Below are 55,917 nucleotides of genomic sequence, written 5' to 3'. Positions count from 1 at the left end.
GGCCCACTGGCCGACCTCATGGCGGTGCGGCAGCGGATGGGCTGGACCCTGCCCTGGTACTCGTCGCTGCACAACACCTTCAACGCCGACATGGGAGCCGGCGACGGGTTCGCGCTGAACGTCTTCCTCCGCACCGACGACCGCATCTTCCGTACCTACTCCACCACCGCCCGGGGCGTGGAACGGCTCGGCAGCAACTGGACCTTCCTCGACCTGACGCCGTACGGCCGGCAGGAGACCTGGGAGGACTCACCCGAGGGCTGGCCGCAGACCCAGCCCTACCAGTGGTGGCGGCTGCACGACGAGTACGACGACTCCACGGATCCGTCATGACCGTCGGTACGCCGATCGCCGAGCTGCTCTTCCAACCGAAGGACGCCACACCGTTCGACACCGACGTGGCAACCGTCAAGCCCTGGAGCCAGGCGGTGTCCTGCCTCCGGTCGGCGCACCGGTGTTGGCTGTCGACGGTGCGACCGGACGGCCGCCCGCACGCCGCGCCGGTGATGCTGGTGCTGGTGGACGGCGCGCCGTGCGTCGCGAGCCGCCCGGCCTCCCGCAAGGGCCGGAACCTGGCCCGCAACCCGCACAGCGTCCTCACCGTCGGCGGGGAAGACCTCGACCTGGTGGTGGAGGGCAACGCCCACCAGGTCGCCGGCGACGCCGCGCTGCGCCGGGTGGCAGCCGCCTTCGCCACGAAGTACGGCTGGACGTTCGACATCCGCGACGGCCAAGTCCACGACGAGAGCCTGCCCGGATCACCCCGGTACGCCTTCTACGAGATCTCCCCGGTCCAGGCCTTCGGCTACGGCGCGGACGGACTGACCGCGACCCGCTGGCGGTTCCATCACTGACGGGCCGACGAAGCCGTCCCGCACCGGACAGCTACGGAGCCTGCGGCGGCGACCAGCATTCCGGCATCAGTCCGCACCTGACGTCCCGCCCCCATTTCCAAAGGTAGCCGCCTCGTTCGGGAGGCTGTCGACTCCGGTGCCCGCGCCGCGTGGATTGCCCCGCCTTGTTCTTCCGCTTTTCTTGGTGAGTTGCTGAGCAGCGAGCTTGGCCAGCCGCAACTGCTCCTCCCTGCTGAGGACTCGGCGTGCCCGCCGACGGCGGACCGACAGCGCCACAGTTACGAACCCCACCAGGACGAAAGCAACCCCAGCACCCCAGGTCAGGAAATGGCTCTCCATGGCCGCACGGTAACGGCGACAGCGACGTTCCTCGACCCCCTTTCCAGCCCCTGCGCCCAAGCCATCCGGTCGGCCTTCGTCCGCACTCGGTGCAGTGGTGGAGCGGCTGGGGCCTGCCCACTCGGCTCTTCGGTGCTCCACCGCAGGTCAGCGCGCCTATGGTGATCACTTGGCGTTGAAGTAGCTCGCCTCCGGGTGGTGGACCACGATCGCGTCGGTGGCCTGCTCCGGCATCAGCTGGAACTCCTCCGACAACTGCACGCCGATCCGCTCGGCGCCCAGCAGGTCCACGATCTTCGCCCGGTCCTCCAGGTCCGGGCAGGCCGGGTAGCCGAACGCGTACCGGCAGCCCCGGTAGTCGTTGCGCAGCAGCCCGGCCAGGTCCGCCGGGTCGGTGTCGGCCACCGTACGTCCGCCGGGCAGGGTCAGCTCTGCCCGCACCCGGCGGTGCCAGTATTCGGCGAGGGCCTCGGTGAGCTGCACGGACAGCCCATGCACCTCCAGGTAGTCGCGGTACTCGTTGCGGGCGAACAGCTTCGCCGCGTACTCGCTGACCGGCTGGCCGACGGTGACCAGCTGCAACGCGACCACGTCCAGCTTGTCGCCGCGCGGGCGGAAGAAGTCGGCCAGGCAGAGTCGCCGCTCCTGGCGCTGCCGGGGAAAGGAGAACCGGGCCCGCTCGGCGTGGCCGTTCTCGTCCAGCACCACCAGGTCGTTGCCCTCGGAGTACGCCGGGAAGTAGCCGTAGACGACGGCGGCCTCCAGGACCTGGTCGGCGATCAGCCGGTCCAGCCAGTAGCGCAGCCGCGGCCGACCCTCGGTCTCCACCAGCTCCTCGTAGGACGGACCCTTGCCGCTCCGGGCGCCGCGCAGCCCCCATTGCCCGAGGAAGGTGGCCCGCTCGTCGAGCAGCGCCGCGTAGTCGGCCAGCGGCACGCCCTTGACCACCCGGGTGCCCCAGAACGGCGGGGTGGGCACGTCCACGTCGGTGGCGACGTCGGAGCGGACCGAGGCGTCGTCCAGCTCCGGCAGCGACTCGGTGACCACCGACCGCTGCCGCTCGCGGCGCGCCCGCCGCGTCGCCAGCGCCGCCTCCCGCTCCGGGTCGACCACCGGCGCACCACCCCGCTTGGCGGTCATCACCTTGTCCATCAGGGACAGCCCCTCGAAGGCGTCCCGCGCGTAGTGCACCTGACCGGGGAACATCGACCGCAGGTCGTCCTCGACGTACGCCCGGGTCAGCGCGGCCCCACCGAGCAGGACCGGCCAGCGCTCCGCGACCCCGCGGGTGGCCATCTCGGCGAGATTCTCCTTCATGATGACCGTGCTCTTGACCAGCAGGCCGGACATGCCGATGGCGTCGGCACGGTGCTGCTCGGCGGCGTCCAGGATGGCGTTGATCGGCTGCTTGATGCCGATGTTCACCACCTCGTAGCCGTTGTTGGACAGGATGATGTCCACCAGGTTCTTGCCGATGTCGTGCACGTCGCCGCGCACGGTGGCCAGCACGATGCGACCCTTGCCGCCGTCCTCGGTGCTCTCCATGTGCGGTTCCAGGTAGGCCACCGCGGTCTTCATCACCTCGGCGGACTGGAGCACGAACGGCAGCTGCATCTGCCCGGAGCCGAACAGCTCACCGACGACCTTCATGCCGTCCAGCAGGATGTCGTTGATGATCGAGAGTGGCGACCGGCCGCCGGCCATCGCCGCGTCCAGGTCGGCCTCCAGGCCGTTGCGCTCACCGTCGATGATCCGCCGCTTGAGCCGCTCGTCCAGCGGCAGCGCGGCCAACTCCTGCGCCCGGCTGGCCCGGGCGCTGGTCACGTCGACGCCCTCGAAGAGTTCCAGGAAACGCTGCACCGGGTCGTAGCCCTCACGGCGCCGGTCGTAGACCAGGTCCAGCGCCACCTCGCGCTGCTCCTCGGGGATTTTCGACATCGGCAGGATCTTGCTGGCGTGCACGATCGCCGACGTCAGGCCGGCCTGCACGCACTCGTGCAGGAACACCGAGTTGAGCACCTGCCGGGCCGCCGGGTTGAGGCCGAAGGAGATGTTCGAGATGCCCAGGGTGAAGTTGACCCCCGGGTAACGGCGGGCGATCTCCCGGATCGCCTCGATCGTCTCGATGCCGTCGCGGCGGGTCTCCTCCTGCCCGGTGGCGATCGGGAAGGTCAACGCGTCGATGAGGATGTCGGCGCGGTCCATGCCCCAGCGTTCGGTCAGTTCGTCGATCAGGCGCGTCGCGACCCGGACCTTCCACTCCTGGGTGCGCGCCTGCCCCTCCTCGTCGATGAGCAGCGCCACCACCGCCGCGCCGTGCTCACGGACGACCGGCATCATCCGCGCGAACCGGGAGTCGGGGCCGTCGCCGTCCTCGAAGTTCACCGAGTTGACCACGCACCGCCCGCCGAGCATCTCCAGCCCGGCCTCGACCACCGGCGGCTCGGTGGAGTCCAGCATGATCGGCAGCGTCGACGCGGTGGCGAACCGGCCGGCCAGCTCCCGCATGTCCTGTGTGCCGTCCCGGCCGACGTAGTCCACGCACAGGTCGAGCAGGTGGGAGCCGTCCCGCGCCTGACTGCGGGCGATCTCCACACACGACCGCCAGTCGCCGGCGAGCATCGCCTCCCGGAACGCCTTGGACCCGTTGGCGTTGGTCCGCTCCCCCACCATCAGCACGGACGCGTCCTGGGCGAACGGCACCGGGTGGTAGACCGAGGAGACCCCCGCCTCGTGCCGCGGCTCGCGGGCCGGGGCGGTGACCCCGTGCAGCCGCTCGACCAGCACCCGGATGTGCTCCGGGGTGGTGCCGCAGCAGCCGCCGATCAGCCCCACGCCGTACTCGGTGACGAACCGCTCCAGGGCCTCGGCCAGCTCCACCGGGGTCAACGGGAAGTAGGCCCCGTCGGCGGTCAGCACCGGCAGGCCGGCGTTCGGCATCACCGACAGGGGAATCCGGGAGTGCTGCGAGAGGTAGCGCAGGTGCTCGCTCATCTCCGCCGGACCGGTCGAGCAGTTCAACCCGATCAGGTCCACCCCGAGCGGCTCGATCGCCGCCAGGGCCGCACCGATCTCGCTGCCCACCAGCATGGTGCCGGTGGTCTCCACCGCCACGTGACAGATGATCGGCACCGGCCGGCCCAGCTCGGTCATCGCCCGCTTCGAGCCGACCACCGCCGCCTTGACCTGGAGCAGGTCCTGGCAGGTCTCGACGATCAGGGCGTCCGCGCCGCCGACGATGAGACCGGCGGCGTTCTCCTGGTACGCGTCCCGCAGCGTCGCGTAGGCGGCGTGCCCGAGGGTGGGCAACTTGGTGCCCGGCCCGATCGAGCCCAGCACGAACCGCGGCCGCTCCGGCGTGCTGGCCGCGTCGGCGGCCTCCCGGGCGATCCGGGCGCCCGTCTCGGACAGCTCCCGGATGCGGTGCTCGATGCCGTACTCGGCCAGGTTGGCCAGGTTCGCGCCGAACGTGTTGGTCTCCACGCAGTCCGCGCCCGCGTCGAGGTAGGCCTGGTGCACGCCCCGGACCACGTCCGGCCGGGTCACGTTGAGGATCTCGTTGCAGCCCTCGTGGCCCTCGAAGTCGTCGAGGGTCAGGTCGGCGGCCTGGAGCATCGTTCCCATCGCACCGTCGGCGATGAGGATCCGGTCGGCCAGCACGTCGAGAAGAGAGGTCCGCACGACTCCAGGCTAGTGGCGGAACCGGCTTACCGAGGGCCGCCCGCGCCCGTTCCCACATTCTGTCAGGGGGATCACCCTGTTCTTCCCGTTCGCCGACGGGGCCCGCCCGGGGCGGGTGACCGGCGCGGCCGACGGGCCGGGTCCGCCACCGGGACGTAGGCTGGCGGACGTGAAGGACTACAGCGACACCACCGTGCCCGGCGGACGGACGACCGGGTACGTCCCGGCACCGGCCGAGGACGAGCAGGGTGAGGTGACGGTGTGACCGAGTTCGACGGACTTCCCGTGCTGCGGTCCCCCGTGGCCATCGCCGCCTTCGAGGGCTGGAACGACGCCGCCGACGCGTCCACCGCCGCGGTCGAGCACCTGGAGCAGGTGTGGCAGTCCCGGCAGGTCACCGAGCTGGACCCGGAGGACTTCTACGACTTCCAGGTCAGCCGTCCCACCATCACGATGGCCGACGGCGAGACCCGCCGCGTCGAGTGGCCCACCACCCGGTTCATGGTCGCCAGCCCCGAGGGCACCGAGCGGGACGTGGTGCTGATCCGTGGCATCGAGCCGAGCATGCGCTGGCGCACCTTCTGCGAGCAGGTGCTGGAGATCTGCCACAGCCTGGAGGTCGAGCGGGTGGTGCTGCTGGGCGCGCTGCTGGCCGACGTCCCGTACACCCGGCCCCTGCCGATCAGCGGCAGCGCCTCGGACGCCGAGGCCGCCCAGCGCTACCAGCTCACCCCCACCCGCTACGACGGCCCGACCGGCATCGTCGGGGTGCTGCACGACGCCTGCACCCGCGCCGAGGTCGACGCCGTCTCGTTCTGGGTGCACGTGCCGCACTACGCCAACAACCCGCCCTGCCCCAAGGCCACCCTCGCGCTGCTGCACCGGGTCGAGGAGGTGCTCGACCTGCCGGTGCCGATGGCCGACCTGGCCGAGGAGGCCGCCGAGTGGGAGCAGCGGGTGCGCAGCGCCGCCGAGCAGGACGCCGAGCTGGGTGAATACGTACGCGAGCTGGAGGAACGGGTCGGCGACGCCGGCATCACCCCGTTGACCGGGGACGAGATCGCCCAGGAGTTCGAGAAGTACCTGCGCCGCCGGGGCGGTTCCGCCGGTCCCACCGCCGGCTCCTGGTAGCAGCCTTACCGCGAAGACCGGGTTCCCGTTGCGGGGCCCGGTTCCTTCGTGTCCGGGGTGGTGCCGACACACCCTCTAGGGCATCCTAGGAACCTAGTTGCGATCGAGGAGGCGGGCATGCAGATCAACCCCGGCGCGGCCGAGTTCCCGCACCGGCAGATCGCCGCGCAGCTCAAGACCCAGGTGCGGCGCGGCGACTGGCAACCCGGCGAGCGGCTGCCGTCCATCCCGGCCATCGCCGAGATGTTCGGCGTCGCGAAGCAGACCGTGCAGCGCGCCGTCGACCAGCTGCGGGTCGAGGGCATCCTGATCACCAAACCCGGCTCCGGTACGTACGTCCGGGGCACCCGGCGCCGCCTCAACCGCCTGGCCCGGGGCCGGTACGGCGGCTTCCGCGGCTACCACACCGACCTGGCCGCCCGGTACCGCCAGCAGCTCGTCTCGGTCGGCCGCTCCCCCGCCCCGCCCGAGGTGGCCGACGCGTTCGGGGTGTCCGACGGCACCGACCTGCTCTGCCGCCGGCACCTCGTACGCACCGAGGACAGTCCGGTCGAGGTGGGCGCCTCCTGGTTCCTGCCCGCCGACACCGCCGGCACCTCCCTGGAGCGGGCCGAGGCGTTCGGCCGGCCCCTCTACCAGGAGGCCGAGGAGGCGACCGGCCGGCGGTACGTCTCGGCCACCGACACCATCAGCGCCCGCCAGCCCAGCCGGGAGGAGGCGGAGATCCTCCAGATCCGCCCCGACACACCCGTGCTGCACCTGCTGCACGTCGCGTACGACGAACGGCGCAAGCCGATCGAGGTGGCCCAGGCCACCTGGCCGGGCCCGGTCACCACGCTGACCGAGGAGTACAAGATCCCCGCCCCGGTCGCCGACCCCGACCCCGATCCCGGCCTGGACCTCGGCTGACCACCGCCGTCCCCATCGCCGCCGCGATGGCCGTCGCCGTCGTCGCCGTCGCGACAACTTCGGGGAAAGTGCGGCCACCCGCGCGCCGGAAGCCGCACTTTCCCCGAAACTGCGCGGGCACGCACAGCCCCGCGCGGGCAGGACAGCCCCGCCCGGACACGGACAGCCCCACCCCGGCCGCCAACCCCGACCCCGGCCTGGACCTCGGCTGACCACCGCCGTCGCCATCGCCCTCGTCGCCGTCACGACAACTTCGGGGAAAATGCGGCCACCCGCGCGCCGGAAGCCGCACTTTCCCCGAAACTGCGCGGGGCACAGACAGCCCCACGGGCACGGACAGCCCTGCGGGCGGGCACGGACAGCCGGCGCGGGCACGGACAGCCGGCGCGGCACAAACAGACTGCGCGGCACAAACAGACGGCGCGGGCACGGACAGCCCCGTGCGGGAACCCGCCCCGGGGCCGCGCGATCGGACGGCGACGCGAGCGGGGGGCTACAGGCGGATGCCGAGCAGTGCGTCCAGGGTGTCGGCGAACAGGGCGGGGGCGTCCCGGTCCGATCCCGTACCGGTGAGCGTCCGGTCGGCCCACGCGTCGGCGAGGGCGATCGCGCCCGGGGTGTCGAGGTCGTCGGCGAGGCGGGCGCGTACGCCGGCCAGGAGGTCGGCCCCGGACGGCCCGGCGGGGGCGGCGGCGGCCCGCCGCCAGCGGACCAGCCGCTCCTGCGCGGCCCCGAGCAGGTCGTCGGTCCAGGACCGGTCGGTCCGGTAGTGCCCGCCGAGCAGGGCCAGCCGCACCGCCATCGGGTCGACCCGGTCGGCCCGCAGGCGGGACACGAAGACCAGGTTGCCCTTGGACTTTGACATCTTCTCGCCGTTCAGGCCGATCATGCCGGCGTGCACGTAGTGCTGGGCGAACGGGGCCTCGCCGGTGAGCCGCTCGGCGTGCGCCGCGGAGCACTCGTGGTGCGGGAAGAGCAGGTCGTTGCCGCCGCCCTGCACGTCGATGCGGTCGCCGAGCAGGTGCAGCGCGATCACCGCGCACTCGATGTGCCAGCCCGGGCGGCCGGCGCCCAGGTCGCCGCCCGGCCAGGACGGCTCGTCCTCGCGGGCACCGCGCCACAGCAGCGGGTCCAGCGGGTCGCGCTTGCCGGCGCGGTCCGGGTCGCCGCCGCGCTCCGGGAAGATCTCCAGCATCTGCTCGCGGGTCAGGTGGGACTCGTAGCCGAACGCGGGCGCGGCGGAGATGTCGAAGTAGACGTCGCCGGTGCCGTCCTCGATGCGGTACGCCGCACCGTCCTTGAGCAGCACCTGCACCTTGTCGGCGATGTCCGGGATCGACTCCACCGCGCCGACGTAGTGCGCCGGGGGGATGATCCGCAGCGCCTCCATGTCCTCGCGGAACAGGGCGGTCTCCCGCATGGCCAGGACCTTCCAGTCCTCGCCGTCGCGGGCGGCCCGCTCCAGCAGCGGGTCGTCGATGTCGGTGACGTTCTGCACGTAGCGCACGTCCAGGCCGGCGTCGCGCCACATCCGCTGCACCAGGTCGAAGGTGATCATGGTGGCGGCGTGCCCGAGGTGGGTGGCGTCGTACGGGGTGATGCCGCAGACGTACATGCTTCCGGCGCCGTCCGGCGTGCTGGGCACGACCTCCCGCCGCGCCGAGTCGAACAACGCCAGTGGCCCGCCCCGGCCGGGCAGCCGCGGCACCTCGTGCCCCACCCAAGACTCCATGACCACCAGCCTAGCCACCGGCCGGGCGGCGCCGGGCCGCGCCACGGGTGATCAACACGACAGCCGGGCGGCGCCTCCGGTGATCATCAAGACAGCCGGGCCGCACCGGCGGCCGGCGAGATGACCGCCGCTCACATGGGCGGCCAGGGTACCGCCGGCCATTCCTGCGGGGGCTGCGGGAACCGTCCGGTGTCGCCCAACCGCTCGACGCGGGCGGTCAGTTCGGCGATCTCGCCGAGGGTGAGGTGCCCGGCCAGTTCCTCGCCGAGCGCGCCGGCCAGCTGGCCGGTGAGCACACCGAGCATCTCCACCGCGTCGTCGGGCAGCTGGCGACCGGCCCAGCCCCACAGCACCGTACGCAGCTTGTCGTCCACGTGGAAGCTCACCCCGTGGTCCACGCCGTAGATCCGGTCGTCCGGGCCGACCAGCACGTGCCCGCCCTTGCGGTCGGCGTTGTTGATCACCGCGTCGAGGACCGCGAGCCGGGCCAGCCGGGGGTCGTCGGCGTGCGCCAGGGCGTACGCGGTGCCGTCGTCGTCACGGGCCGCCGCGATCGGGAACCAGCGTGGCGGCAACGCGTCGGCCGGTACGAAGCCGACCAGCGGTTCGGCGTCGTCCGGCTCGTCGATCCACAGCTGGCAGGAACCGGGGCCGAACGGCCCGTCCCGCAGCACCGTCGGCGGGACCAGGTCCCAGCCGGTGGCCCGGGAGACCAGGTAGGCCGAGACCTCCCGACCGGCCAGCGTGCCGTCCGGGAAGTCCCAGAGCGGGCGCTCACCCCGCACCGGCTTGTAGACGCAGCGGGCCGACACCGCGTCCAGGGTGAGCACCCCGCGCAGGGTGGTGTTGGAGGCGTCGACCAGCCGCCCCTCCAGGTCGAGCTGGCCGTCGCGGAGCAGCCGGAGCGCGGCCGCTTCGTCCTGGCGGGGCTGGAGGCCGGACGAGGTCACCGGTGGTAGCCGTTGTGCCGCGGGCAGAGGTGCCCCGCGGGGTCCAGCGGTTGGCCGCACAGCGGGCAGGGCGGACGGCCGGCGTTGACCACGCGCTTGGCCCGCTCGATGAACTGGCGGGTCGCCTCGGGGGTCAGCCGCACCCGGAGGCGGTCGAGGTCCTCGTCCGGCTCGACGTCCTCGTCCTCGTCCTCCTCGTCGTCCGGCTCGCCCAGCTCGACCTCGGCCTCCGCCTCGCCGGTCGCGATGGCCTCGATCACCACGGTCGCGGTGTCCACGTCGAAGGCCAGGCCGAGCGTGCCGACCCGGAACTCCTCGTCGACCGGCGTGTCCAGTGGCTCGTTGTCGCCGACCGTGGCGACCGGCTCGGGCAGCGTCACGCCGAACCGGCGCTGCGCCTCGGAGAGCAGTTCCTCCAGCTTCTCCGCCAGCAGCGACACCTGGACCTTCTCCAGCGCGACGCTGACCAGCCGGCCGCCGCCACGCGCCTGGAGGAAGAACGTGCGGTCCCCCGGCGGCCCGACGGTCCCGGCGACGAACCGCTCCGGCGGCTCGAAGGCGTGCACCTGGTGGGTCATACCCACGACCCTATCCGGCGCCCAGACCGGCCGCGCACCCCACCGACCCGAATCACCGGCCGGGCGGCGCGCCCGGCGTACCAGGGGTGGTTTCCGGGCGTGGCGGGCCCGGCGGGCGGCACGGGACCCGGTCGGAGCGGCGCGGCGGCGCGCCGCACGGCGGTCATCGGGCCGCCCCCGCGCCGCCGCCGACCGCGGCGTCGGAGTCGGCCACCGCGGGCGCCCGCCGGCGCCGCTTGCGCGGCGGCGGGACCAGCCCGGCGAGGTCACCGCCGGTGTCGTTGAGCCGCACCACGAACGGTCGCAGCGGCGTGTAGCGGATCGCGGTCACCGACGCCGGGTCCGCGACGATCCGCTGGAAGAGATCGAGGTGTACGCCGAGCGCGTCCGCCACGATGGCCTTGATCACATCGCCGTGGCTGCACGCCAGCCAGACCGCCTCGGCACCGTGCTCGGCGGTGACCCGGGCGTCCCAGGACCGCACCGCCGCCACCGCCCGGGCCGCCATCGCCGCCATCGCCTCCCCGCCGGGGAAGACCACCGCGCTGGGGTGCTGCTGGACCACCGGCCACAGCGGCTCCTTGGCGAGCTTCTTCAGCGGCTGGCCCTCCCAGCTGCCGTAGCCGCACTCGATGAGCCCCTCGTCGACCGCCGGGACGATGTCGGGCAGCGCCAGCTCCAGGGTCTGCCGGCAGCGAACCAGCGGACTGGACACCACCGCCGCCAGGGGCAGGCCGTGCAGCCGGCGGCCGACCGCGGTGGCCTGGGCGCGTCCGGTGTCGTCCAGTTCCACCGGCTGCCGGCCGGCCAGGCCGCCGTCCGCGTTCGCGGTCGTCCGGCCGTGTCGCAGGAGCAGAAGGGTCGCCACGGGTCCACCCTAGATCCTGCGCGGGCGGGAGAACTCAGGTGGCGCTGATCGTCCCGGTCATCAGCAGGGCGAGCACCAGGGTGCCCACCGCCACCCGGTACAGCACGAAGACGTACAGGGTGTGGTGGGCGACGTAGCGCAGCAGCCAGGCGATGGCCGCGTACCCGACGGCGAACGCGATGATCGTGGCCACGACCATCTGCGCGACGCTGGGCACCGAGGTGCCCGGCGCGGCCGGCTCGAACACGTCGCCGACGCTGAAGATGCCGGACATTACCACCGCGGGGATGGCCAGCAGGAACGAGAACCGGGCGGCGGTCTCCCGGGTGAGGTTGAGCAGCAGGCCGGCGGTGAGCGTGCCGCCGGACCGGGACACCCCCGGGATCAGGGCCATCGCCTGCGCGAAGCCCATCACCACGCCGTCGCGCATCCGGAAGTTCTCCAGGACCCGGGTCTGCCGGCCCCAGTACTCGGCGAACGCCAGCACGAACGCGAAGACGATCAGGGTGGTCGCGACCAGCCAGAGGTTCCGGCCGGCGGTGCGGATCTGGTCCTTGAACAGGAAGCCGAGCGCGCCGATCGGGATCGAGCCGACGATCACGTACCAGGCCATCCGGTAGTCGAGGCTGGACCGCACCGATTTGTCCCAGATCCCGACGATCCAGGTCCGGGTGATCCGCCAGATGTCCTTGGCGAAGTAGATCAGTACCGCCGCCTCGGTGCCCAGCTGTGTCACGGCGGTGAACGACGCCCCGGCGTCCTGGTCGAAGAAGATCGCCGAGGTGATCCGCAGATGCCCCGACGAGCTGACCGGCAGGAACTCGGTGAGCCCCTGGACGATACCCAGGACGATGGCCTCGACCCAGCTCACTCGCCGACTCCGGAGAGGTCCAGGGCCTCGGCGACGGTACGCAGGGTCTGCACGCCACTGTCCCGGTCCGCCACGAACAGCGTCACCGACAGCGTGGTGACGCCGGCGGCGGCGTACTCCCGCATCCGCTCGGCGATCCGCTCCTTCGGGCCGAGCAGCGAGGTGCGGTCGATGAACTCCATCGGCACCGCGGCGGCGGCGTCGCGCTGCCGCTTGGCCAGGTAGAGGTCCTGCACCTCCCGGGCGGCGTCGCCGTAGCCCATCCGGGTGGCCAGCTGGTTGTAGAAGTTCTGCTGCCGGCTGCCCATGCCGCCGACGTAGAGCGCGGCGTACCAGCGGACCAGCTCGGCGCAGGAGGCGACGTCGTCGCCGACCACGACCGGGACCGACGGGACCACGTCGAAGCCGGCCAGCTCCTTGCCGGCCTTCGCCCGGCCGGCCCGCACCGAGGCGAGCTGCTCCTCGGCGAACTCCGGCGCGTAGAAGACGGCCAGCCAGCCGTCGGCGATCTCGCCGGCCAGTTCCAGGTTCTTCGGGCCCACCGCGGCCAGGTAGATCGGGATCTCCTCGCGCGGCGGGTGGAAGCCCAGCCGCAACGCCTTGCCGGGGCCGTCGGGCAGCGGCAGCGTGTAGAACTCGCCGTCGTAGCTGACCTCCTTGCGGGCCACCGCCATCTTCACGATGTCGACGAACTCCCGGGTCCGGGCGAGGGGCTTGCCGAACCGGACGCCGTGCCAGCCCTCGGAGACCTGCGGGCCGGACACGCCGAGGCCCAGCCGGAACCGCCCCCCGGACAGGGCGTCGATGGTCGCGGCGGTCATCGCGGTCATCGCCGGGGTCCGGGCGGGGATCTGCATGACCGCGCTGCCCAGGTCGATGCGCGAGGTCTGACCGGCCATCCAGGCGAGCATGCTGGGCGAGTCGGAGCCGTACGCCTCCGCCGCCCACACCACCGAGTAGCCCAGCCGGTCCGCCTCCTGGGCCAGCGCCAGGTGATCGGCCGGTGTGCTCCACGCCGTCTGGTATCCGAGGCTGAGCCCGAGTCGCACTAGTCCTCCCCCATCCGCACCACAGGTCGCATCAGGTTACGCAATGCCGGCGGCCGCGCCGATCACCGGCTCACCCATTCCGGCCCGCGCCGCCGCCGGGCCGCCCGGCGTGCGGTCGCGGCGGGCGTACGCCGGGCCCGCGGCGGTGGCGTACCGGCTGTTCGGGCGACCCGGGTGCGCGGATCGTCGGGTCGGAGAGCAGACTCGACGGGCGCGAGGATATCGGCGAGCCGCCGTTCGAAATAAGGTTCACCCATGCAACAGCGACCGCTCGGCCGAAGCGGGCTGGCGGTTTCGCGGCTCGCGCTCGGCACCATGACCTGGGGCCGGGACACCGACGCCGACGATGCGGCCGCCCAGCTCAAGAGTTACCTCGACGCGGGCGGCAACCTGATCGACACCGCCGACGTCTACGGCGACGGCGACGCGGAGTCGGTGATCGGGTCGCTGCTGGGTTCGCTGGTGCCCCGCGACGAGCTGTTGATCGCCACGAAGGCCGGGGTGCGGCCGGGCGGCGGCCGGCGCCGGGACACCTCCCGGGGGCACCTGCTGCGTACGCTGGACGCCTCGCTGCGTCGGCTCGGCACCGACCACGTCGACCTGTTCCAGGTGCACGGGTACGACCCGGACACCCCGCTGGAGGAGACCCTGGCGGCGCTGGACCACGCGGTGAGCAGCGGGCGGGTCCGCTACGTCGGGGTGTCGAACTTCTCCGGCTGGCAGACCGCGCGGGCCGCCGCCTGGCAGGCCGCCTGGCCGGGGCGCGCGCCGGTGGTCGCCACCCAGGTGGAGTACTCGCTGCTGGAGCGGGGGGTGGAACGGGAGGTCCTGCCGGCGGCCGAGGCGCTGGGGCTCGGTGTGCTGCCCTGGTCGCCGCTGGGTCGCGGGGTGCTGACCGGCAAGTACCGGCACGGTCGGCCGGCCGACTCCCGGGCCGCCTCGCCGCACTTCGAACGCTTCGTCGCCACCTACCTGGAGCCGCGCTGCTCCAGCATCGTGGAGGCGGTCGCCACCGCCGCCGGCGGCCTCGGGGTGTCGCCGCTGGAGGTGGCGCTGACCTGGATCCGCGACCGGCCCGGCGTGGTCGCCCCGATCCTGGGCGCCCGGACCGTCGGGCAGTTGCTCGGCGCGCTCCAGGTGGAGCGGATGACGCTGCCCGAGGAGATCGTCACCGCGCTGGACGACGTCTCCGCCGTCCCGGTCGGCTACCCGGAACGCGACGGCTGACCCGCCCCGCGTCGCCCGCCGGGGCGGCGCGGGTCACTCGACCGGGGGTGGCGCGGGGGGCGTCGGGCTGGGCAGCATAGGGCTCATGGACTACGAGTACGCGCCGCTGCGGCTGCCGCCGAACGTGGACCGGGTGACCGCCGCGGTGCAGCTGGCGATCCAGGCGGAGTTCTCCGGGTGGGAGCTGGCCCGGGTGCGGTTGTTCCGGGACGGCACCCGGCAGGTCGTGCTGCGGCGTCGCCGGGTCAACCAGCCGCAGCCGGGCCTGTCGTACTGACGACCGCCCGACGCCCCGGGGGCCGGACCACACGGGTCCGGGTCCCGGGGCGTCGCCGCCCGACGGGCGGGGGCCGGTCAGTACGCGTGGTCGTGGTCGTGCTCGTCGGACTCCAGGAACGAGTGCTCGTCGAGGCGGCCGACCAGCCGGTCGTCCACCGCCGGCTGGAACGGGCCCACCGGGTCGTCGTCGTCGAAGGACTCCAGGTCGACCGGCGTGCCGACCTCGCTGACCATCACCACGCCGTCCAGCGGCTCCAGCTCCGGCACGTCCAGCGCGCCGAGCGAGCCGTCGCCGCTCTGCAACAGCTCCAGCACCGCCTCGCCGACGCCCTCGACCGGGGCCGGCTCGTCCTCCTCCGGCGTGCCGGCCCGCCGGGCGGCCTCGGCCACCTGAAGCAGCGCCGAGACGCTGGGCACCCGGTAGTCGCGCCGCTGGCGCACCGAGATGACCCGCGGGTGCGGGTCGGTGGCCTCCACGCCGTCGCCGCCGAAGCGCCGGTCGGCCTCGTCCGGGTCGATCGCGTCGACGTCCCACGGGGTGACCTCCCCGAAGGCGTCCATCAACTGCTCGTCGTACGCGTAGGAGGCGTTGTTCAGCGCGACGTACGCCTGCCACACGTCGTCGTCGTCGATGCGGCCCTGCGCGGCGCGGACGGCGGCCAGGTGGTGACGGGCCGCTTCGATCACGCGCTCGAGGGCGGCGTCCAGCTCACCGTGCTGGTCGGTCATGTGGGTGAGTCCCTTCGGGTGGGCGTGCCGGGCCGGATTGAAGGTGCCGGACGGGCGCTAGCAGGTGCGGAGGAACCGGTCGAGAACCCGCACGCCGAACTGTAGTCCGTCGACCGGAACGCGCTCGTCGATGCCGTGGAACAAGGCGGAGAAGTTCAGGTCGGCCGGCAGCCGCAGCGGGGCGAACCCGAAGCAGCGGATGCCGAGCTGGGAGAACGCCTTGGCGTCGGTGCCACCGGAGAGCATGTACGGCACCGGCCGGGCACCCGGGTCCTCGGCGCGCAGCGCGGCCGACATCGCCTCGACCAGGTCGCCGTCGAAGGTGGTCTCCAGCGCGGGCTGGCGCTGGATGTACTCGATGGCGATGTCCGGGCCGACCAGTTCACGCAGCTGCCGCTCCAGCAGCTCGGACTGGCCGGGCAGGCTGCGGCAGTCGATGGTGGCGGTGGCCCGGCCGGGGATGACGTTGTCCTTGTACCCGGCGGCGAGCCGGGTCGGGTTGGCGGTGTTGCGGATGGTGGCGCCGATGAGGTTGGCGATCGGTCCGAGCTTGGCGATGGCGGTCTCCGGGTCCTCCGGGTCCAGCTCGATGCCGAGCACGTCGGAGACCTCCTCCAGGAACGCCCGTACGGTGTCGGTGACCACCACCGGGAAGCGGTGCCGGCCGATCCGGGCGACCGCCTCGGCGAGCGCGGTCACCGCGTTGTCGTCGTGCACCATCGAGCCGTGCCCGGGGCGGCCCCGGGCGTGCAGCCGCAGCCAGTCGATGCCCTTCTGGGCGGTCTCGATCAGGTAGAGCCGCTGGGTGTCGTCGACGGAGTACGAGAAACCGCCGACCTCGCCGATCGCCTCGGTGCAGCCGTCGAAGAGGTCCCGGTGGTGCTGCGTCAGCCAGTGCGCGCCGTAGTCGCTGCCCGCCTCCTCGTCGGCGGTGTACGCGAGCACGATGTCGCGCGGCGGGCGGACGCCGGTGCGCTGCCAGTGCCGCACCACGGCCAGCACCATCGCGTCGAAGTCCTTCATGTCGATCGCGCCCCGACCCCAGAGGTAGCCGTCGCGCAGCTCGCCGGAGAAGGGGTGCACCGACCACTCGTCGGCGTCGGCGGGCACCACGTCGAGGTGGCCGTGCACGAGCAGCGCGTCCCGGCCGGGGTCGGCGCCGGGGATCCGGGCGACCAGGTTGGCGCGGCCCGGCGCGGACTCGTGCAGGACCGACTCGACGCCCACCTCGGCGAGTTTCTCCGCCACGTACTCCGCGGCCCGCCGTTCACCGACGCTGGTGTCGTTGTCCCCGGTGTTGGTGGTGTCGATCCGCAGCAGGTCGCGGCAGAGGTCGACGACCTCGTCGGTGGGGGCGGGGTGGGCGGAGTCAGCGTCGCTCGTCATCGCTTCTTCTTACCAGTCGGCGGGGTCGCCGGACGCGCCCCGTCCACCGCCCGGTTTCGCGGGTCGCGCCGGCGGGTACCGGCGGTCCCGACCGACCCGCCCACCGCACCGCCCGCCACACCGAGGAGGGCACCATGAGCGTCCACCTGCCGCCGCTGCCGCCGACCGGCTCCGACGACCGGTTCCGACCCGGCGGCCGCAGCGTCGCCGACATCGTCGACGCCGAGCACCGGCAGTTGGCGGAGCTGGTACGGCGGCTCACCGCCCCGGGGACGGAGGCGGCCGGCGGCGCGGATACGGCCGGCGGCGCGGACGCGGCCGGCGCGACGAGAGCGGCGGACGACGCCCTGAGCGTGCTGACCGCGGCGCTGTCCCGGCACCTGTCCGCCGAGGAGCAGTACCTGCTGCCCGCGGTTCGGGCCGCGCTGCCCGACGCCGGTGACCGGGTGGACGCGACGATCGACGCGGACGCGGCGCTGCTGGCCGCGCTGAAGGGGCTGCCCGCCGACGGTCTGGGCGACGTGGCCGCGCGCGTGCACCGGCACGTCGAGGAGGTCGGTGCGCTGGTGGCGGCGCTGCGCGGGGCGGCCACCCCGGAGGAGCTGATCCGGCTCGGCAACCGGTTGGAGATCGCCGAGGAGGCGGCACCGACCCGGCCGCACCCGGGTACCCCGGCGACCCCGCCGTGGAACCGGATCGTGGAGCCGGCGGTGGGTGTGGTGGACAAGTTGCGCGACGCGGTGACCGGCCGACCCACGTACCTTCGGGATCTGACGGAACCATCGGCCGGTGACACGTGACCGGTCACACTCATATCGGGAATCGTTGATCCGTCCGGCCTCTTCCGCCAGGCCGCGTGCCGGCCCTACCGTCATTCGCATGAACCTGGAGCTGCGACACCTGCGGGTGGTCTGCGCGATCGCCGAGACGGGGAGCGTGACGAAGGCGGCCTCCACCCTGGGCCTCGCCCAGCCGGCGCTGACCGCACAGCTCCAGCGCATCGAGCGGACACTGGGCGGCCCGCTGTTCGAACGCGACCGGCGTGGCGCTCGGCCGACCGCCCTGGGTGAGCTGGTGTTGTCCCGGGCCCGGGTGCTGCTGCCGGCGATGAAGGGCCTGCAGGACGAGGCGGCCCGGCTGGCCGGGGCCGGGGACGCGCCCCGGCGCTACCGGTTCGGCGGGGTGAACAGCCCGATCCTCGGCCGGCTGGTGCACCGGCTGGCCGCCGAGCAGCCGCAGGCCCAGATCACCACGTACGCCTCCTGGTCGGTCGACGAACTGGCCCAGTTGGTGGCCGGTGGGCGGCTGGACTTCGCGCTCACCGGCGTGTGCGGCGACTCCGCGCCGTCGGCGGAGTCCGGTCTGTGCTGGCGGGAGGTGTCCATCGACCCGGTGCACGTGCTGCTGCCCGAGTCGCATCCGCTGGCCGGCGCCGACGAGATCGCCCTGGCCGACCTGCGGCACGAGCAGTGGGTGGCGGCGCCGGGTGACGGCTGCTTCGGCGACTGCTTCGCCGCCGCGTGCGCCCGCGCCGGCTTCACCCCCCGCAAGGTCTACGAGGCGGACATCCGCGGCTGCCTGGACCTGGTGGACGCCGGCGAGGGGATCGCGCTGTGCCAGGCCACCTTCCGGCCGGTGGCCGGGCAGGTCACCCGGCGACTGGCCGGGACACCGCTGCGCTGGCGGCTGATGTTCGGCTGGCACCCGGAGTCCCCCGCCGCCGGGGTCGCCGACCTGGTGCTGGAGTCCGCGCTGGCCGCGTACGCCGACTCGCTGGCGGCGCACCCGGCGTACCTGGCCTGGCTGCTGCGCAATCCGGGCTTCGGGGTGCGGCAGCCCTCGGGCGTCTGACCCGCCGCTCTCCCATCCTCGCCAAAGCCGCGAACCCTCCTCTCGGGACATTGATCCCCTTTCGCCGCGCCCACCCGATACTTTCGGCTGAACATGCAAAAGTAATGACGCAAAGAACTGAACTTTGCTTTACACGACGTCGAAGCAATGCCTAATCTTCGATTCCACGGTCGTCGATCGTCGCGAGGGGACGCGGATGGCGGATGGCATCGAGCCGCAGGACAAGATCCTGCTCGGCATGTACGGCATCGACAAGAGCTTCCTCGGTGTACCGGTGCTGCAGGACGTGCAGCTGGAGTGCCGCCCGGGCGAGATCCACGCGGTGATGGGCGAGAATGGCGCGGGCAAGTCCACGCTGATGAAGATCCTCGTCGGCGTGTACCAGCCGGACGCCGGGCGGATAGAGCTCGACGGGGCACCGGTGCGCTTCCACCACCCCCGGCAGGCCCTGGCCGCCGGGGTGAGCATCGTCCACCAGGAACTCAACCTGCTTCCGGAGCGGACGGTCGCGGAGAACATCTTCCTCGGCCGGGAGCCGCGTCGCCGCGTCGGCGTCGACCGTACCGCGATGGAGCGGGACGCCTCCCGATTGCTGGCCGCGTTGCACGCCGACGACGTGATCTCGCCGCGCGCCCTGGTCGGGCGGCTGCCGGTGGCCCAGCAGCAGCTGGTGGAGATCGCCAAGGCGCTGTCCTTCCGGCCCCGGGTGCTGGTCCTGGACGAGCCCACCGCGGCCCTGTCCCCGCACGAGGTGGACGCGCTCTTCGACCGGATCCGCCGGTTACGCGCGGACGGCCTGACGGTGCTGTACATCTCGCACCGGCTGAAGGAGATCTTCGACCTTACCGACCGGATCACCGTGCTCAAGGACGGCCGGCGGGTCGACACGGTCCGCACCGCCGAGGTGGACACCCGCCGGCTGGTGCACCTCATGGTGGGTCGCGACCTCGACCACTACTACCCGCCCCGGGCGACACCGGAGCGCATCGGTGAGGTCCGGCTGTCGGTGCGCGGCGCGGGCGCCGGGATGCTGCACGACATCGACCTGGACCTGCGCTCCGGTGAGATCGTCGGACTGGCCGGGCTGGCCGGCTCGGGTCGCACCGAACTGGCCCGGCTGCTCTTCGGCGCCACCCGGATGGCCACCGGCCGGCTCGAGGTCGACGGGCGGGCACGCCGGCTGCGCTCGCCCCGGCAGGCGATCCGCTGCGGCATCGGACTGCTCACCGAGGACCGCAAGAGCGAGGGGCTGGTACTCCAGTTGTCCGTCCGCGATAACAGCCTGCTCGCCGTCCGCGCGCTCGGCCGTGGCCCCACCCGGCGGGTCGGGCTCGGTGCGCTGCTCGACCGGGTCGACCTGCGCGGCTCCACCGCCCGGGAGGTCCGCTACCTCTCCGGTGGCAACCAGCAGAAGGTGGTGCTGGCCCGGTGGCTGGCGACCGGGGCGCGGGTGCTCATCTTCGACGAGCCGACCCGGGGCATCGACGTCGGCGCGAAGGCCAGCATCCACGAGCTGATGCGGGAGTTGGCCGAGGCCGGCGCGGCGATCCTGATGATCTCCTCCGAGCTGCCCGAGGTGATCGGCATGGCCGACCGGATCGTGGTGCTGCGGCAGGGCACGGTGGCCGGCGTCCTGCCGGCCGACGCGAGCGAGGCGGAAATCATGCTGCTGGCCACCGGCGAACCCGACCGTTCCGGCGTCGGGGTGGGCGCGGTCGCGGACGGCGGTGCGGCATGACCACCTCCACGATGTCACCGTCCGCCCCGCTGCGGCTCGCCGCGCCGGGTACGGGCTCGTCCAGCGCACCGGTCTGGTTCGTCTTCGGTGGGGTGTTCGCGGTGGCCTGGCTGCTCGTCGAACTCAACGGCGGCCAGTTCATGACAGTGGACAACCTGCAGAACATGGCGGTCCGGTCGGTCGCGCTGGGTCTGGTCGCGGTCGGTCAGACGATCGTGCTGATCGGCGGTTCGCTGGACCTGTCGGTGGCCTACATGGTCAGCGTGACGGCGGTGAGCGCGTCGTTCGTCATGCAGGGCGACCCGGACCGGATGGCGTTGGGCATCGCGGTCACGCTGGCACTGGGCGTGGGCGTGGGCCTGGTCAACGGTCTGGTCATCACCCGGCTGCGGATCAACGCGTTCATCGCCACCCTCGGCACCTCGCTGGTGATGAGCGGGATCCTCAACGCCCTCTTCACCAACTTCACCGGCTCGGTCCCCCGCGAGTTCCAGGCGCTGGGCTACAACGCCCTGGGTCCGGTACCGGTGGCGGTGCTCCTGCTGCTGGCCGTGGTCGCGCTCGCCTGGTACACGCTGCGCCGGACCCGCTTCGGCTACCACCTCTACGCCGTCGGCGGCAGCGCCGAGGTGGCCCGGCTCTCCGGGGTGCGGACCGACCGGGTGGTGGTCACCGCCCATGTGCTGTGCAGCCTGACCGCCGTGCTGACCGGGCTGTTCCTGGTCAGCCGGCTGCGCTCGGGGGCGCCGTGGGTCGGCCCGGACGGCGGGTACGACCTGGAATCGATCGCCGCGGCCGTGGTCGGCGGCACCGCGCTGGCCGGCGGCCGCGGGACCGTCGCCGGCACCCTGGCCGGTGTCCTCATCCTCGCCGTGGTCGACCAGGTGTTCAACGAGTTCGAGGTGAACGCCTTCCTCAAGACGCTGATCCGCGGCGTGATCATCGTCGGGGCGGTGGCGCTCTACGCGCTACGCAACCGGCGCGACGAGGAGGTGTTCTGATGACGGTGACCGCTCCGCCGCCGGCTACGGCGGCCCCGGAACGGTCCGCCTCGCGGGCCTGGCGGCTGCTGCGGGCCGTACCGCCGATCTGGCTGGTGCTCGCCGCGGTGATCGTGCTGATCGCCTGGCGCAACCCGACGTTCGTCGAGCCGGCCCCGTTCCTGGCCTTCCTGCGCCGGTGCGCGCCGCTGGCGGTGCTCGCCGCCGGTCAGGTCTTCGTCATCATCGCCGGCGAGTTCGACCTCTCGGTGGGCGCGCTGGTCACGGCCGTGGTGGTGGTGGCCGCCCGGCTCTCCGACGGAGACGCCGGCAACACCTGGTGGCTCATCCCGCTGCTGCTCGCCGGTGGCGCGCTGGTGGGTCTGGTCAACGGCCTGGTCACCACCCGGCTGCGGGTGCCCTCCTTCATCGCCACGCTGGGCATGCTGCTGGTCCTCAGCGGCGCGGTCTTCCTCTGGTCCGGCGGCGCCCCGCGCGGTTCGCTGGCCGACAACTTCCGCCAGTTCGGCCGCTTCGGGGTGGAGATCCCCGGGCTGGGCCAGCTGCCGTACGCGGTGCTGATCCTGGTGGCCATCGGCGTCGGCCTGTGGCTGCTGCTGTCACACACCCGCTTCGGCCACCAGGTGTACGCCGCCGGCGGCAACCCGCGTGCCGCCGGCCTGTCCGGGGTCGACGTACGACGGGTCCGGACCGCGGCGTTCGTCATCTCCGGCCTCTCGGCGGTGGTCGCCGGGGTTCTCCTCGGTGGCTTCACCGGGGTCACCGCCGAGGCCGGTGTCGGTTACGAGTTCCAGGCCATCGCCGCCGTCGTGCTCGGCGGCGCGGTGCTCGGTGGGGGCCGCGGCAGCGTCGGCGCCGCCCTGGCCGGTGCGCTCACCCTGCAATCAGTATTCACCCTGCTCAACCTCCTGGGCCTGGCCAAGTCGCTTCGTGACGCGGTGCAGGGCCTGATCATCATCGGCGCGGCCGCGTACGCCGCTCACCGGCTGCGCCGGTCCGGCTGACGCCGCGCCGCCACCCGTCGCGAGGGAGAAGTCATGAGACATCCACTGCGAACCATGCTGGCGGTGTGCGGCGCCGCGGCGCTGCTCGCCACCGGTTGCACCTCGACCGCGCCCGAGGAGGGCGGCGACGACGGCCCGGCGGGCAGCGGCACCGGCCAACAGTCGTCGTTCTTCGTCCAGGCCGACTACGACGAGCAGATCGCCCAGCGTGCCGTCACCCCCACCGGGCCGGCCGACCAGCCCTGGCTGCAGGCGATCAGCCCGCAGCTCGTCGACACCGCGAAGTACAAGAAGGCCGGCAAGCACACCATCTGCTTCTCCAACGCCGGGGTCAACAACCCGTGGCGGGTGGTGGGGTGGACCACCATGCAGGCCGAGGCCAAGCTGCACCCGGAGATCGCCGCCCTGACCGCGGTCGACGCGGAGGGCAAGGACGACAAGCAGATCAGCGACATCGACGGTCTGCTGGCCAGCAAGAAGTGCAGCGCGCTGATCGTCTCGCCGAACACCACCGCCGCGCTGACCCCGGCGGTGGAGAAGGCGTGCCAGGCCGGCCTGCCGGTGATCGTCTTCGACCGGGGCGTCAACACCGACTGCCCGGTCACCTTCATCCATCCCATCGGTGGGTACGCCTTCGGCGCCACCGCGGCGGAGTTCCTCACCGACAAGGTGAAGAAGGACGGCAAGATCCTCGCGCTGCGCATCCTGCCCGGGGTCGACGTGCTGGAGACCCGCTGGGCGGCGGCCAAGGTGATCTTCGACAAGGCCGACGTGGACGTGGTCGGGGTGGAGTTCACCGACGGCGACGCCGCCAAGGTCAAGACGATCGTCAACGACTACCTGGAGCGCCACGGCAGCATCGACGGCGTCTGGATGGACGCCGGCGCCACCTCGGTGGCGGCCGCCGAGGCGTTCGAGGACGCCGGCCAGAAGGTGCCGGTCATCACCGGTGAGGACCAGCAGGACTTCCTGCGGCTGTGGCAGGAGAAGAAGCTCACCGCCGTGGCGCCGACGTACCCGACCTACCAGTGGCGTACGCCGATCGTGGCCGCCCTGGACATCCTGGCCGGCAAGCAGGTGCCCAAGGAGTGGGTGCTCCCGCAGCCGACGATCACCGAGGAGAACCTCGGCCAGTACGTGCTGCCGCAGCTCCCGCCGCTGCACTACGCGCTCTGTGGCTGCGAGAAGATGCCCGGCTTCCCGCAGAACTGGGGGGGCGACCAGTAGCCCGTGGCGGGCGCGGGCCGACCTCCTCGGCCCGCGCCCGCACCGTCCGGCGCGTCCGGCTCCGGACGCGTCCCGACCGACCACGAGGAGCGACGTGCACCCGATCGGCGCGAACACCTGGATCTGGGTCTCGCCGTTGACCGACGCCCGGCTGGCCGCGCTGGCACCGCGGATCCACGCGTGGGGCTTCGACGTCATCGAGCTGCCCGTCGAGTCACCGGGCGACTGGGACCCGGACCGGGCCGCCGACCTCCTCGCCGGCCTGGGGCTCGGCGCGACGGTCTGCGCGGTCATGTCCGCCGACCGGGACCTGGTGACCGACGACGCGGAGGTGGTCCGCCGGACCGGGGACTACCTCCGGTACTGCGTCCGGGTGGCGGCCCGGGTGGGCGCCGGCGTGGTCGCCGGTCCGATGTACGCGCCGGTCGGCCGGACCTGGCTGCTCGACGCCGACGCCCGCGCGGCGACCGTCCGCACGCTGCGCGACCGGCTCCGACCGCTGGCCGAGGAGGCGGCCGGGGCGGGTGTGACGCTCGCCGTGGAACCGCTGAACCGGTTCGAGACGAGCCTGCTGAACACCACGGAGCAGGCCCTGGAGGTGGTCGACGGCATCCCCGGACTGGGGTTGGCCCTGGACACGTTCCACATGAACATCGAGGAGCGCGACATCCCGACGGCGATCCGTACCGCCGGGGACCGGCTGGCGCACGTCCAGGTCTGCGCGAACGACCGGGGCGCGCCCGGCAACGACCATCTGGACTGGACGGGCATCGTGGCGGCGCTGCGTGACGTCGGCTACGACGGGCCGCTGTGCATCGAGTCGTTCACCGCGGAGAACCGGACGATCGCCACGGCGGCGGCGATCTGGCGTCCATTGGCGCCCACCCAGGACAAGTTGGCCACCGGCGGTCTGGCGTTCCTGCGGGCGCTGCTCGCCCGGATCGGCCCGGCCACCGGGGTCTGATCCTCCGGAGCCGGTAGCCGGGCGGGGTTCTCCCCGCCCGGCGGTGACGGCTGTTCACCGGCATTTACCTCGGTATTTATAGTGATTTCACGATTAATGAAATGCGCGTTGACTGGTGTCGATTTCGAGGGCACCGTTCTCTGTGGAGCAGGAGGTGACGCCGGCCCGGCCGACGTCACCGGCGAGCGCGGGGGTGACCCCATTCGGCGGCGTGTCGCGCCCTCCGTCCCGGCACTCGCCCGGGCGGACACCGCCACCGTGGTCCCCCGAAAGGAGGCGGCATGCGCCGCCGACATCTCGTTTCGACAGCCCTCCTGGCACTGCTGCTGTCCCTGTTCGTTATCCCGGCCGCACCGGCCGGCGCCGCCGCACCGTTCCGCGCGCTGCTGTTCAGCGAGACGGCCGGCTACCGGCACGACTCCATCCCCGACGGCGTGGCGATGTTCAACGACCTCGCCGCCCAGCACGGCTTCACCGTGGTGCACTCCGAGGACTCCGCCGTCTTCACCCCGGCCAACCTGGCCACCTTCGACGTGGTGGTGATGTTCCAGACCTCCGGCATGGTGTGGGACAACGACGCCCAACGGCAGGCCCTGCAGAGCTACGTGGCCGGCGGCGGTGGCATCGCGGCGATCCACAACGCCACCGACATGGGAATCGAGGGCTCCTACCCGTGGTGGGACGACCTGGTCAACGCCGGCGCCCACATGCCCGAGCACTCCCCCGGCGTGCTGCCCGGCACCGCGCACGTCGCCGACCGGGTACACCCCTCCACCAGCGGGTTGCCACAGCGCTGGCAGCGCAGCGAGGAGTGGTACAACTTCGACGCCAACCCCCGCGGTGACGTGCACGTCCTGGTCACCGCCGACGAGCGCACCTACAACCCGGGCAGCCGGGCGATGGGGCCGGACCACCCGATCTCGTGGTGCCGCGAGGTCGGCGCGGCCCGGGTGTGGACCACCGCGATGGGACACGCCAAGGGGTCGTACGCCGAGCCGCTGTTCCGCCAGCACGTCCTCGGCGGGGTCCAGTGGGCCGCCGGGGTCGCCGCCGGCGACTGCGGCGGCACCGTCTGGGGCAACTTCGAGAAGGTCTCCCTGGACCAGAACACGGTCGACCCGATGGCCGTCGACGTCGCCGCGGACGGACGGGTCTTCTACGTCCAGCGCGGCGGCCAGGTGAAGATCTTCAAGCCGGCCACCAACACCACCGTCAACGCCGTCACCCTGCCGGTGTACACCGGCGGCGAGGACGGCCTGGTCGGCATGGCGCTGGACCCGAACTTCGGCACCAACAAGTGGATCTACCTCTACCACTCGCCGCAGGCCAGCACCACCGACGTCAACCGGCTGTCCCGGTTCACCGTCACCGGCGACACGCTCGACCTGGCCAGCGAGAAGGTGCTGCTGGAGGTGCCCGCGTACCGGTCCCGGACCCACCCCGAGCCCGGCCACACCGGCGGCTACCTGGCCTTCGGCCCCGGCGGCAACCTCTACCTGTCCACCGGCGACGACAGCCCACCGAACTACGACCCGGCCTGGCAGGGCTACGCGCCTCTGGACTGGCGGCCGGGCAAGAGCTTCCTGGACGCCGCCCGCTCCTCCGGCAACACCAACGACCTGCGGGGCAAGCTGCTGCGCATCCACCCGGAGACGAACGGCACCTACACCGTGCCGGCCGGCAACCTGTTCACGCCGGGTACCGCGAAGACCCGCCCGGAGATCTACGCGATGGGCTTCCGCAACCCGTTCCGGTTCTCCGTCGACCCGGTCAACGGCTGGGTCAACCTGGCCGACTACGGGCCGGACCGCAGCGGGCCGACCACCAACCGGGGCCCCGAAGGGCTGGTGGAACTCAACGTGATCCGGTCCGCCGGCAACTACGGCTGGCCGTTCTGCCACGGCGACAACCAGCCGTACGCGCCGTACAACCCGGACACCGGCGTCGTCGGCCCGAAGTTCGACTGCGCCAACCCGGTCAACAACTCCCCCAACAACACCGGCCTGACCACGCTGCCGCCGCTGGTGAAACCGCAGATCTGGTACGGCTACGGCGCCTCGGCGCAGTTCCCCGAGATGGGTTCGGGCGGGTCGGCGCCGATGGGCGGCCCGATCTACCGGTACGACGCGGCCAACCCGTCGCCGACGAAGTTCCCGGCCTACTACGACCGGGTGCACTTCTTCTACGAGTGGTCCCGCAACTACGTACGGGAGATCCACTTCGACGACACCGGTGGGCTGGTGAAGACCAACCCCTTCCTGCCCGGGGGGAACTTCGTCAAGCCGATGGACATGCGATTCGGCCCCGACGGCTCGCTGTACCTGCTGGAGTGGGGTTCCAACTTCGGCGGCGGCAACAACGACTCCGGCCTCTACCGGATCGACTACGTCAGCGGCGGGCGGGCGCCCGTGGCGAAGGCCACCGGCACCCCGACCAACGGCAAGGCCCCGCTGGTCGTGCAGTTCTCCAGCGCCGGCTCCGCCGACCCCGACCCGGGCAACACGATCAGTTACGCCTGGGACTTCGACGGCAACGGCAGCACCGACTCGACGGCGGCGAACCCGTCGCACACCTACACCACCAACGGCACCTTCACCGCCAAGCTGACCGTCCGGGACAACACCGGGCGCAGTTCCTTCGCCAACGTCCCGATCACCGTCGGCAACACCGCCCCGACGGTGACCATCTCGGGCCCGCCCAACGGGGGCATGCTCGACTTCGGTCAGCAGGTCGCCTACACGGTCTCTGTGACCGACCCCGAGGACGGCACGATCGACTGCACGAAGGTGCTGGTCAACCCGGCGCTCGGGCACGACGACCACGAGCACGGCACCACCGACTACCCGGGCTGCTCCGGCACCATCGCCACCGACCTGCTCGGCGGGCACCCCGACGGGGCGAATCTGTTCTACGTCCTCAACGCCCGCTACCAGGACAAGGGGGCGGGCGGCGTCGCCGCGCTCACCGGGTACGGCAAGGCGATCCTGCAACCCAAGCACAAGCAGGCCGAGTTCTTCACCGCCCAGTCCGGGATCCGGGTGATCGACCAGGCCGGCGCGGAGAGCGGGAAGCGGATCGGTGACGTCAGCAACGGCGACTGGATCATGTTCGACCCGATGAGCCTGCAGGGCATCGCCACGGTCGGCTTCCGGGTGTCGTCGCCGTACGGCGGTGGCAGCATCGAGCTGCGGGCGGACTCCCCGACCGGGCAACTGCTGGCCACCCAGGCGGTGCCGAACACCGGCGGGTGGGACTCGTACCAGCAGCAACCGGCGGTGAACGTGGCGGCGCTGGCCGGCACCCACAAGCTCTACCTGGTCTTCCGGTCCACCCAGAACAACGCGTTCGACCTGGACTCGATGACCTTCGGCGGGGCCGGCGTGGGCACCACGCCGACCGGGATCGCCGGCAAGACGTACACGCTGACCGCCCAGCACAGCGGCAAGCTCGCCGACGTCAACGGGGTCTCCACCGCCGACGGCGCGCTGGTGCACCAGTGGGCGGCGACCGGCGGCGGCAACCAGCGGTGGCAGGCGGTCGACGCCGGTGGCGGGGCGGTGACCCTGCGGGCGGTGCACAGCGGCAAGTGCCTGGCCGTCAGCGGCGGCTCCACCGCCACCGCGGCGCAGGTGGTGCAGCAGACCTGCGGCACCGCGACCAGCCAGCAGTGGCAGGCGGTCGCCACGACCACCGCCGGGGTGTACGAGCTGAAGGCCCGGCACAGCGGGCTCTGCCTCGACGTCAACGGCAACTCGTTGGTCGACGGGGCCGCGTTGATCCAGTGGACGTGCAGCGGCGCCGCCAACCAGCGGTGGCGGCTGACCACGGTCGGCTGAGCGGCAGCACGTGGGCAAAGCCCGGCCGGTGGCGGTGCGAACCGCCCCCGGCCGGGTATCCCGGACACCATGACGGACCTCTACCCTGCCGCCGACGACCGGGAGCTTCTCCGGCAGGCGGCCGCCGCGCACACCGCCGCCGCCCGCGACATGGAGGCGTTCCTGCGCCGCCTGCCGGACGTGCCCGACCCGGCCGACGTGACCGAGTACGCCAACCTGCTCACCCGCGAGGACCAGACGCGGGCCGACCGGGAGGCCGCCGCCGACGCCGCCGGCCTCACCATCGGCAGCCTCGAACCCGACCAGGGCTGACCCACCCCACCCCACCCCGGGGTCGATCATGAAGTGGTTGTCGCCGGTGCCGGCGTGTCGCGACAACGGCTTCATGATCGACGGACGTGGTGCGGGTGGACCGGGAACCGGGGGGCGAGCACAGTGACCGGCCCCCCTTGGGGGCCGGCCACCTGTGGTTCAGCGTTCGACGAGGACGTCGTGGCCCAGGTCGAGCAGGGAGTGCCGCCACTGGTCGTCGGCGTTGCCGCGCGGCGGCTTCGCCGCCAACAGGTTCTCGATCTCGTCGACCGTGTCCCGCATCGTCTCGATGTCGTCCGGGGTCAGATCGACCTTACGTTTGGTGAGGATGCGCAGGACGTGCCGACCCGGCTCGGGCAGGTCGAGGTCCGGGTTGGGCCCGAAGGCCTCCGCACCGGAGCCGCGGGTGAGCAGCCACTGCCGCAGCTGCTCCGACGGCACGTTGACCCGCTCGTGGAAGCTGTCCCAGAGCACGTCCACCTCGGGATCGATCCGCTGCTGCCGTACCATCAGCTCTCCTCTCGCCGGCGGCGTTCGGACGCCGCCGGGTCCGGCTCGTCGGTCTGCCGACCCGGACCCTCCGGGGGCACCTGCACGCGGGCCGGGTTCGCCGTCGGCGGGGCCACGATCGGGTCGGTCCGTTCGGCGTCGTCCCGGGTCTCCTCGGGTTCGGTCATGTCCGCCTCCGGTCAGCGGGGATGCGACGTGGTCGCCGGGCTGTAGTCGCGCTCACCGGCGGACACGTCGAAGGTGAGCCCGCCGTCCCGGGCGTCCACGGTGACCTTCTGCCCCGGTGACACGGCGCTCTCCAGCAGCATCCGGGAGAGGTGGTTGTCCACCTCCCGCTGGATCACCCGGCGCAGCGGCCGGGCGCCGAACTCCGGCTGGTAGCCGTGCTCGGCCAGCCAGTCGGTCGCGGCCGTGGTGACCTCGATCTGGATGTCCTGGGCGTGCATCCGGCGGCGGGTCTCCTCCAGCAGCAGCCCGGTGATCTGGCGCAGCTGTTCGGCCTCCAGCCGGCGGAAGATGATCACCTCGTCGATCCGGTTGAGGAACTCCGGCCGGAAGTTCTCCTGCAACCGGCGCATCAGCCGTTCGCGCAACTCGTCGCTCTCCCCGCCGCCACCCTCGCCGGCGCCGAAGCCGACCGCGCGCTGGGTGCCGGTGATCAATTCCGAACCGAGGTTGCTGGTCATGATCAGCACGGTGTTCTTGAAGTTGACCGTCCGGCCCTGGCTGTCGGTCAGGCGCCCCTCGTCGAGCACCTGGAGCAGGACGTTGAACACGTCGGCGTGGGCCTTCTCGATCTCGTCCAGCAGCACCACCGCGTACGGGCGGCGGCGGACCGCCTCGGTGAGCTGCCCGGCCTCCTCGTAGCCGACGTACCCGGGCGGGGCGCCGACCAGCCGGCTGACCGTGTGCCGCTCCTGGAACTCGCTCATGTCCACCCGGACCATCCGGTCCGCCTCGCCGAACAGCGCCTCGGCCAGCGCGCGGGCCAGCTCGGTCTTGCCGACGCCGGTCGGGCCGAGGAACAGGAACGAGCCCATCGGCCGGTTCGGGTCGGCCAGGCCGGTACGCGAACGGCGGACCGCCTCGGCCACGGCGGTGACCGCGTCGTCCTGACCCACCACCTTCTCGTGCAGGTGGCCCTCCAGGCGCAGCAGCCGGTCCCGCTCCTCCTCGGTGAGCTGGCTGGCCGGGATGCCGGTGGCCCGGGACACCACCTCGGCGATCTCCGCCGGCCCCACCGACGGCACCCGCGAGGAGTCGTCGCCGTTGCCCTGGGCGTGCCGGATCCGCTCCTCCAGCTCGCCGAGGCGGTCGCGCAGGGCGGAGGCCTTCTCGTACTGCTCGTCGGCGACGGCCTGCTCCTTGTCCCGGCGTACCTCGTCGAGCTGGGTCTCCAGCTCGCGCACGTCCGAGGCCGGGGTGCGGGTACGCAGCCGGACCCGCGCGCCGGCCTGGTCGATCAGGTCGATGGCCTTGTCCGGCAGGAAACGGTCGGTGACGTACCGGTCGGACAGCTCGGTCGCGGCGACCAGCGCCTCGTCGGTGAACCGCACCTGGTGGTGGGCCTCGTAGCGGTCGCGCAGGCCACGCAGGATCGCCACGGTGTCCTCCACGGTCGGCTCCGGCACGTACACCGGCTGGAACCGCCGGGCCAGGGCGGCGTCCTTCTCGATGCTGCGCCGGTACTCGTCCAGCGTGGTCGCCCCGATCACCCGCAGCTCACCGCGGGCCAGGGCGGGCTTGAGCATGTTGGAGGCGTCCATGCCGCCCTCGCTGCCGGCGCCGCCCGCGCCGACCAGGGTGTGGATCTCGTCCAGGAAGATGATCAGCTCCTCCCGGTGGGCGCGGATCTCGTCGATGACCTTCTTCAACCGCTCCTCGAAGTCGCCCCGGTAGCGGGTGCCGGCGACCAGCCCGGCCAGGTCGAGCTGGATGACCCGCTTGCCGAGCAGTGTCTGCGGCACGTCGCCGTCGCAGATGCGCTCGGCGAGGCCCTCCACGATGGCCGTCTTGCCGACGCCGGCCTCACCGATGAGCACCGGGTTGTTCTTGGTCCGCCGGGACAGGATCTCCACCGCCTGCTCGATCTCGTCGGCCCGGCCGATCACCGGGTCGATCTGGTCCATCCGGGCCAGCTCGGTGAGGTCCTGGCCGTACTGGTCGAGCGTGGGCGTGCCACGGTCGGGCCGGGGGCCGTTGGCCGACCCGCGCTCGGCGTTGGCCGCCTGCAACGACTCGGGCTGGATCCGGCCGGCGGCGAGCATCCGGCCGGCCGGCGACTCCGGGTTCAGCGGCAACGCCATGAGGATGTGCTCCGGACCGATGTAGTTCGCGCCCATCGCCCGGGACAGCTGGTGGGCGTCGAGCAGGGCCCGCTTGGCCGCCGGGGTGAGCGACAGGTTCGGCGGCACCTCGCCCCTCGGCGCGCCGTCCCCCCGCCCGCCGAGGGCGTTGAGCAGGGTGTCCGGGTCCGCACCGGCACGCCGGACCAGGTCGCGCAGCGGTTCCCGTTGCAGCGCCGCCCAGAGCAGGTGGTCGGTGTCCAGGTCGTTGCTCTGCCGCTGGGCCGCCCGGCGGGCCGCGTCGGCCAGCATCTCCCGGGCGTCGGCGGTCATCAGTCGCGTGATGTCGACCCGGTGCGCCGGACGCCGGCCACCTTCACTCCGGCCGAAGTACCGGGCCAGGAACTCGTCCCACGGATCGGAGCCGAAGTCACCGGGTCCCATCATGTCTGTCCTCCGCTCTCCGCGCGCGGCACGGTCGGCAGGGGCTACCCGGCGGTCGGCCGGACAAACGCCGTCGCGGCGCGCGGGGACGTACGCCCCGGATCCGACGGGACAGTGGCAGGCTGACGGCATGGACGGAACACCGCTGCTCATCGTGGACGCCGCCAACGTCGTGGGATCGCGACCCGACGGCTGGTGGCGGGACCGGCCGGGGGCCACCGCGCGACTGCGCGACACCCTGCTGACCGTGCCCTCCGACGGCGTGCCTCCGGAGCTGCCGCCGCCGGTCGAGGTCGTGCTGGTGGTGGAGGGGGCGGCGCGGGACGTGCCGTCGGTGCCGGGGGTGCGGGTGCTCGCGGCGGACCACTCCGGCGACGACGCGATGGTGGAGCTGGTCGAGGCACACCCGCAACGCCGCCGGCTGGTCGTCACCGCCGACCGTGAGCTGCGCGAACGCGTCACCGCGCAGGGCGCCGAGGTGTACGGCCCGCGCTGGTTGCGGGACCGGGACACCCGCCGCCGGGAGTCCCATTAATCGGACTCCCGGCGCTTCCGGTGGACAACCGGTCAGCGGGGCAGGAACACTGACAGGGCGGATGTTTGCTCACCTGAGCGGATAGGCTCTAATGGAGACCTCCCCGCCCCCAGGAGGTTCCGCCGTGGCGAGCGTCGCCGAGCTCAAGGCAGCCATCGATGTCGCGCTCCAACAGATCGGCGACGGCCAGAGCGCCGTGCAGGCGGCCGGTGAGAAACTGGCCGAGGCACAGCAGACCCTGGCCGGCGCGCTGGAGGGCAGCGGACACGAGACCGTGGAGGCGGCCCAGGCGTCGCTGACCCAGGCCAACCAGGAGCTGGAGGAGTGCCTCGCCGCGACACTCGTCGCGATCGAACAGGCGCAGCTCTACGTGGCGACCCTCTGAGCCCCGCGGTGTCCATCGTCGAGGATCTCGGCGCCCAGGTCCGGGCCGCCGCCGACGAGCTGCCGATCGGCCAGCTCGCCCAGGCACTGGAGAAGTTCGGGCAGGCCGCCGAGCGGCTGCGCTGGGTACGTCAGGAGTCGGCCGACCCGATGGGGGTGCCGGAGCTGTCCGCAGCCACCGAACACGCGGAGACCGCCGGTTACGCGCTGCGGGTGGCCCAGGAGCAGCTGGCGGCGTACCTGGCCGCGATCGGACTGGCGTCCGACGGCGCGCCGACGCCGCGCGGGCCGCGGGAGCAGCGGCGGCCGGCGCACGACGCGCCGCGCGAGGCGCCCCCGCCCGGGTCCGCCCCGCCGGCCGCCGGGCCGGCCACCGCGCCGCGCTGGTGGGCGGTGCGGGTGGCGGAGCTGACCGGCGGCCTCCAGGGCCCGCCGGAGGCCCCGGACGAGACCGTCCGCGAGCCCCGCGAGCTGCTGCGGCGGGTGGTGTCCGGGGTGCGCTCCGGCGACCGGGCCCGGCTGCACACCGAGCTGCGCCGGGCCCACGCCGACGTCGGGCTGGGCCTGGCCGCGGTGGCCCCGCCGCTGCTCCGGGAGCTGGCCGGTGAGCTGCTCGGGCATCCGCCGCGCGCGGACGACCTGCCCCGGCTGCGGCGGGACCTGGACGGCCGGGTCCGGGACCTGCTGCCGGGCCTGCCGCCGCCGGTGCTGGAGACCCTGCTCACCCGGGTCTGCCGGATGCCCCCACCGCGGCGCGCCGAGGCCGAGCAGCCGCACGCCGCGGACCCGGCGGTGACCGCCGGTGTGTTGGCCGGGGTGCTGCTGGACCGGCTCGGGCGGGACCTGCCCGCCGAGGCCGAGCGGGAGCGGCAGGAGGCGCGCGACCGGCAGCGCCGCGATGACGAGGACCGCCGGGAACGCGACGACGCGACGCGCGGTCGCGAGGCGGTCCGCCAGCGCGACGCGGCCTGGGAGCGACGGGCGGCCGCCGGTCGGGAGCAGGCGGCCGATGCCCGGCGGCGGCTGGCCGCGGCACGCGAGCGGATCGCCGACGTACGCCGGGACTCCGATGGCTGACCGGCGCACCCAGCTGGTCACCCGGGTCCGTGGGATGCTCGCCGAGGCGGTGGGGTCGGCCCGGACCAGGCTCGGCGCGGCGCAGGACGAGCTGGCCACCGCCCGGGAGCGGCGGGCCCGGATCCGGCGGGCCGCCGAGGCGGTGCCGGCCCGGGTCGGCGCGGAACGCGACCGCCGGCTGGCCGAGATCGACGCCCGGCACGCCGCCCGCCTGGCCGACCTGGCCCGCCGTGCCGCCGACGCGGCCCGCCGGGAGGCGCCGGGAGCGGCCTCCGCCGACTGGTCGGGATGGCGGCCCACCCCGGCGACCCGCGCGGAGCCGCCCGGAGCGCTGCGCGTCGGCACGGTGGCGGTGGCGCCGGACGAACCGGTGCCGGCGTTGGTGCCGCTGCTCGACGCCGGTCACGTGCATCTGTCCGGCGACGACCGGGCGGGCACCGAGGCGGTCGTCTCGGCGTTGCTGCTGCGCGCCGTCGGGCGGACCGAGCCGGGCCGGGTACGCCTGGTCGGGTACGACCCCGAGCATCTGGGCGGCGGGCTGGCCGGCTTCGCCCCGCTGGGCACCGCCGGCCTGCTCACCTTCGTCGGGCCGGGCGGGCTGGGCCGGCTGCTGGACGACCTGGTGGAGCAGATCCGCCGGATCAACGAGACGGTGCTGGCCGGTGAGCACGGCTCGCTGCGCGAGCTGGCCGCGGCCACCGGGCGCCGGCCGGAGCCGTGGCGGGTGGCGGTGCTGCTCGGCGGCGACGAGCTGTCCCGGCACGAACGCGGGCAGCTCGACCGGGTCGTCCGCACCGGCGCGTCCTGCGGGGTGCACCTGGTGGTCCGGGGGATGTCCCTGCCGGACGGCCCGACGGTGACCCGGGTGCGGATGGCCGCCGGCGGCGCCCACGTCGGCGACCTGCCGGTACGCCTCGACCCGCCGCCCCCGGCGACGCTGGTCACCGAGACCTGCCGGATGGTGGCCGCCCGGGTCAACGCCGGCCCCACCCCGACGCCCTTCACCGACCTGCTCCCGCCGGTGGACGAGATGTGGCGGGAGGACTCGGCGCACGGGCTGACCGCGCCGATCGGCGAGGGCCCGCAGGGCCGGCCGGTGCTGCTCACCCTCGGCGACTACCCGCCGCACGCGCTCATCGGCGGCCCGTCCGGCACCGGCAAGACCAACCTGATCTTCGCCTGGATCGGGGCGCTCGCCTCCCGCTACTCCCCCGCCGAGCTGGAGTTCTATCTGCTCGACTTCAAGGAGGGCGTGTCGTTCGCCCGGTTCGCCCAGGGCCGCCGCGACCCGAGCTGGCTGCCGCACATGCGGCTGGTCGGCATCAACGTCAACACCGACCGGGAGTTCGGCCTGGCCCTGCTGCGGTTCCTGGCCGAGGAGCTGCGCCGGCGCGCCGACGCCGCGAAGCGGCACGAGGTGACCAAGCTCGCCGAGCTGCGCGCGGTCGACCCGACCGGGCACTGGCCGCGGATCGTCGCGGTGGTCGACGAGTTCCAGATGCTGCTGGCCGGCCGGGACGCGGTCGCCCGCGAGGCCGCCGACCTGCTGGAGGACCTGGCCCGGCGCGGCCGGTCGCAGGGCATCCACCTGGTCCTCGCCTCGCAGGACGTCCGCGGCATCGAGGCGCTGTGGGGCCGCCCCGCCCTGGTCGCCCAGTTCACCCTGCGGATCGCGCTGCCCAAGGCCCTGCGCATCCTGGCCGAACGCAACGACGCCGCCCAGTCGCTGCCCCGGCACCACGCGGTGGTCAATGCCGAGTCCGGCATGTCCGAGGGCAACGAGGTGGCGCGCATCCCCTCGGCCGGCGACTGGGACACCTGGAGCGACCTGCAACACCGGTTGTGGCGGATGCGTCCGCCGGACGCCGCGCCGGCCCGGCTCTTCGACGGCGACGCCGTCCCCCGGCTCGCCGACGCGCCGGACTTCCAGGCGCTGACCGCCCCGGAGACCGGCACCCTGCGGGCGCCGGTGGCGCTGCTCGGCGAGATCATCGACGTGCAGGCCCGCTCGGCGACGCTGCGGCTGCCCCGCGCCCCCGGACGGAACCTGGCGGTGCTGGGCACCCGGGTGGACGAGGCGTGCGCGGTGCTCGACGCCGCGGCCCGCTCGCTGGCCCGGCAGCACCGCCCGGGTGGAGCGCGGTTCTCCATCGCCTGCCTCGACCCGGACGCCGATCCGGTCGCCCGCGCACTCTACGACGACCTCGACGACGCGGCCTGGTACGACGAGGAGACCGTCGCCGAACTGGTCGAGGAGACCGCCGACGGCCTGGGTGCGCCCGGTGCCGCCGGCACGCCCCACTACCTGCTGCTGTTCGCCGTCGACGCGGCCGCCGGCGCCCTGGCCGCCCGGGTCGGCGGCCGGACCGGTCTGGAGCGGCTGCGCCGGATCCTGCACGACGGCCCGGAGCGGCGGACCCACGTGCTGGCCTGGTGGCGGGGCGTGGCCCGGATGCGCGCCGACCTGGGCGGCTCCGGGGCGCGGACCGACCAGATCGGCGCGTGGGTGGCGCTGGACACCCACGGCGGGGAGCTGGGCACGTCGCTCTACCCGGGCACCGGCGGGCCCGACTGGTACCCCCGCCCCTGGCGGGGACTCTTCTTCGACCGGGCGGTGCACCGCACCGGGCAGACGATCATCCCCTACGGACCGTCTCGATGAACGAACCGGTGACCAGCGAGTCCTACGCGGCGCAGATCCGCCGGCTGGCCGACCTGACCGCGCGGGTGCACGCCCAGCGGGCCGAGGCGCACGCCTGGTACGAGCAGCAGTGCGCGGCGGCCCGCCGGGCGGTGGACGAGGCGCAGGCCCAACTCGACGCCGCCGAACGGGAACTGGTCGACGCCCGCGAGGAGCAGGAACGCGTCGACGCCGAGGCCAACCGGCTGTGGCAGGAGTTGCGGGCCCGGATCGGCGGGAGCCGCCGGACCGGTGGCCCGCCCGCGCCGGCACCGGACGCGTCCGGCGATCCGACGGTGCTCCTGGCCGGGGTGCGGGACCTGCTGCGGCGCACCGGGCAACCCGGAGACCTGCCGGGCTCGGTGAACCCGCTGCTCGCGCTCTGCGGGATCGGGGCCGCCCTGGTGGCGTACGCCCTGGGGAGCGCGGCCCGGGCGGCGGGTGACCGGTACGGCGGCGACCTGGCGGTCGCCCTTCCGGTCCTCGCCCTGGTGGTGACGCTGCTCGGGCCGCTGGCCGGGCTGGTGCCGGCGAAGGTCCTCGCCGACCGCCGGCACGCTCTGCTCGGACCGCGCCCGGTGGCGGTGGTGCTGGTCGCCGGCCTGGTGACCACGATCCTCAGCCTCGTCCTCGCCCGCTGACCTCGTGTGCGACGCCTCGGGGTGTCGCACCCACCCCGATATCCCGATGTCGGGGACGCCGGGTCGATCACACGCCAGCGACGCGACCGGGCCGGGCGCCAATCTGGCACTAGCGCCGACAGGTTTGCTATGGAAACCTATTGGCATGACTACTGAACCGGTATCCGCCGGCGGCGATCCCCGCCGGCTGCTGTCCGAGGTTCGCTCCCTGGCGCACCGGGTACGCGTCGATCAACGGATGACCTGGGTCGCGCTGCTGGTGCTGGCCGGAGTGACGTTCGTCGGGATCCCGTTCGACTGGCTCGGCATGACGGTGCGCTGTCGCCCCGACAGCAGCTGCGAATTCGCCCGGCGGGGCGCGCTGTACTACTGGCCGCCGGCGCTTCTGCTCGCCTACGCGGCGATCGCCGTCTCCTACGTGCGGGCTGCCCGGGCACGCGGGCTGGGTGCCCGGGTGTTGCCGTACGTGATCGCCGGCGCCGCGACGACCGTCGTCTTCACCGCCGCGTGGGTAGCCGCGCCCCTGTATTTCGCGAGCCACCCGGAGTCGATGCAGCGACTCTCGTACTGGTGGCTGGTGCTGGACCGGCTGGTCTCACCCTGGAGCATGATCGGTATCGCGCTGGTCGTGCTGGCCCGGATCGAGCGCAACATCGGGCTGCTGCTGTTCACTCTCGCCTACCTGGCCCTGGTGCTGCTGGTGCTGCCGATGAACGAGGGCTGGGGACTGGCGGGCTGGGGACTTCAGGCCCAGTTCGCGGTGCCGCAGGCCATCAGCGGCGCGGTGCTGCTGCTCGGCGCGGTCGGGTTCTTCACGGCGGCCCGCAGGCGGCAGCGGTGACAGCGCCCGGCACCCCGGACCCGGATGCCGGGCACCCGGTCAACGGGCTGGACGAGGTGGTGCACCAGCGGGCACGGCTGGGCATCCTGACCATCGCGCACGAGGCCCACCGGGTCGAGTTCGGCTACCTCCGCACCCACCTCGAGCTGACCGCCGGCAACCTCTCCAAGCACCTCAGCGTCCTGGAATCGGCCGGTCTGATCGAGGTCGAGAAGGGCTACGAGGGCCGGCGCGGCCGCACCTGGATCACCCTCACCGCCACCGGCACCACCGCGCTCGCCAACGAGATCGCGCGACTGAAGCAGCTCATCGACCGCGTCGAGACGTCCAACGGGCAGTAGCGGCAACCGTCGACCGACCAGCCATCCCCGGCACACGGCGACCGTGCGCCCGAAGGCGCCGGCCGGCCGGTGCCACTCAAACAGCAGGAGTGGAGATGACGTACGGGGTGAGGGTGGCCGGGTCGTCCGGGTCGATGTCCCGGACGCGACGCGTCCCACAGGGGAGGGAAGCGGTGGCGCCACCGGTCAGCCGGGGACCGCCACCGCCTCCCGGAGCAGGCGGCGGGCCAGGGTGACCCGGTCGGTGTCGTCGTCCAGCCCGGGCAGGTCACCGACGCGGGTGACGTCGCCGGTGAGCAGGGCCCGGACGGCCGGCTCGCAGGTGCCCGGCAGGGTGAGCGTGCGGTCGAAGGTCCGCAACGCGACCTTGTCCCCGACCGGGGTGAGCTGCCAGCGCAGGCCGGGACGCGGGGCGATCCGGCTGTCCTCGTCCAGTGCGGCGAGGGCCTCGGCCTGGGCCAGCGGGCGGATCGGCGCGGGCCGGGCGGCCGGCCAGGCGCGCTGCCGCAGCCGGGCGGCGACGGCCGTCGGGTCGGCGCGCAGCAGCCAGTCGCGCAGCGCCTCGACGGTCTCGGTGAGTTCCGGCTCGATGGCGTCCGGGTCGGCCACGTCCACCCCGAACGGCAGGGTGGCGCGCAGCCGCTGGTCCTCGGCGGCGAGCGCGAGCAACTCCTCGACCAGCGCGTACCGGGTCAGCGCCCGCACGCCCACGGTCAGGTGCAGCGAGCTGGACTCCTGCGCCTGGGCGCTGTGCAGCCAGCCGCGGGGCAGGTAGAGCGCGTCACCGGGGGCGAGCACCACGTCCAGGGCGGGCGCGCCGTCGGCGGTGGCGGAGACCTCGTCGGCCCGGCCGCCCCACGGCTGCCGCTCCAGCGGGTCGGGCAGCACCGGGGGATGGATCCGCCAGTGCTTGCGGCCGTCGACCTGGAGGACGAACACGTCGTGGGTGTCGTAGTGGGTGGCGAAGCCCTGGCTGCCGGCCGGCGTCAGATAGGCGTTGACCTGCAACGGCTGCCCGACCGCGGCGCCGAGTTCGCGGGTGAAGTCGATCAGTGCCGGCCAGGTGCGGTGCAGGCCCTGGAGCACCAGGGTCGCGCCGCCGGCGTACAGCTCGAGGACCCGCTCGTCGAGGACCTGGTCGCCGATCTCGGCGCCCGCTCCGCCGCCGCCGGTGTAGCGTGCCGCCGGCAGCAGCGCGCCGTCCTTGGCGATGCGCAGGAAGGGCGTACGCAGACCGCGCCGGCTGAGCAGCTCGTCGGCGTCGGCGGGGCTGAGCAGGTCGGTGAAGCCCGCCGGGTTGGGCAGCTCGTCGGCCCGGGACAGCAGCGGGGTGCGTCCCCAGTGGGCGGTGGCGAACTTGGCCGGTTCGGCGCTGACGCAGCGGGCCAGCGCGGCGGTCGGTGCCGACGGTGCCGCCGGGCGGCCGTCGCGGCCGCCCGGCGGGTCGATGTGCGTCACGGCGTCCGTCAGCGGGCGCTGCCGTCGGCGCCGCCGTCGGCGTGACCCGGGGTGGCACCGCCGTCGGCCGGGCCCTCCGCGCCACCGTCGGCGCCACCGTCCTGGTGACCCGGCGTGGCACCGCCGTCGGCCGGGCCCTCCGCGCCACCGTCGGCGCCACCGTCCTGGTGACCCGGCGTGGCACCGCCGTCGGCCGGGCCCTCCGCGCCACCGTCGGCGCCACCGTCCTGGTGACCCGGGGTCGCCCCACCGTCGGCCGGGCCCTCGAGGCCGCCGCCGCTGGTGGTCGTCATGTCGTCGTCGTTGAGTGCCATGCGTGCTCCCTCGGATGTGCCGCCCCGCCGTACGCCGGGGTCCGTCGTGCAGCGGGTGGTACCCCACCAGCGATCTTCTCTAACCACACGGTAGACGCCCGTCGTGCCCGATACGGGCGGTTCGACGGTCCGCCCGCCCAGTGGCCCCGGGCGCCGTGCCGGGCGGGCCCGGCACGGCGGGCGGCGGGCGGTCTCCGGTGGTGACAGGATGGACCGGGTCCGACGACGGAGGTGGCGATGACCGAGGCGAGCCGGCCGGGACCGCTGGAACCGGTGACCGAGCAGTGGGAGCGGGCGCTGGCGATCGTGGCGCACCCCGACGACCTGGAGTTCGGTGCCGCCGCGGCCGTCGCACGCTGGACCGACCAGGGCAAGACGGTGGTCTACTGCCTGGTCACCAGCGGCGAGGCCGGCATCGACGGGATGCCGCCCGACCGGGCCCGCGAGGTCCGGGAGGCCGAGCAGCTCCAGTCGGCCAGGCTGGTCGGGGTGGACACGGTGGAGTTCCTCGGCCTGCCGGACGGGATCCTGGAGTACGGGGTGCCGCTGCGCCGGGAACTGGCCGGGGTGGTGCGCCGGCACCGCCCGGAGATCGTGCTGACCAACAACTTCCGGGACACCTGGGACGGGGCGTACGCGCTGAACCAGGCCGACCACATCGCCACCGGGCGGGCGGTGCTGGACGCGGTCCGCGACGCCGGCAACCGGTGGGTCTTCCCCGAACAGCTCACCGACGGGTCGCCGCCCTGGAACGGGGTCCGCCAGGTGTGGGCCGCGTCCTCCCCGCAGGCCGCGCACGGGGTCGACGTGACGGCCACCTTCGACCGGGGGGTGGCCTCGCTGCGGGCGCACGACGCGTACCTGACCGGGCTCGGTGACGGCAGCTTCGACGCGGAGGAGTTCCTGGAGGGGATGAGCCGGCCGACCGGCACCCGGCTGGGGGTCCGGCACGGGGTCGCGTTCGAGGTGTTCCACTTCGACCTCTGGTAGGCCGACGGGGCGACGCGCCGTTGTCCCGGTCAGCCGAGCGGACGCGAAAGGTCCGCGGCCGGCGCGGCCGGCCGCGGACCGCGGCCCGACCCGTACCCGGGCCGGGCCGGCGCGTGTCACGGGATGATCCGGGCCAGGTCCTTCGGCATCTGGGACTTCACGTCCTGCCACTCGCCCTGGGTGACGTGCCGGCGCAGGGTGTCCAGCACCACCTGCACGACCCGCTCCGGGCCGCCCTGCACGTCGTACGGGAAGCCCTGCCGCACCTCGTAGAGGAAGTCGTCCCGGTTCAGCTTCACCGGCACGTCCTCGGGCTTCCACCCGTCGAAGTAGATGCCACGCAACAGCACCGGCAACTGCGCGGCGAACTCCGCGCTCTCCTGCACCGGCATCCGGTCGCGCAGCAGGTGCAGGACCGTGCGCAGCGCCGCGTACGACTGGTTGCGCTGCGCCTTGGGCCAGCCGTAGGCGCTCTCGATGTCCTTCAGGATCACGTTGGTCTTGTCCAGCGAGGACTCGAACGCGGAATGCAGCTGCTCAGCCATCTCGGTACCCCCGTACCTCGGTCTGCCACGGTCGATCGTCGGCGCGCCGCGGCGGGCCCGACGGGCCGCGCCACTGCCGGGTCGGCGCGACCGGCGCGCCCCTCGGCGTACGCCGGCCGTCGCCGGTACCACCGACGACGTGCAGCACGGCGCCGCGCCGTCGATCCGGCACCATCCGAACCGTCATGTCCGGCCACCTCCGTACCCTCGGGCGGCCGGCATCGGCGGACGGCCGCACGCACCGTCCATGCTGCGCGGCGGGCGGGTGAGCCGTCCTCACCCGGCGGGGATGAGGTCAGCCGGCCGCGTCCAGCAGCTTCGCCAGGGTGGCGGCGTTGGTCTGCGCGTAGTCCCGATAACAGTTGTTCATCAACACGTGCGTCTGCTCGGCGGAGTCGGCCAGCTCGCGCAGCTTCGGGGCCCACTGCTTCAGCTCCCGGTCGGAGTACCGGTAGCCGAACTTCTCGTGGATGTCCTTGCTGGTCCACTTGTCGCTGTGGCCGTGGAAGCGGACCATCGCGAGGTCCGCGGTGGCCTCCAGCACCGGGGGCACCGACGAGCGGTGCCCCTGGGGCATGTCCACCGCGACGTACGCCAGCCGGTGCTGGCGCAGGAGGCCGAGGGTCTCCTCGGCGTTGTCGCCGTCGAACCAGGACTGGTGGCGGAACTCGAAGACCGGGCGCAGCGGCGCGCAGCGCTTCGCCACCTCCAGCAGGTACTGCTTGTTGTCCCGCTTGATGGTGAACCAGGGCGGGAACTGGAACAGCAGCGCGCCGAGCTTGCCCGCCTCCACCAGCGGGTCGAGGGCGCTGAGGAAACGCGTCCAGACCTCCTCGTACGCCTGCGGCGGCAGGTCGTCGGGGTAGACGTTCTTCTTGTCGGTGTCCGGACGGATGTCCTTGTAGAGCGCACCGACCCGGGTCGGGTGCCCGGTCAGCAGGCTGAACGCCTTGATGTTGAAGGTGAAGCCGGCCGGGGTGCGCTCGGCCCACAGGGTCGACGTGCGCTCGGCCGGCGGGTTGTAATAGGTGGCGTCCACCTCGACCAGGGGGAACCGCTTGGCGTAGTAGGCCAGCCGTTTCTCCGGGTTGTCCGCCGTCTGCGGGTACCAGCCGGAGTCCAGCAGCGTGCGGTCGGTCCAGGAGGCGGTTCCCACCAGGATGTCACCCATGGGACAAGTCCACCTCGTCCCGGACCGACCGGCAACCCGAGGGGCGGTCAGGCCGCCCGGCGCTCCCGGGTCTGCTTGCACGTCACGCAGCTCGTCGCCGAGGGGAAGATCTCCAGCCGCTCCACCGGGATCGCCGCGGAGCAGCCCTCGCACCACCCGTAGGTGCCCTCGGCGAGGCGGGCCAGGGCGCGCTCGTACTGGGCGCGACGGTCCAGGATGGTCCGCAGCAACGACTGCGCGGTGTCCCGCTCGGCGGTCTTGGTGCCGCTGTCGGCCTGGTCGTCGCCGGCGGTGTCCCCCACCTCGACCAGACGCAGCACCTGGCTCTGGAGCACCGCCTGCTCGTACTCCGCCGACAGCTCGTCGTACCGGGCCTGGAGGGACTGCCGGATCTGGTCGGTCTCCGCAACGGGGCGACCGGTGGCGACCGTGTCGTGGACGAGCATCGCTGCCTGCCTTTCTGAGGGCCGAACGGGGCACCTGGTTGCGGTGCCGCCGGCCCCGGCCAAATGGTCGTCTCGGCGCGGGTGATCACCCGTGCTCTGTGAGCCGGGCGATTACCCCGGCTCCCGGCGGGTCAAACCGGCCGGCCCGGCCGTTTCTCAGTCCGCCGCCGCGACCTCCACGACCGCCGGGTGCCGGGGGTCGTCGAGGCGGACGACGACGTCGGCGAAGGTGGCCGGAGCGACCTCCGCGGCGTACCGGGCGAAGGCCGGCAGGGTCCACTCCTGGGCCGGCCCGGTGCGTCGGGCCAGCGCGGCCGGGGAGACGTCCAGGTGCACCGTGACGTCGAACGGCAGTCCGCCGCCGAGCAGCAGGGCGCCACTGACCAGCAGCACGCCGCCGGGCGGCAGCTCGACGTAGGCGGCCCGGCTGGCCCGGTCGGCCCGCGCGTCCCACAGCGACGGCAGCACCCGCCCGTTGCCGCCCGGCCCGGCCGGGTCGAGCACCTCACGGCGCAGTCCCGCCTCGTCGACCCACCCGTCGTAGTAGGCGTCCGGATTGGTGCGGCCGTACTCCAGGCGTACCGAGGCGGGGCGCAGGAAGTCGTCCGCGCGGACGTGCAGCGCCGGCCGGCTCCGGGCGCGCAGCGGGTCGACCAGCGCGGCGGCCAACGCGGCCGGCTCGGCCGCCGGCGCGCCGTCGATCGCCACCCGCAGCCGGCCCGCCGGATCGGTGCCGGCGAGCCGGTCGGTCAGCTCGGCCACCAGCAGGTCCGGGGAGACGGGACGTACGCGCATCCGACCATCGTGCCCGGCCGGCCCGCGTGACCGCCGGCGGGCCGGTGGGTCAGCCGGTGCGGTCGATGGTGACCCGGGCGTCGTCGGCGAGCCGGTAGCCGACCCCGTAGACGGTGGTCACCAGGGGGACGTCCACGCCGACCTTGCCGCGCAGCCGGCGTACGTGCACGTCCACCGTCCGCACCCCGGCGTGCTCGTAGCCCCACACCGCGTTGAGCAGTTGCAGCCGGGTGAACACCCGGCGCGGGTGCGCGACCAGGTGCAGCAGGAGGTCGAACTCCAGCCGGGTCAACGGCAGTGGCTCGCCGTCGCGCAGCACCGAGCGGGAGGCGGCGAGGATGTGCAGGACGGGGATGGTGGGCGCCAGCGACCGGGACGGGGACCGGCCGGCCGGGACCGGGTCCGGGCGGCGGTCGACGGCGGTCGCGGTGATCGTGCCCTCACCGCCCTCCAGCATCTCCCGGGCGGCTTCGAGCAGCCGCCGCGCCGGCGGCGTGAGGGACTCCTCACAGGCGAGCGGGATGTTCAACGTGACGGTGAGCATCGGTGCGGCGGTGTTCACCGGCCGGCGTTGACCGCCGGGGGGTCTACCGGGAACAGCGGGCTGGGACGTATGCCATCCGGCGCGCGACGAAGCGGGGCTGACCGACATGGTCCTCCTTGGCTGATCCGGGTTACTCCCCACGGCCCGGGACGCCGCTTCATCGATGCTTCCCGGCGGCTGTGCGAGGGTCAAGGGGCGGCTGCGTTGCATGAATGTGACAATTGACGAACACATCGGAGCCAGACGCTCGCTCTGCGTACGAAGCCTGATGATTACAGCAGAGCCGTCGAGTTGACCCGATACGGGGGGTGCCCGCCCGGTTCATATTGGTCGTCCGGATCGACACAGCGTGTCGGAACGACGTGATTCATGCCCAGTTGGCGGCCACCGGGCACGCTCCCAGGCCGGACGGCCGTACCGATGGCGGGACAGACGCGGGACACCGCCGCCCGCCTGGGGCGGCGGACGGCGGCGGGTGCGCGGGCGGTGGCCGGGGGGCGATTCAGCGGGTCTGGTCGATCTCCACCAGAGCATCGTCGGCGAGACGGTAGCCGACCCCGTACACCGTGGTCACCACCGGCAGGTCGGCGCCGAGCTTGGCGCGCAGCCGGCGTACGTGCACGTCTACCGTGCGAGCCACGGCGTGCTCGTACCCCCAGACGCCGGTCAGCAGTTGCAGCCGGGTGAAGACCCGGTGCGGTCGCTGGGCCAGGAACAGCAGCAGGTCGTACTCGATCCGGGTCAGCCGGACCGCCCGGCCGCCCTGGCGGACGACCCGGGTGCCGGCCAGGATGCACACCGCCCGCGGGTCGACCGGCTGCGCGGGCGGTGGCGCCGGCTCGGCGACCGCCGGTGCCCGGTCGGCCGCCGCCGGGCGCAGCCGGCCCTCCCCCGTCTCGGCCAGTTCGCCGAGCAGGTCCAGCAGGCGCGTCACCCGGGGACTGACCGGGCCGGGAGCGAGGTCGACGGTGATGGTCAGCGTCGGCGCGGCCGGCCGGCCGACGGCGTCGGCGATCGGCGGGCGTGCCTCCCGCGGTCGACCGGCGGACCGGTACGGGCGGAAGGGGATGGCGACGACGGACATGTGGCCTCCTGTGGCGGCGGGTGCCGCCGCGCCCGGTGCAGCGCGACGGTCAGCGTGACGGCCGGCCGGCGGTCACCGGCGGCGCGAGGGTGGACGGACGGACCGGCGGGGTGGGGCCGAGGGTGGGCAGACCGGCGATCCGCCAGGAGGCGAATCCGCCGACGACGTCGGTGGCCCGGTGCAGGCCCAGGTCGCGCAGGGCGGCGGCGGCCAACGACGAGGTGTAGCCCTCCTGGCAGAGCACGACGACCGGCAGGTCGTAGGAGTCGGCGAGCGGCAGGCGGGCCGGACAGCGGGGGTCGAACCGCCACTCCAGGACGTTGCGTTCCACCGTGAGGCAACCCGGCACGATGCCGTGCGCGGCCCGCTGGGCGGCCGGGCGGATGTCGACCAGCACCGCGCCCCGGCGGTACGCGACGTGCGCCTGCTCCGGGTCGAGCCGGTCCAGCCGCGCCCGGGCGGCGGCCAGGATCTCGTCGATTCCCCGGGAGCCGGGCGGCGGGGCGGGGCGGCCGACGGCGGGGGTGGTGATCAGGGACATCGTCGTTCCTTCCGGGACAGGGCGGAGCGTTCTTCTCACCAGGCCGTGCCGGCCTCGGCCACCTCGGCGGCGCGCAGGCGCCCGTCGGCGAGCAGGTAGCGGGTCATCCGGCGCAGCGCCGGCCGGTAGACGTGGACGCTGACCGCGGGCGCGGCGTCGCGGTTGGTCACCACGTGCACGTGCCGAGCGCCGAAGCGACGGCCGGTGCCGGCCGCGAGCCGGTGCGGGCGCAGCCGACCGCCGCTGACCGTCTCCTCGGTGAGCGCACCGGCGAGGACCAGGAACGCGCCCGACGAGCCGCCGTGGTCGTGCAGGTCGGTGCCCTGTCCGGGCAGCCAGCTCAGTGCCCAGACCTCGTGGTCGGCGTCCGCGCCGAGCCGGGCGTACCAGCGCTGGGCGGGATCGAAACACAGCGGCACCGGCCAGCTCGCCGGGTCGGTGTGGCGGCGGGCGACGGCCAGCAGGTCGGGCTCGGGCAGGTGCATGCGGGTGGTCCTCGTCGTGCGGCGGCAGGTCCGTACCGAGCTTAGACGGTAAATCCTATAGGTTTAGTAGGCTTATCCGCATGGTGGGACGGGGTGTGTCGCGACGGCCCGTCCCGGCCACGACTAGCCTGGACCGGTGAGCGCAGAACTCGACGCCGAGACGGTGGCCTTCGCGCACCGGATGTTCGACCTGGCCCGCGCGGGCGCGACCGAGGAACTGGCCGGACAGGTCGACGCCGGGCTGCCGGTCAACCTGACCAACGACAAGGGCGACTCGCTGCTGATCCTGGCCGCGTACCACGCCCACCCGGACACCGTCGCCGCGCTGCTGGCGCGTGGCGCCGACCACGCCCGGACCAACGATCGCGGGCAGACCGCCCTGGCCGCGGCGGTCTTCCGGCGCGACGCCGAGGCGGTCCGGGCCCTGCTCGCCGCGGGCGCCGACCCGGCGCACGGCAACCCGTCGGCGGTGGAGACCGCCCGGTTCTTCGACCTGCCGGAGATGCTCGCGCTGCTCACCGCGGCACCGACCGACTGAACGGCCCTCGGGCGGGCGGCGTCGGCCACGGCGGGTATACAGGGGCGGTGGACGATCCGGTAGCCGAGCAGATGCGCACCGCCGGCACGGCGTTCCTCGCCGCGCTGACCGCGCCGGCCCGGGCCGGGGCCGCGCACCGGTTCGACGACGACGCCGCGCGGCGCTGGCTGGAGTACCGGCCCCGGCCCCGGCCCGGGGTCTGCCTCGCCGACCTGGACCGCGCCGGGCGCAAGGCCGCGCACCGGCTGCTGGCAACGGCGCTGAGCCCGTCGGCGTACGCCCAGGCGATGGCCATCGTCGCGTTGGAGGAGGTGCTCGACCGCGCCGAGGGGTGGCGGCGGGGACGACACAGCGGCGACTACTGGGTGGCCGTCTTCGGCGACCCGGCCCGGGACGACGCGTGGGCGTGGCGGGTGGAGGGGCACCACCTGTCGGTGAGCATGACCGTCGTCGACGACCAGGTCTCCCCCGCGCCGGTCTTCTTCGGCGCCAACCCGGCCGCCGTCCGGTACGCGGGCCGCCCGGTGTCCCGGCCGCTCGGGATCGAGGAGGACCTGGGCCGCGCCCTGCTGGACGCGATGGGCCCCGCCGGACGCGCCGCCGCCGTCGTCGCCGACGAGGCGCCCGGCGACATCATCAGCGCCACCCGGGCCCGGGTGCACGCCCCGCTGGAACCGCTCGGCGTGGCCGCCGACCGGCTCGGACCCGGCGCCCGGGCCCTGGTGGACCAGCTCGTCGCGCTCTACCTGGACCGGCTCCCGCCCGCCCTGGCCGCGCGGGAGGCCCGCCGGCTCGGCGGCGGGCGGCTGCACTTCGCCTGGGCCGGCCCGACCGGTCCCGGGCAGCGCCACTACTACCGGGTGCAGGGCGACGACCTGCTGATCGAGTACGACAACACCACCGACGACGGCAACCACGCGCACACCGTGCTGCGCCGCCCGGCCAGCGACTTCGGCGCCGACGTGCTCGCCGACCACCACGCCGAGGCACACTCCTGAACGGCGCGCCCGGTGCTCCGCCACGGCGAAGCCGGGAGACCGGGTTCCCGGTCGGCCCGGCGCGGCGCGGTCAGGGGCGGGGGCGCACGATCTCCACGGTCGCCCCGCCGACACCGCGCAGGGCGTCGAAGGTGCCGGCCTCGACCCGGCCGGCCTCGAACTCCCGCATCAGCCGGGCCCCCAGGCCCACCCCGAGCGCGCCGACGGCCAGCGCGACCAGCTCCACGGCGAGCAGCACGCCGGTGGCGCCCCGCTGCGGCGCGTCCGCGCGGATCAGGCAGGCCACCAGGAACAGCCCGGCCATCGCCGCGTTCACCAGGTTGAACGTCACCGCCGTACGGCGGGTGGCGTCGCCCGGGGAGTCCCACAGGTCCACCATCCCGGCGACGGTGGTGAGCGCGGCGGCCACCAGCGCGGCCACCGACGTCCAGTAGCCCACCTCGCCGAGGAAGGCCGGCCCGCCCAGCACGTCGGTCAGGTCGAACAGCGCGGCACTCACGAAGAGGCCGAACGGGAACGTCACCAGCATCGGTTGGATCGGATGGCCCTGCACCCGCAGTCGGCTCTGCATCGTTTCCCCCCAGGTCGGCTCAGCTCACCCGTCCAGGGTGCTACCCGAGCGCCAGTGGGACGAAACGACACGCTCAGCTGTCCCGGGCACGGGACACCGTGCTGACCAGCCGCTCGGCGACCTCACGCAGCGGGATGGACAGCGCCGAGGCGGCCCCGCGCAACACCTGCAGGGCCTCCTGCGGCGGGCAGCCACGCTGGGTCATGATCACACCCACCGCCTGCCCCACCACACCCTCGGCGAGCAGCGCCGCGTCCCGTTCGCCGGCCTGCGCGGCCACCCGGGCCCGGTCCCGCACCGCGGCCAGCAACAGGCCGGCGTGCTCGGCCAGGAGCATCGCGGTCAACTGGTGCCGCGGGGTGAGCACGTCGGTGCCCGCCGCGTACAGGTTGATCGCACCGATCACCTGCTCGTCCACGTCGACCGGCGCGGAGATCACGCCCTGCACCCCGAAGTCGCGGGCCCGCCCGGTCCAGGCCGGCCAGCGCGTCTCCCGGCCCAGGTGCTCAGAGAGGATCATCTCGCGGCGGCGGATCGCGTCCATCGCCGGCGAGTCCGGGCCGTGCCGCAGGTCGTCCAACCCGGCGAGCCGGGCGTCGGAGGCGGCCACCCCGGCCGGCTCACCGGCCCGTAGGGCGGTGAACCCGCACCAGCTGACCCCGGCCACCGCGTCGCGTGAGATCCGGACCAGGGCGTCCAGCGCCTCGTCGAAGTCGACGACGGCGATCAGACCGGCGGTCAGCTCCCGGAGCAGGGCGGCCGTCTCCAGCACGCCCAGCGTCTCCACCGCCGGGTCCCGCGTGTCCAGGTTCACCGGTCCGCAGCTCCCACCATGGCCCCCACGTACGCCGTCGTACGCGCAACCGGTGTCGTCACCCGCGTCATCCTCCGCACTCTGCCGATTCTCCGGACCCGCCCTACTACCCGCGACACGTGGGGTCGAAACGGCGCGTGCAGGCCCCTCCCGTCCCCGGTACGGGGCGGGAGGGGCGGGCGGAGCAGCGGGTCGGGCTCAGCGCGGGGCGGCGCTCAGACGCCGGCCGACCGAGGCGATCAGGCGGTCCAGCTCCGAGCCGAACGGGTTGTCGTGCACCAGGTAGGTCCAGGTGGCGCTGGGCCGCACCAGCTGGGCCTGGTCCGGCTCCCAGTCCTCGTCGAACTCGGTCTCGGTGAACGTGGCGATGGTCCGCCGCTCGATCTCCGGCACGAGGTCGTTGAACGCCGGCACCGCCGCCCGGTGGAACTCGTCCAGCGGGTCGAGCCGGCCCAACGCCCGCAGGTGCACGCCCTCGCGGACCTCGGACAGCTCGGCCAGGTGCTCGGCCCACAGCCGGTCCAGGTGGTGCAGCGCGATCGTCCGGGCCACCCGGGCCAGCAGGTCCTCGTCCATCTCGCCGGCCTTGTCGGGCACCCGGTCCAGCAGCATCAGCGCGGCGACGTCGCTGGTGAGCAGCCGCTCGCGGCGCTCCGCGAGGGCCTTGCGCTGCTGCTCGATCACCACGCTGTAGCGCCAGGTGTTGCGGTGGATCTCGTGGTTGACGCCCTCGGCGACCCGCTGGGCGTGCTCCACCGCGTAGTCGACCTGCGGGTCGGTGACCAGACCGTCGGCGTTCATCCGGGGCGAGGCCGGCACCGTGTCGCCGGCGTGCCGGGCGACCAGGTCGTCCTCCAGGCTGACGAAGAAGACCGACCCGCCCGGGTCGCCCTGCCGCCCGGCCCGGCCCCGCAACTGGTCGTCGACCCGGCGGCTGTCGTGCCGGCCGCTGCCGATCACATAGAGGCCGTCCAGCTCGGCCACCCGGTCCCGGTCGGCGCCGTCGCTGCCGCCCAGCCGGATGTCCACGCCCCGGCCGGCCATCTGGGTGGAGACGGTGACCGCGCCGTACGCGCCGGCCTCGGCGATGATCGCCGCCTCCTCGTCGTCGTTCTTGGCGTTGAGCACCACGCTCGGCACCCCGGCCGCACCGAGCGCCGCGGCCAGCCCCTCGGACTCCTTGACGTCCAGGGTGCCGACCAGCACCGGACGGCCCCGCTCGTGGTGGCGCTTGATCTCGTCGACCAGCGCCTCCTCCTTCTCGGCGAGGGTGGCGTAGATGCGGTCCTGCTCGTCCTCCCGCACGCACGGGGTGTTCGGCGGGATGACCGCCACCTCCAGGCCGAAGAACTCACGCAGCTGGTCGCCGACCAGCACCGCGGTCGCCGTCATGCCGCACACCTTCGGGTAGAGCCCGACGTACGCCTGCACGGCGATGGTGCCGAGCACCTCGCCCTCGGAGGTCGCGTCCAGCCCCTCCTTGGCCTCCACCGCCGCCTGGAGCCCGTCCGGCCAGCGGCGGCGCTGGGCCACCCGGCCCCGCATCTCGTCGATCAGCTCCACCGAGCCGTCGCGCACGATGTAGTCGACGTCGCGGTGCAGCAGGGCGTGCGCGTGCAGCGCCACGTTCACCGCGGAGAGCTGCGCGACCTGCTCCTCGTCGTAGAGGTCGACGCCGAGCTTGGCCTCGACGGCGGCCAGGCCGGCGGAGGTGAAGGCGACGCTGCGGCCGTCCTCGGCCACGGTGTAGTGCTTGCCCTTGCGCAGCCCGCGCACCAGGGCGGCGGCGGCGTGCACCGGGTCCTGTTCGCCGGGCACCGCGCCGGCCAGGACCATCGGCACCCGGGCCTCGTCGATCAGGATCGAGTCGGCCTCGTCCACGATCGCGGTGCGCAGCGGCGGCTGCACCCGGTCGGCGATGTCGGTGACCAGCTGGTCGCGCAGGTAGTCGAAGCCGGCCTCGCTGACCGACACGTAGGTGACGTCGCAGGCGTACGCGTCGCGCCGCTCCTGCGGGGTGGAGGCCTCGTTGACCCAGCCGACCCGGAGGCCGAGCAGGGCGTAGACCGGCTCCATCCACTGCGCGTCACGGCGGGCCAGGTAGTCGTTGACGGTGAGCACGTGCACCGGGCCGTTGCCGACCCGCACGTGACCGTAGGCGGCGATGACGGCGGTGAGTGTCTTGCCCTCACCGGTGGCCATCTCGGCGACCTTGCCGGACAGCAGCGCCATCGCGCCGAGCAGCTGCACGTCGTAGGGCCGCTGGTCGAGGGCGCGGCGGGCGGCCTCCCGGCCGATCGCGCAGATCTCGGTGTAGCCCTCGGCCTGGCCGGCGGCCTCGGTCAGCTCGACGTCGTCGAGCGCCGAGAGCTCCTCCTCGCGCGCCTCGATGGCCGGCAGCAGCTTCTCCAGCGGACCCAGGTCCACCGTCGTGCCGGGGCGCTGCAGGAAGCGCCGGAACTTGCTCTTGAACCGTTGCGACACACCCATGAGCGGCAACGGTACGCGACCGGAGGCCCCCGGCGCTTCCCGGTCCGCGCCCGCCGCGCCGGGGTGTCCCCCGCCCCGCCCGCCGGCCTGCGCCGGTCAGGTGACGAGGAGCTGGTGGGTGGCCAGTTCCCGGTACAGCGGGCTGGTGGTGGTCAGCTGGTCGTGGGTGCCGGTGGCGACCACCCGGCCGCCGTCGAGGACCACGATCTGGTCGGCGTCCACGACGGTGGAGAGCCGGTGCGCCACGATCAGCAGGGTGCGCCGTACGGCGACCGCGTCGATCGCCCGGCGCAGCGCCGCCTCGTTGCGGGCGTCGAGGTTGCTGGTCGGCTCGTCGAGCAGCAGCACCGGTGGGCCGGCCAGCAGCGCCCGGGCGATGGCCAGCCGCTGCCGCTCACCGCCGGACAGCAGCACCCCGCCCTCGCCCACCTGCACGTCCAGCCCGTCGGCGGTGCGCTCGGCCAGGTGGCCGAGGTTGACCTCGTCGAGCACCGCGCGCAGCTGGGCGTCGGTGGCCGTCGGCGCGCCGATCAGCAGGTTGCCGCGCAGCGTGCCGGCGAGGACCGGGGCCTCCTGCTCGACGTAGCCCAGGCGGGCCCGCAGCACGTCGCGGGGCACGTCCCGTACGTCGACGCCGTCCACCCGCAGCGCGCCGGCGGTGACCTCGTAGAAGCGTTCGACCAGGGCCAGCAGGGTGGACTTGCCGGCGCCGGACGGGCCGACCAGGGCGGTCCGGGTGCCCGCCGGCACGGCGAAGCTGACCTCGTGCAGCACCGGCGGCCCGTCCGGGTAGCCGAAGCCGACCCGGTCGAACTCGATCATCGGCGGGTCGGGCCGGGTCCGGGCCGCCGGCCCCGGCGGGATCCGGTCGGCCGCGCCCTCCACCGGGACGTCCAGGATCTCCTCGATCCGTTGCAGCGCGCCCAGGCCGGTCTGCAACTGGGTGTAGGCGTGCACCGCCTGCCCCAGCGGAAGCACCAGGAAGAACAGGAACATGACGAACGCGACCAGATCGCCCACGGTGATCGCCCCGGAGGCCACCCGGGCGCCGCCGACGGCCAGCACCAGCAGGAAGGCGCTCTGCACGGTGACCGTGCTCACCGGTCCCACCACCGCCTGCACCCGGGCCACCCGCAGGCCGGCCGCGTACGCCGCGGTGGCGCTGTCGCCGACCGTCTCGCTCTCCCGCCGCTCGGCGCGGGCCGCGCGGATCGTCCGGGCGGCGGAGATCGCCCGCTCCACGGCCGAGGTCATCTCGCCCACCCGCTCCTGCGCCGCCCGGGACAGGGCGCGCACGCGGCGGGCGACGGTGAGGGCGAATCCGACGCCGGCGGCCACCCCGAGCAGGGTCAGGCCGAACAGCACCGGGTCCAGCAGCAGCATCGCGCCGGCCGCGCCGACGACCAGCACCGCACCGGTGACCACCTCGAACAGCCCGGAGGTGACCACCGCGCGCAGCAGCGTGGTGTCCGAACCCACCCGGGAGAGCAGGTCGCCGGTGCGCCGCTGGTCGTACTCGGCGATCGGCAGCCGCAGCAGGTGCCCGGCCAGCCGCCGGCGGGTGCCGAGGACCAGCCCCTCGGCGGTGCGTTGCAGCAGGTAGTCGCGGAGGCCGCCGAGGAGCGCGCCGGCCACCACCAGAGCGACCAGCAGCCCGACCAGACCGGCCACCGGGGCCGCGGCGGAGACGCCGTCCAGGACCGAGCGGACCAGCAGCGGCTGTGCCAGCGACGTCGCCGCCCCGAGCAGCGACAGCGCGCCCACCACGGCGAGGAGGCCGCGGTGGGCGCGCAGGTACGGCAGCAGGGCGGCCAGGCCGACCGGCCGGTTCGGCACCGAGGTCATGCCGGAAACGGTAGCCGGCCGGTACGACCCCTCGGTCAGCCGGTGAACACCACCTGCAGTTCCTGCCGGCGGCGCTCGGCCAGGTCGGTCAGCACCGTCGGCGCCTCGGCCAGCGGCACCACCGCCGACACCAGGTGCTTACGGATCGCCGCACCGTGCTCCCGCAGCAGCTCGACGGTCTCCGCGGAGAGCCGCTCCCGGTCCCAGGTCGGTGCCAGCCCGCGCGGCACCCGCCCGATCTGGGCGCAGCGCAGCGACAGGCCATTGTGGTGGAATTCCTCGCCGAGCCGGACCGCGTCCGCGCCGCCCTGATAGAAGGCCAGGTCGACGACGGTGCCCTGCGGTCGCAGCAGTCGCAGCGCCAGGTGCAGCGCCCACGCCTGGCCCCGACACTGGAACACCACGTCGGCGCCCCGGTCACCGGCCGCGTGGTTCCACCGGGTCTTGAGCACCACCGCCGGGTCGTCGGCCTCCGGGTCCAGCGTCTCCAGGCCGAGCGCCTCGGCGACCGCCCGGCGCTGCGGCGTCGGGTCCAGGACCACCACCGACGCGGCGCCGTGCCGCTGGGCGAACAGCGCCGTGAGCAGGGCCACCACGCCACTGCCCACCACCGCCACCCGCCGGCCGCGCACCCCGTCGCCGAGCGAGCGGACGTCGGTGCCGCACAGGTCGGCGGCGGCGTGCAGCACCCCGTTGGCGCAGATCGGGCCCATGTGCGCGACGTACACCCCGAGCAGCGGGTCCAGGTCGTCGGGCAGCGGCACGAACCGCTCGGTCAGCGGGTCGGCGACGTACCCGCTGCGGTGGCCGTACGTCATCGCGCCGACGGTGCCCACGGCGACCGCCGGGGTGCGGCTCTCCACCACCCGCCCGACCTGCATGTAACCCAACCGGGTGACCGGGTACGGGGTGCTCGCCGCGCCGGGCTGGAACAGGCCGAGGCCGGCGTTCCAGGTGACGTTCAGGTAGGGGTTGGTGCCCTTGACGAAGCTCAGTTCGGTGCCGGCGGACACACCGCTGTAGAGCGTCTCCACCCGGAAGCCGCCGTCGGGGACCTCGGGGCTGTCCTGCTCCACCAGCTCGACCCGGCCGGGACCGCTGACCGCCACGACCGTGTCACGCATCGACGGTCACCCCGGTCACGACAGACGCGGCGTCCGGCGACCCGAGACGTACGGTCCGGCCGGTGCGCGCCGAGTCGGCGACCGCGAGGGCGAGCCGCTGGGTGCCCAACGCCTCGGCGTAGGGGACGCGGACGTCGTCGCCGACCCCCCGGACCGCGTCGACGAACGCCCGGTCCACGGCCACCCGGGCGGCGTCCGGGTCGGCGTCGAACCGGCGCTCGCCGTCGGCGTCGCGTACCACCAGGCCGTCCTCGGTCAGCGACAGGGCGAGGCCGTCGGCGAGGATCTCCAGGCCGGCGCGGTGCTTCCAACCCAGGACGCAGGCCGCGCTGAGGGTGCCCACCGCACCACCGGCGAACCGCAGCGCCGCCGTGGTCACCGAGTCGATGTCGGCGCCCTGGACCGGCGGTGGCGTGCCGTTGCCGTACGCGGTCACCTCGGTGGCCTCGCCGACCAGCAGCCGGACCAGATCCAGAACGTGCGCGGCCTGCTCGACCACCGGCCCGCCGGAGCGGTCCCGCCGCGCCCACCAGGCCACCGGCGGCACCTTGTCCAGCCACGCCCCGCTGACCATCCGCACCGGACGGTCGGCGAGCAGGTCACGGGCGCGTTCCACCACCGGCAGGTACCGCCAGTGGTGCCCGACCCCGGTCAGCAGTCCCCGGCGCGCCACCAGGTCCGCGATCCGCTCGGCGGTGGCGAGGTCCACCGCCACCGGCTTCTCCACGAACATCGGCACCCCGGCGGCGATCACCGCCTCCTCGGCCGGGCCGTGCGCGAACGGCGGCACGCAGACGTACACCGCGTCCGGACCGGCGGCCAGCAGCTCCTCGACATCGGAGAAGACCCTTGCGCCGTGCGCGCCGGCCAGCTCCGCCGCCGCGTCCGGCACCACGTCGGTCACCCCGAG

General features: G+C 73.6%; 54 protein-coding genes (2 of these 54 cut by a window edge). 25 read left to right on the top strand and 29 right to left on the bottom strand.

All coding sequences use genetic code 11. The features are described from left to right. On the top strand, positions 1-333 hold the 3' portion of the coding sequence (locus D7223_RS11890; RefSeq protein WP_120728105.1) for a DUF899 domain-containing protein. It extends 336 nt beyond the left edge of the window; only the last 333 of its 669 coding nucleotides appear in the window; the start codon falls outside the window, past its left edge; the stop codon is at positions 331-333. After that, positions 330-854 (top strand): pyridoxamine 5'-phosphate oxidase family protein, encoded by a 525-nt coding sequence (locus tag D7223_RS11885; protein WP_120728103.1) that lies wholly within the window; start codon positions 330-332, stop codon positions 852-854. Before D7223_RS11890 ends, D7223_RS11885 begins: the two co-directional genes overlap by 4 nt. Positions 855-1,358: 504 nt before the next feature. On the opposite strand, the gene metH is transcribed toward D7223_RS11885, so the two are convergent. Further along, entirely contained in the window at positions 1,359-4,874 is a 3,516-nt protein-coding gene (gene metH, locus D7223_RS11880) for a methionine synthase (protein WP_120728101.1), read from the bottom strand. 261 nt (positions 4,875-5,135) lie between these two features. Here metH and D7223_RS11875 point away from each other — a divergent pair, with 261 nt between their 5' ends. Then, on the top strand, positions 5,136-6,005 hold the full coding sequence (locus tag D7223_RS11875) for a PAC2 family protein (protein ID WP_120728099.1): 870 nt from the start codon (positions 5,136-5,138) through the stop codon (positions 6,003-6,005). 117 nt (positions 6,006-6,122) lie between these two features. Continuing rightward, positions 6,123-6,914: a GntR family transcriptional regulator gene (locus D7223_RS11870; protein WP_120728097.1), complete on the top strand. Its 792-nt coding sequence runs from the start codon at positions 6,123-6,125 to the stop codon at positions 6,912-6,914. Positions 6,915-7,407: 493 nt separating this feature from the next. Here D7223_RS11870 and mshC read toward each other — a convergent pair whose 3' ends face one another. The 6 genes from mshC to D7223_RS11840 form a co-directional block, all read right to left on the bottom strand. After that, positions 7,408-8,646 (bottom strand): cysteine--1-D-myo-inosityl 2-amino-2-deoxy-alpha-D-glucopyranoside ligase, encoded by a 1,239-nt coding sequence (gene mshC, locus D7223_RS11865; RefSeq protein ID WP_120728215.1) that lies wholly within the window; start codon positions 8,644-8,646, stop codon positions 7,408-7,410. A gap of 131 nt (positions 8,647-8,777) precedes the next feature. Then, a complete protein-coding gene (locus tag D7223_RS11860; RefSeq protein WP_120728095.1) occupies positions 8,778-9,596 on the bottom strand; it encodes an SCO1664 family protein in 819 nt (272 codons plus the stop codon). After that, on the bottom strand, positions 9,593-10,174 hold the full coding sequence (locus D7223_RS11855) for a DUF3090 domain-containing protein (protein WP_120728092.1): 582 nt from the start codon (positions 10,172-10,174) through the stop codon (positions 9,593-9,595). The genes D7223_RS11860 and D7223_RS11855 overlap by 4 nt, the downstream gene beginning before the upstream one ends. Before the next feature lie 163 nt (positions 10,175-10,337). Beyond that, positions 10,338-11,042 carry an MSMEG_4193 family putative phosphomutase gene (locus tag D7223_RS11850; protein WP_120728090.1) on the bottom strand — a complete coding sequence of 235 codons (705 nt, stop codon included), beginning with the start codon at positions 11,040-11,042 and terminating at the stop codon, positions 10,338-10,340. Positions 11,043-11,076: 34 nt separating this feature from the next. Beyond that, complete coding sequence (locus D7223_RS11845; protein ID WP_120728088.1) at positions 11,077-11,913, bottom strand: undecaprenyl-diphosphate phosphatase; 837 nt, start codon at positions 11,911-11,913, stop codon at positions 11,077-11,079. Beyond that, the gene (locus D7223_RS11840; protein ID WP_120728086.1) at positions 11,910-12,962 is read right to left on the bottom strand and encodes an LLM class F420-dependent oxidoreductase; all 1,053 of its coding nucleotides are present in this window, start codon (positions 12,960-12,962) and stop codon (positions 11,910-11,912) included. The genes D7223_RS11845 and D7223_RS11840 overlap by 4 nt, the downstream gene beginning before the upstream one ends. Before the next feature lie 255 nt (positions 12,963-13,217). Here D7223_RS11840 and D7223_RS11835 point away from each other — a divergent pair, with 255 nt between their 5' ends. Both D7223_RS11835 and D7223_RS11830 read left to right on the top strand, forming a co-directional pair. Then, positions 13,218-14,189 carry an aldo/keto reductase gene (locus D7223_RS11835; protein ID WP_120728084.1) on the top strand — a complete coding sequence of 324 codons (972 nt, stop codon included), beginning with the start codon at positions 13,218-13,220 and terminating at the stop codon, positions 14,187-14,189. Positions 14,190-14,274: 85 nt separating this feature from the next. Beyond that, positions 14,275-14,466 (top strand): DUF5703 family protein, encoded by a 192-nt coding sequence (locus tag D7223_RS11830; protein ID WP_120728082.1) that lies wholly within the window; start codon positions 14,275-14,277, stop codon positions 14,464-14,466. Positions 14,467-14,543: 77 nt separating this feature from the next. On the opposite strand, the gene D7223_RS11825 is transcribed toward D7223_RS11830, so the two are convergent. After that, positions 14,544-15,197 carry a hypothetical protein gene (locus tag D7223_RS11825; RefSeq protein ID WP_120728080.1) on the bottom strand — a complete coding sequence of 218 codons (654 nt, stop codon included), beginning with the start codon at positions 15,195-15,197 and terminating at the stop codon, positions 14,544-14,546. Positions 15,198-15,254: 57 nt separating this feature from the next. Beyond that, positions 15,255-16,583, bottom strand: a complete 1,329-nt coding sequence (locus D7223_RS11820; protein ID WP_120728078.1) for a M20/M25/M40 family metallo-hydrolase — start codon at positions 16,581-16,583, stop codon at positions 15,255-15,257. A 134-nt stretch (positions 16,584-16,717) separates the two neighbouring features. On the opposite strand from D7223_RS11820, the gene D7223_RS11815 reads away from it, so the two are divergent. The 9 genes from D7223_RS11815 to D7223_RS11775 all read left to right on the top strand — a co-directional run bounded on the left by D7223_RS11815 (position 16,718) and on the right by D7223_RS11775 (position 28,516). Beyond that, positions 16,718-17,383: a hemerythrin domain-containing protein gene (locus D7223_RS11815; RefSeq protein ID WP_120728076.1), complete on the top strand. Its 666-nt coding sequence runs from the start codon at positions 16,718-16,720 to the stop codon at positions 17,381-17,383. A 79-nt stretch (positions 17,384-17,462) separates the two neighbouring features. Further along, positions 17,463-18,434: a LysR family transcriptional regulator gene (locus tag D7223_RS11810; protein ID WP_120728074.1), complete on the top strand. Its 972-nt coding sequence runs from the start codon at positions 17,463-17,465 to the stop codon at positions 18,432-18,434. Between the two features lie 196 nt (positions 18,435-18,630). Beyond that, positions 18,631-20,172 (top strand): sugar ABC transporter ATP-binding protein, encoded by a 1,542-nt coding sequence (locus D7223_RS11805; RefSeq protein WP_202864619.1) that lies wholly within the window; start codon positions 18,631-18,633, stop codon positions 20,170-20,172. Further along, positions 20,169-21,173, top strand: a complete 1,005-nt coding sequence (locus D7223_RS11800) for an ABC transporter permease (protein WP_238161829.1) — start codon at positions 20,169-20,171, stop codon at positions 21,171-21,173. Before D7223_RS11805 ends, D7223_RS11800 begins: the two co-directional genes overlap by 4 nt. Next, positions 21,173-22,177, top strand: coding sequence for an ABC transporter permease (locus D7223_RS11795; protein ID WP_120728072.1), 1,005 nt, complete (start codon positions 21,173-21,175; stop codon positions 22,175-22,177). The genes D7223_RS11800 and D7223_RS11795 overlap by 1 nt, the downstream gene beginning before the upstream one ends. Before the next feature lie 33 nt (positions 22,178-22,210). After that, positions 22,211-23,404: an ABC transporter substrate-binding protein gene (locus D7223_RS11790; protein ID WP_120728069.1), complete on the top strand. Its 1,194-nt coding sequence runs from the start codon at positions 22,211-22,213 to the stop codon at positions 23,402-23,404. A gap of 94 nt (positions 23,405-23,498) precedes the next feature. Beyond that, positions 23,499-24,368: a sugar phosphate isomerase/epimerase family protein gene (locus tag D7223_RS11785; RefSeq protein WP_120728067.1), complete on the top strand. Its 870-nt coding sequence runs from the start codon at positions 23,499-23,501 to the stop codon at positions 24,366-24,368. Between the two features lie 281 nt (positions 24,369-24,649). After that, the gene (locus D7223_RS11780; protein ID WP_120728065.1) at positions 24,650-28,204 is read left to right on the top strand and encodes a ThuA domain-containing protein; all 3,555 of its coding nucleotides are present in this window, start codon (positions 24,650-24,652) and stop codon (positions 28,202-28,204) included. Positions 28,205-28,273: 69 nt separating this feature from the next. Continuing rightward, the gene (locus D7223_RS11775; RefSeq protein WP_120728063.1) at positions 28,274-28,516 is read left to right on the top strand and encodes a hypothetical protein; all 243 of its coding nucleotides are present in this window, start codon (positions 28,274-28,276) and stop codon (positions 28,514-28,516) included. A gap of 159 nt (positions 28,517-28,675) precedes the next feature. On the opposite strand, the gene D7223_RS11770 is transcribed toward D7223_RS11775, so the two are convergent. From D7223_RS11770 to D7223_RS11765, 3 genes are read right to left on the bottom strand one after another with little or no spacing between them, the layout of a single operon-like run. Continuing rightward, positions 28,676-29,026 carry a DUF3140 domain-containing protein gene (locus D7223_RS11770; RefSeq protein ID WP_120728061.1) on the bottom strand — a complete coding sequence of 117 codons (351 nt, stop codon included), beginning with the start codon at positions 29,024-29,026 and terminating at the stop codon, positions 28,676-28,678. Continuing rightward, complete coding sequence (locus D7223_RS33020) at positions 29,026-29,193, bottom strand: hypothetical protein (RefSeq protein WP_186832222.1); 168 nt, start codon at positions 29,191-29,193, stop codon at positions 29,026-29,028. The genes D7223_RS11770 and D7223_RS33020 overlap by 1 nt, the downstream gene beginning before the upstream one ends. Positions 29,194-29,205: 12 nt before the next feature. Further along, positions 29,206-31,758, bottom strand: a complete 2,553-nt coding sequence (locus D7223_RS11765; protein WP_120728059.1) for an ATP-dependent Clp protease ATP-binding subunit — start codon at positions 31,756-31,758, stop codon at positions 29,206-29,208. 127 nt (positions 31,759-31,885) lie between these two features. Here D7223_RS11765 and D7223_RS11760 point away from each other — a divergent pair, with 127 nt between their 5' ends. The 7 genes from D7223_RS11760 (at position 31,886) to D7223_RS11730 (ending at position 38,254) form a co-directional block, all read left to right on the top strand. Further along, positions 31,886-32,290 carry a hypothetical protein gene (locus tag D7223_RS11760; RefSeq protein WP_120728057.1) on the top strand — a complete coding sequence of 135 codons (405 nt, stop codon included), beginning with the start codon at positions 31,886-31,888 and terminating at the stop codon, positions 32,288-32,290. A gap of 124 nt (positions 32,291-32,414) precedes the next feature. Next, the gene (locus D7223_RS11755) at positions 32,415-32,675 is read left to right on the top strand and encodes a hypothetical protein (protein ID WP_120728055.1); all 261 of its coding nucleotides are present in this window, start codon (positions 32,415-32,417) and stop codon (positions 32,673-32,675) included. 8 nt (positions 32,676-32,683) lie between these two features. Then, positions 32,684-33,751, top strand: coding sequence for a hypothetical protein (locus D7223_RS11750; RefSeq protein WP_120728053.1), 1,068 nt, complete (start codon positions 32,684-32,686; stop codon positions 33,749-33,751). After that, on the top strand, positions 33,744-36,413 hold the full coding sequence (locus D7223_RS11745) for an FtsK/SpoIIIE domain-containing protein (RefSeq protein ID WP_120728209.1): 2,670 nt from the start codon (positions 33,744-33,746) through the stop codon (positions 36,411-36,413). The genes D7223_RS11750 and D7223_RS11745 overlap by 8 nt, the downstream gene beginning before the upstream one ends. Continuing rightward, positions 36,410-37,072, top strand: a complete 663-nt coding sequence (locus D7223_RS11740; RefSeq protein ID WP_120728051.1) for a hypothetical protein — start codon at positions 36,410-36,412, stop codon at positions 37,070-37,072. Before D7223_RS11745 ends, D7223_RS11740 begins: the two co-directional genes overlap by 4 nt. A gap of 145 nt (positions 37,073-37,217) precedes the next feature. Next, positions 37,218-37,913, top strand: coding sequence for a hypothetical protein (locus D7223_RS11735; RefSeq protein WP_120728049.1), 696 nt, complete (start codon positions 37,218-37,220; stop codon positions 37,911-37,913). Further along, positions 37,910-38,254, top strand: a complete 345-nt coding sequence (locus D7223_RS11730; RefSeq protein WP_120728047.1) for a transcriptional regulator — start codon at positions 37,910-37,912, stop codon at positions 38,252-38,254. Before D7223_RS11735 ends, D7223_RS11730 begins: the two co-directional genes overlap by 4 nt. A 186-nt stretch (positions 38,255-38,440) precedes the next feature. Here D7223_RS11730 and D7223_RS11725 read toward each other — a convergent pair whose 3' ends face one another. Further along, positions 38,441-39,712, bottom strand: coding sequence for a cupin domain-containing protein (locus D7223_RS11725; protein WP_120728045.1), 1,272 nt, complete (start codon positions 39,710-39,712; stop codon positions 38,441-38,443). A gap of 8 nt (positions 39,713-39,720) precedes the next feature. After that, a complete protein-coding gene (locus D7223_RS11720) occupies positions 39,721-40,026 on the bottom strand; it encodes a hypothetical protein (RefSeq protein ID WP_120728043.1) in 306 nt (101 codons plus the stop codon). 237 nt (positions 40,027-40,263) lie between these two features. Here D7223_RS11720 and D7223_RS11715 point away from each other — a divergent pair, with 237 nt between their 5' ends. Next, positions 40,264-41,016, top strand: a complete 753-nt coding sequence (locus D7223_RS11715) for a PIG-L deacetylase family protein (protein WP_120728041.1) — start codon at positions 40,264-40,266, stop codon at positions 41,014-41,016. Between the two features lie 116 nt (positions 41,017-41,132). Here the strand turns inward: D7223_RS11715 and D7223_RS11710 are convergent, their stop codons facing one another. The 9 genes from D7223_RS11710 to D7223_RS11670 all read right to left on the bottom strand — a co-directional run bounded on the left by D7223_RS11710 (position 41,133) and on the right by D7223_RS11670 (position 46,627). Continuing rightward, positions 41,133-41,561: a DUF2267 domain-containing protein gene (locus D7223_RS11710; protein ID WP_120728039.1), complete on the bottom strand. Its 429-nt coding sequence runs from the start codon at positions 41,559-41,561 to the stop codon at positions 41,133-41,135. Then, on the bottom strand, positions 41,554-41,748 hold the full coding sequence (locus D7223_RS11705) for a hypothetical protein (protein ID WP_120728037.1): 195 nt from the start codon (positions 41,746-41,748) through the stop codon (positions 41,554-41,556). The genes D7223_RS11710 and D7223_RS11705 overlap by 8 nt, the downstream gene beginning before the upstream one ends. A 108-nt stretch (positions 41,749-41,856) precedes the next feature. Further along, positions 41,857-42,732 (bottom strand): DUF72 domain-containing protein, encoded by an 876-nt coding sequence (locus D7223_RS11700; protein WP_120728035.1) that lies wholly within the window; start codon positions 42,730-42,732, stop codon positions 41,857-41,859. Positions 42,733-42,779: 47 nt separating this feature from the next. Further along, a complete protein-coding gene (locus tag D7223_RS11695; protein WP_120728033.1) occupies positions 42,780-43,178 on the bottom strand; it encodes a TraR/DksA family transcriptional regulator in 399 nt (132 codons plus the stop codon). Between the two features lie 156 nt (positions 43,179-43,334). Then, entirely contained in the window at positions 43,335-43,973 is a 639-nt protein-coding gene (locus D7223_RS11690; protein WP_120728031.1) for a nucleoside/nucleotide kinase family protein, read from the bottom strand. A 49-nt stretch (positions 43,974-44,022) separates the two neighbouring features. Further along, on the bottom strand, positions 44,023-44,625 hold the full coding sequence (locus D7223_RS11685; RefSeq protein WP_120728029.1) for a winged helix-turn-helix domain-containing protein: 603 nt from the start codon (positions 44,623-44,625) through the stop codon (positions 44,023-44,025). Positions 44,626-45,019: 394 nt separating this feature from the next. Beyond that, a complete protein-coding gene (locus tag D7223_RS11680) occupies positions 45,020-45,601 on the bottom strand; it encodes a winged helix-turn-helix domain-containing protein (RefSeq protein WP_120728027.1) in 582 nt (193 codons plus the stop codon). A 49-nt stretch (positions 45,602-45,650) separates the two neighbouring features. After that, on the bottom strand, positions 45,651-46,142 hold the full coding sequence (locus D7223_RS11675; protein WP_120728025.1) for a rhodanese-like domain-containing protein: 492 nt from the start codon (positions 46,140-46,142) through the stop codon (positions 45,651-45,653). Between the two features lie 35 nt (positions 46,143-46,177). Further along, complete coding sequence (locus tag D7223_RS11670) at positions 46,178-46,627, bottom strand: cysteine dioxygenase (RefSeq protein ID WP_120728023.1); 450 nt, start codon at positions 46,625-46,627, stop codon at positions 46,178-46,180. A 136-nt stretch (positions 46,628-46,763) separates the two neighbouring features. On the opposite strand from D7223_RS11670, the gene D7223_RS11665 reads away from it, so the two are divergent. Then, entirely contained in the window at positions 46,764-47,165 is a 402-nt protein-coding gene (locus D7223_RS11665) for an ankyrin repeat domain-containing protein (RefSeq protein ID WP_120728021.1), read from the top strand. A 47-nt stretch (positions 47,166-47,212) separates the two neighbouring features. Continuing rightward, on the top strand, positions 47,213-48,163 hold the full coding sequence (locus tag D7223_RS11660; RefSeq protein ID WP_120728019.1) for a DUF3500 domain-containing protein: 951 nt from the start codon (positions 47,213-47,215) through the stop codon (positions 48,161-48,163). Between the two features lie 70 nt (positions 48,164-48,233). Here the strand turns inward: D7223_RS11660 and D7223_RS11655 are convergent, their stop codons facing one another. From D7223_RS11655 to D7223_RS11630, 6 genes are all read right to left on the bottom strand, one after another. After that, a complete protein-coding gene (locus D7223_RS11655) occupies positions 48,234-48,734 on the bottom strand; it encodes a DUF2231 domain-containing protein (RefSeq protein ID WP_120728017.1) in 501 nt (166 codons plus the stop codon). Positions 48,735-48,807: 73 nt separating this feature from the next. Beyond that, positions 48,808-49,548 carry a GAF and ANTAR domain-containing protein gene (locus D7223_RS11650; protein WP_120728015.1) on the bottom strand — a complete coding sequence of 247 codons (741 nt, stop codon included), beginning with the start codon at positions 49,546-49,548 and terminating at the stop codon, positions 48,808-48,810. A gap of 198 nt (positions 49,549-49,746) precedes the next feature. Continuing rightward, positions 49,747-52,038, bottom strand: coding sequence for an accessory Sec system translocase SecA2 (gene secA2, locus D7223_RS11645; protein ID WP_120728013.1), 2,292 nt, complete (start codon positions 52,036-52,038; stop codon positions 49,747-49,749). A gap of 96 nt (positions 52,039-52,134) precedes the next feature. After that, positions 52,135-53,883, bottom strand: a complete 1,749-nt coding sequence (locus D7223_RS11640; RefSeq protein ID WP_120728011.1) for an ABC transporter ATP-binding protein — start codon at positions 53,881-53,883, stop codon at positions 52,135-52,137. A 35-nt stretch (positions 53,884-53,918) separates the two neighbouring features. Then, a complete protein-coding gene (locus D7223_RS11635; protein WP_120728008.1) occupies positions 53,919-55,007 on the bottom strand; it encodes a zinc-dependent alcohol dehydrogenase in 1,089 nt (362 codons plus the stop codon). Continuing rightward, positions 55,000-55,917, bottom strand: partial view of a Gfo/Idh/MocA family protein gene (locus D7223_RS11630; RefSeq protein ID WP_120728006.1) — the 3' portion only. 90 nt of this gene lie beyond the right edge of the window; 918 of the gene's 1,008 nt are visible here — the last part of the coding sequence; its start codon lies off the right edge, out of view; its stop codon occupies positions 55,000-55,002. The genes D7223_RS11635 and D7223_RS11630 overlap by 8 nt, the downstream gene beginning before the upstream one ends.

Source organism: Micromonospora endolithica (genome assembly GCF_003626595.1).
GTDB lineage: Bacteria > Actinomycetota > Actinomycetes > Mycobacteriales > Micromonosporaceae > Micromonospora > Micromonospora endolithica.
This window is presented reverse-complemented; position numbering and strand designations above follow the sequence as displayed.

What these genes read in the sequence shown, in the direction of transcription:
- D7223_RS11885 (WP_120728103.1), top strand. Translation starts at nt 330, where the DNA reads ATGACCGTCGGTACGCCGATCGCCGAGCTGCTCTTCCAACCGAAGGAC.
- D7223_RS11870 (WP_120728097.1), top strand. Translation starts at nt 6,123, where the DNA reads ATGCAGATCAACCCCGGCGCGGCCGAGTTCCCGCACCGGCAGATCGCC.
- mshC (WP_120728215.1), bottom strand. Translation starts at nt 8,646, where the DNA reads ATGGAGTCTTGGGTGGGGCACGAGGTGCCGCGGCTGCCCGGCCGGGGC.
- D7223_RS11855 (WP_120728092.1), bottom strand. Translation starts at nt 10,174, where the DNA reads ATGACCCACCAGGTGCACGCCTTCGAGCCGCCGGAGCGGTTCGTCGCC.
- D7223_RS11835 (WP_120728084.1), top strand. Translation starts at nt 13,218, where the DNA reads ATGCAACAGCGACCGCTCGGCCGAAGCGGGCTGGCGGTTTCGCGGCTC.
- D7223_RS11830 (WP_120728082.1), top strand. Translation starts at nt 14,275, where the DNA reads ATGGACTACGAGTACGCGCCGCTGCGGCTGCCGCCGAACGTGGACCGG.
- D7223_RS11825 (WP_120728080.1), bottom strand. Translation starts at nt 15,197, where the DNA reads ATGACCGACCAGCACGGTGAGCTGGACGCCGCCCTCGAGCGCGTGATC.
- D7223_RS11820 (WP_120728078.1), bottom strand. Translation starts at nt 16,583, where the DNA reads ATGACGAGCGACGCTGACTCCGCCCACCCCGCCCCCACCGACGAGGTC.
- D7223_RS11815 (WP_120728076.1), top strand. Translation starts at nt 16,718, where the DNA reads ATGAGCGTCCACCTGCCGCCGCTGCCGCCGACCGGCTCCGACGACCGG.
- D7223_RS11810 (WP_120728074.1), top strand. Translation starts at nt 17,463, where the DNA reads ATGAACCTGGAGCTGCGACACCTGCGGGTGGTCTGCGCGATCGCCGAG.
- D7223_RS11805 (WP_202864619.1), top strand. Translation starts at nt 18,631, where the DNA reads ATGGCGGATGGCATCGAGCCGCAGGACAAGATCCTGCTCGGCATGTAC.
- D7223_RS11800 (WP_238161829.1), top strand. Translation starts at nt 20,169, where the DNA reads ATGACCACCTCCACGATGTCACCGTCCGCCCCGCTGCGGCTCGCCGCG.
- D7223_RS11795 (WP_120728072.1), top strand. Translation starts at nt 21,173, where the DNA reads ATGACGGTGACCGCTCCGCCGCCGGCTACGGCGGCCCCGGAACGGTCC.
- D7223_RS11790 (WP_120728069.1), top strand. Translation starts at nt 22,211, where the DNA reads ATGAGACATCCACTGCGAACCATGCTGGCGGTGTGCGGCGCCGCGGCG.
- D7223_RS11780 (WP_120728065.1), top strand. Translation starts at nt 24,650, where the DNA reads ATGCGCCGCCGACATCTCGTTTCGACAGCCCTCCTGGCACTGCTGCTG.
- D7223_RS11775 (WP_120728063.1), top strand. Translation starts at nt 28,274, where the DNA reads ATGACGGACCTCTACCCTGCCGCCGACGACCGGGAGCTTCTCCGGCAG.
- D7223_RS11770 (WP_120728061.1), bottom strand. Translation starts at nt 29,026, where the DNA reads ATGGTACGGCAGCAGCGGATCGATCCCGAGGTGGACGTGCTCTGGGAC.
- D7223_RS33020 (WP_186832222.1), bottom strand. Translation starts at nt 29,193, where the DNA reads ATGACCGAACCCGAGGAGACCCGGGACGACGCCGAACGGACCGACCCG.
- D7223_RS11765 (WP_120728059.1), bottom strand. Translation starts at nt 31,758, where the DNA reads ATGATGGGACCCGGTGACTTCGGCTCCGATCCGTGGGACGAGTTCCTG.
- D7223_RS11760 (WP_120728057.1), top strand. Translation starts at nt 31,886, where the DNA reads ATGGACGGAACACCGCTGCTCATCGTGGACGCCGCCAACGTCGTGGGA.
- D7223_RS11745 (WP_120728209.1), top strand. Translation starts at nt 33,744, where the DNA reads ATGGCTGACCGGCGCACCCAGCTGGTCACCCGGGTCCGTGGGATGCTC.
- D7223_RS11740 (WP_120728051.1), top strand. Translation starts at nt 36,410, where the DNA reads ATGAACGAACCGGTGACCAGCGAGTCCTACGCGGCGCAGATCCGCCGG.
- D7223_RS11735 (WP_120728049.1), top strand. Translation starts at nt 37,218, where the DNA reads ATGACTACTGAACCGGTATCCGCCGGCGGCGATCCCCGCCGGCTGCTG.
- D7223_RS11720 (WP_120728043.1), bottom strand. Translation starts at nt 40,026, where the DNA reads ATGGCACTCAACGACGACGACATGACGACCACCAGCGGCGGCGGCCTC.
- D7223_RS11715 (WP_120728041.1), top strand. Translation starts at nt 40,264, where the DNA reads ATGACCGAGGCGAGCCGGCCGGGACCGCTGGAACCGGTGACCGAGCAG.
- D7223_RS11710 (WP_120728039.1), bottom strand. Translation starts at nt 41,561, where the DNA reads ATGGCTGAGCAGCTGCATTCCGCGTTCGAGTCCTCGCTGGACAAGACC.
- D7223_RS11705 (WP_120728037.1), bottom strand. Translation starts at nt 41,748, where the DNA reads ATGACGGTTCGGATGGTGCCGGATCGACGGCGCGGCGCCGTGCTGCAC.
- D7223_RS11700 (WP_120728035.1), bottom strand. Translation starts at nt 42,732, where the DNA reads ATGGGTGACATCCTGGTGGGAACCGCCTCCTGGACCGACCGCACGCTG.
- D7223_RS11695 (WP_120728033.1), bottom strand. Translation starts at nt 43,178, where the DNA reads ATGCTCGTCCACGACACGGTCGCCACCGGTCGCCCCGTTGCGGAGACC.
- D7223_RS11690 (WP_120728031.1), bottom strand. Translation starts at nt 43,973, where the DNA reads ATGCGCGTACGTCCCGTCTCCCCGGACCTGCTGGTGGCCGAGCTGACC.
- D7223_RS11685 (WP_120728029.1), bottom strand. Translation starts at nt 44,625, where the DNA reads ATGTCGGTCAGCCCCGCTTCGTCGCGCGCCGGATGGCATACGTCCCAG.
- D7223_RS11680 (WP_120728027.1), bottom strand. Translation starts at nt 45,601, where the DNA reads ATGTCCGTCGTCGCCATCCCCTTCCGCCCGTACCGGTCCGCCGGTCGA.
- D7223_RS11675 (WP_120728025.1), bottom strand. Translation starts at nt 46,142, where the DNA reads ATGTCCCTGATCACCACCCCCGCCGTCGGCCGCCCCGCCCCGCCGCCC.
- D7223_RS11670 (WP_120728023.1), bottom strand. Translation starts at nt 46,627, where the DNA reads ATGCACCTGCCCGAGCCCGACCTGCTGGCCGTCGCCCGCCGCCACACC.
- D7223_RS11655 (WP_120728017.1), bottom strand. Translation starts at nt 48,734, where the DNA reads ATGCAGAGCCGACTGCGGGTGCAGGGCCATCCGATCCAACCGATGCTG.
- secA2 (WP_120728013.1), bottom strand. Translation starts at nt 52,038, where the DNA reads ATGGGTGTGTCGCAACGGTTCAAGAGCAAGTTCCGGCGCTTCCTGCAG.
- D7223_RS11640 (WP_120728011.1), bottom strand. Translation starts at nt 53,883, where the DNA reads ATGACCTCGGTGCCGAACCGGCCGGTCGGCCTGGCCGCCCTGCTGCCG.
- D7223_RS11635 (WP_120728008.1), bottom strand. Translation starts at nt 55,007, where the DNA reads ATGCGTGACACGGTCGTGGCGGTCAGCGGTCCCGGCCGGGTCGAGCTG.